Annotated in this window: 45 protein-coding genes (1 of these 45 only partly in view); 18 read left to right on the top strand and 27 right to left on the bottom strand. The window is 71.6% G+C overall.

The window, feature by feature from the left end; all coding sequences use genetic code 11:
* From ACFSE6_RS14265 to ACFSE6_RS14255, 3 genes are all read right to left on the bottom strand, one after another.
* Positions 1 to 249, bottom strand: a 249-nt coding sequence (locus ACFSE6_RS14265; protein WP_388008423.1) for a hypothetical protein, incomplete at its 3' end; no start/stop codon positions are given.
* 265 nt (positions 250 to 514) lie between these two features.
* Positions 515 to 1,609: an ACR3 family arsenite efflux transporter gene (gene arsB / locus ACFSE6_RS14260; RefSeq protein ID WP_388008420.1), complete on the bottom strand. Its 1,095-nt coding sequence runs from the start codon at positions 1,607 to 1,609 to the stop codon at positions 515 to 517.
* A 108-nt stretch (positions 1,610 to 1,717) separates the two neighbouring features.
* Positions 1,718 to 3,133, bottom strand: a complete 1,416-nt coding sequence (locus ACFSE6_RS14255; protein ID WP_388008417.1) for an FAD-dependent oxidoreductase — start codon at positions 3,131 to 3,133, stop codon at positions 1,718 to 1,720.
* A gap of 107 nt (positions 3,134 to 3,240) precedes the next feature.
* Between ACFSE6_RS14255 and ACFSE6_RS14250 the strand changes: the two genes are divergently transcribed.
* Positions 3,241 to 3,624, top strand: a complete 384-nt coding sequence (locus tag ACFSE6_RS14250) for an ArsR/SmtB family transcription factor (protein WP_388008414.1) — start codon at positions 3,241 to 3,243, stop codon at positions 3,622 to 3,624.
* An 18-nt stretch (positions 3,625 to 3,642) separates the two neighbouring features.
* On the opposite strand, the gene ACFSE6_RS14245 is transcribed toward ACFSE6_RS14250, so the two are convergent.
* Complete coding sequence (locus ACFSE6_RS14245; RefSeq protein ID WP_388008411.1) at positions 3,643 to 4,008, bottom strand: hypothetical protein; 366 nt, start codon at positions 4,006 to 4,008, stop codon at positions 3,643 to 3,645.
* A gap of 137 nt (positions 4,009 to 4,145) precedes the next feature.
* Between ACFSE6_RS14245 and lpdA the strand changes: the two genes are divergently transcribed.
* Together lpdA and ACFSE6_RS14235 are read left to right on the top strand one after the other, a co-directional pair.
* A complete protein-coding gene (gene lpdA / locus ACFSE6_RS14240; protein WP_388008408.1) occupies positions 4,146 to 5,546 on the top strand; it encodes a dihydrolipoyl dehydrogenase in 1,401 nt (466 codons plus the stop codon).
* A gap of 2 nt (positions 5,547 to 5,548) precedes the next feature.
* Complete coding sequence (locus ACFSE6_RS14235) at positions 5,549 to 8,446, top strand: FAD-binding and (Fe-S)-binding domain-containing protein (protein ID WP_465254159.1); 2,898 nt, start codon at positions 5,549 to 5,551, stop codon at positions 8,444 to 8,446.
* A gap of 18 nt (positions 8,447 to 8,464) precedes the next feature.
* Here ACFSE6_RS14235 and ACFSE6_RS14230 read toward each other — a convergent pair whose 3' ends face one another.
* Positions 8,465 to 8,923, bottom strand: a complete 459-nt coding sequence (locus ACFSE6_RS14230) for a TFIIB-type zinc ribbon-containing protein (RefSeq protein ID WP_388008405.1) — start codon at positions 8,921 to 8,923, stop codon at positions 8,465 to 8,467.
* 163 nt (positions 8,924 to 9,086) lie between these two features.
* Here ACFSE6_RS14230 and ACFSE6_RS14225 point away from each other — a divergent pair, with 163 nt between their 5' ends.
* The 3 genes from ACFSE6_RS14225 to ACFSE6_RS14215 are packed head-to-tail and all read left to right on the top strand — an operon-like array spanning position 9,087 to position 10,877.
* Complete coding sequence (locus tag ACFSE6_RS14225) at positions 9,087 to 9,491, top strand: hypothetical protein (RefSeq protein ID WP_388008402.1); 405 nt, start codon at positions 9,087 to 9,089, stop codon at positions 9,489 to 9,491.
* Between the two features lie 31 nt (positions 9,492 to 9,522).
* Positions 9,523 to 10,422 (top strand): sulfurtransferase, encoded by a 900-nt coding sequence (locus ACFSE6_RS14220; protein WP_388008399.1) that lies wholly within the window; start codon positions 9,523 to 9,525, stop codon positions 10,420 to 10,422.
* Positions 10,419 to 10,877, top strand: coding sequence for a SufE family protein (locus tag ACFSE6_RS14215; RefSeq protein ID WP_388008396.1), 459 nt, complete (start codon positions 10,419 to 10,421; stop codon positions 10,875 to 10,877). Before ACFSE6_RS14220 ends, ACFSE6_RS14215 begins: the two co-directional genes overlap by 4 nt.
* On the opposite strand, the gene ACFSE6_RS14210 is transcribed toward ACFSE6_RS14215, so the two are convergent.
* On the bottom strand, positions 10,843 to 11,760 hold the full coding sequence (locus tag ACFSE6_RS14210; RefSeq protein ID WP_388008393.1) for a ribonuclease Z: 918 nt from the start codon (positions 11,758 to 11,760) through the stop codon (positions 10,843 to 10,845). The genes ACFSE6_RS14215 and ACFSE6_RS14210 overlap by 35 nt on opposite strands.
* Before the next feature lie 115 nt (positions 11,761 to 11,875).
* On the opposite strand from ACFSE6_RS14210, the gene ACFSE6_RS14205 reads away from it, so the two are divergent.
* Positions 11,876 to 12,799 carry a metallophosphoesterase gene (locus ACFSE6_RS14205; protein ID WP_388008390.1) on the top strand — a complete coding sequence of 308 codons (924 nt, stop codon included), beginning with the start codon at positions 11,876 to 11,878 and terminating at the stop codon, positions 12,797 to 12,799.
* A 16-nt stretch (positions 12,800 to 12,815) separates the two neighbouring features.
* On the opposite strand, the gene ACFSE6_RS14200 is transcribed toward ACFSE6_RS14205, so the two are convergent.
* From ACFSE6_RS14200 to ACFSE6_RS14185, 4 genes are all read right to left on the bottom strand, one after another.
* Positions 12,816 to 13,556 carry a M23 family metallopeptidase gene (locus tag ACFSE6_RS14200; protein ID WP_388008387.1) on the bottom strand — a complete coding sequence of 247 codons (741 nt, stop codon included), beginning with the start codon at positions 13,554 to 13,556 and terminating at the stop codon, positions 12,816 to 12,818.
* A gap of 215 nt (positions 13,557 to 13,771) precedes the next feature.
* Positions 13,772 to 14,059, bottom strand: a complete 288-nt coding sequence (locus ACFSE6_RS14195) for a DUF6343 family protein (RefSeq protein WP_388008384.1) — start codon at positions 14,057 to 14,059, stop codon at positions 13,772 to 13,774.
* Between the two features lie 79 nt (positions 14,060 to 14,138).
* Positions 14,139 to 16,241, bottom strand: coding sequence for a bifunctional metallophosphatase/5'-nucleotidase (locus ACFSE6_RS14190; RefSeq protein ID WP_388008381.1), 2,103 nt, complete (start codon positions 16,239 to 16,241; stop codon positions 14,139 to 14,141).
* A gap of 276 nt (positions 16,242 to 16,517) precedes the next feature.
* Entirely contained in the window at positions 16,518 to 18,209 is a 1,692-nt protein-coding gene (locus ACFSE6_RS14185) for an FAD-binding dehydrogenase (protein WP_388008378.1), read from the bottom strand.
* A gap of 162 nt (positions 18,210 to 18,371) precedes the next feature.
* On the opposite strand from ACFSE6_RS14185, the gene ACFSE6_RS14180 reads away from it, so the two are divergent.
* Positions 18,372 to 20,720 (top strand): molybdopterin-dependent oxidoreductase, encoded by a 2,349-nt coding sequence (locus ACFSE6_RS14180; RefSeq protein WP_388008375.1) that lies wholly within the window; start codon positions 18,372 to 18,374, stop codon positions 20,718 to 20,720.
* Between the two features lie 117 nt (positions 20,721 to 20,837).
* Here ACFSE6_RS14180 and ACFSE6_RS14175 read toward each other — a convergent pair whose 3' ends face one another.
* From ACFSE6_RS14175 to ACFSE6_RS14160, 4 genes are all read right to left on the bottom strand, one after another.
* Positions 20,838 to 21,188, bottom strand: coding sequence for a peptidoglycan-binding domain-containing protein (locus ACFSE6_RS14175; protein WP_388008373.1), 351 nt, complete (start codon positions 21,186 to 21,188; stop codon positions 20,838 to 20,840).
* 157 nt (positions 21,189 to 21,345) lie between these two features.
* Positions 21,346 to 22,026: a hypothetical protein gene (locus ACFSE6_RS14170; protein ID WP_388008370.1), complete on the bottom strand. Its 681-nt coding sequence runs from the start codon at positions 22,024 to 22,026 to the stop codon at positions 21,346 to 21,348.
* A gap of 95 nt (positions 22,027 to 22,121) precedes the next feature.
* Positions 22,122 to 24,632 (bottom strand): family 78 glycoside hydrolase catalytic domain, encoded by a 2,511-nt coding sequence (locus ACFSE6_RS14165; RefSeq protein ID WP_388008367.1) that lies wholly within the window; start codon positions 24,630 to 24,632, stop codon positions 22,122 to 22,124.
* A 55-nt stretch (positions 24,633 to 24,687) separates the two neighbouring features.
* Complete coding sequence (locus ACFSE6_RS14160; RefSeq protein ID WP_388008364.1) at positions 24,688 to 25,833, bottom strand: ROK family protein; 1,146 nt, start codon at positions 25,831 to 25,833, stop codon at positions 24,688 to 24,690.
* Positions 25,834 to 25,980: 147 nt separating this feature from the next.
* Between ACFSE6_RS14160 and ACFSE6_RS14155 the strand changes: the two genes are divergently transcribed.
* Genes ACFSE6_RS14155 through ACFSE6_RS14140 form a run of 4 tightly spaced genes read left to right on the top strand, consistent with a single transcriptional unit; the run spans position 25,981 to position 31,382 of the window.
* On the top strand, positions 25,981 to 28,128 hold the full coding sequence (locus ACFSE6_RS14155) for an alpha-galactosidase (RefSeq protein WP_388008361.1): 2,148 nt from the start codon (positions 25,981 to 25,983) through the stop codon (positions 28,126 to 28,128).
* Between the two features lie 14 nt (positions 28,129 to 28,142).
* Positions 28,143 to 29,075, top strand: coding sequence for a carbohydrate ABC transporter permease (locus ACFSE6_RS14150; protein ID WP_388008358.1), 933 nt, complete (start codon positions 28,143 to 28,145; stop codon positions 29,073 to 29,075).
* A gap of 14 nt (positions 29,076 to 29,089) precedes the next feature.
* Positions 29,090 to 30,034, top strand: a complete 945-nt coding sequence (locus ACFSE6_RS14145; protein ID WP_388008438.1) for a carbohydrate ABC transporter permease — start codon at positions 29,090 to 29,092, stop codon at positions 30,032 to 30,034.
* Between the two features lie 7 nt (positions 30,035 to 30,041).
* The gene (locus ACFSE6_RS14140) at positions 30,042 to 31,382 is read left to right on the top strand and encodes an ABC transporter substrate-binding protein (RefSeq protein ID WP_388008355.1); all 1,341 of its coding nucleotides are present in this window, start codon (positions 30,042 to 30,044) and stop codon (positions 31,380 to 31,382) included.
* A 109-nt stretch (positions 31,383 to 31,491) separates the two neighbouring features.
* Here the strand turns inward: ACFSE6_RS14140 and ACFSE6_RS14135 are convergent, their stop codons facing one another.
* On the bottom strand, positions 31,492 to 32,325 hold the full coding sequence (locus ACFSE6_RS14135; protein WP_388008352.1) for an LLM class F420-dependent oxidoreductase: 834 nt from the start codon (positions 32,323 to 32,325) through the stop codon (positions 31,492 to 31,494).
* Positions 32,326 to 32,573: 248 nt separating this feature from the next.
* Here ACFSE6_RS14135 and ACFSE6_RS14130 point away from each other — a divergent pair, with 248 nt between their 5' ends.
* The 3 genes from ACFSE6_RS14130 to ACFSE6_RS14120 all read left to right on the top strand — a co-directional run bounded on the left by ACFSE6_RS14130 (position 32,574) and on the right by ACFSE6_RS14120 (position 34,640).
* Complete coding sequence (locus ACFSE6_RS14130) at positions 32,574 to 33,431, top strand: aldo/keto reductase (RefSeq protein ID WP_465254161.1); 858 nt, start codon at positions 32,574 to 32,576, stop codon at positions 33,429 to 33,431.
* A gap of 117 nt (positions 33,432 to 33,548) precedes the next feature.
* Complete coding sequence (locus ACFSE6_RS14125) at positions 33,549 to 34,178, top strand: CYTH domain-containing protein (protein WP_388008346.1); 630 nt, start codon at positions 33,549 to 33,551, stop codon at positions 34,176 to 34,178.
* A 111-nt stretch (positions 34,179 to 34,289) separates the two neighbouring features.
* Complete coding sequence (locus ACFSE6_RS14120) at positions 34,290 to 34,640, top strand: nuclear transport factor 2 family protein (RefSeq protein WP_388008343.1); 351 nt, start codon at positions 34,290 to 34,292, stop codon at positions 34,638 to 34,640.
* A gap of 21 nt (positions 34,641 to 34,661) precedes the next feature.
* On the opposite strand, the gene ACFSE6_RS14115 is transcribed toward ACFSE6_RS14120, so the two are convergent.
* From ACFSE6_RS14115 to ACFSE6_RS14080, 8 genes are all read right to left on the bottom strand, one after another.
* Positions 34,662 to 35,477, bottom strand: coding sequence for a DUF4097 family beta strand repeat-containing protein (locus ACFSE6_RS14115; RefSeq protein WP_388008340.1), 816 nt, complete (start codon positions 35,475 to 35,477; stop codon positions 34,662 to 34,664).
* An 8-nt stretch (positions 35,478 to 35,485) separates the two neighbouring features.
* On the bottom strand, positions 35,486 to 35,632 hold the full coding sequence (locus tag ACFSE6_RS14110) for a hypothetical protein (RefSeq protein WP_388008337.1): 147 nt from the start codon (positions 35,630 to 35,632) through the stop codon (positions 35,486 to 35,488).
* Positions 35,632 to 35,769, bottom strand: a complete 138-nt coding sequence (locus ACFSE6_RS14105; RefSeq protein WP_388008334.1) for a hypothetical protein — start codon at positions 35,767 to 35,769, stop codon at positions 35,632 to 35,634. The genes ACFSE6_RS14110 and ACFSE6_RS14105 overlap by 1 nt, the downstream gene beginning before the upstream one ends.
* A gap of 12 nt (positions 35,770 to 35,781) precedes the next feature.
* Positions 35,782 to 36,279: a hypothetical protein gene (locus ACFSE6_RS14100; RefSeq protein ID WP_388008331.1), complete on the bottom strand. Its 498-nt coding sequence runs from the start codon at positions 36,277 to 36,279 to the stop codon at positions 35,782 to 35,784.
* Positions 36,280 to 36,486: 207 nt separating this feature from the next.
* Positions 36,487 to 36,630 (bottom strand): hypothetical protein, encoded by a 144-nt coding sequence (locus ACFSE6_RS14095; RefSeq protein WP_388008328.1) that lies wholly within the window; start codon positions 36,628 to 36,630, stop codon positions 36,487 to 36,489.
* Positions 36,627 to 36,758: a hypothetical protein gene (locus tag ACFSE6_RS14090; protein WP_388008326.1), complete on the bottom strand. Its 132-nt coding sequence runs from the start codon at positions 36,756 to 36,758 to the stop codon at positions 36,627 to 36,629. The genes ACFSE6_RS14095 and ACFSE6_RS14090 overlap by 4 nt, the downstream gene beginning before the upstream one ends.
* 98 nt (positions 36,759 to 36,856) lie before the next feature.
* On the bottom strand, positions 36,857 to 37,027 hold the full coding sequence (locus ACFSE6_RS14085) for a hypothetical protein (protein WP_388008323.1): 171 nt from the start codon (positions 37,025 to 37,027) through the stop codon (positions 36,857 to 36,859).
* 359 nt (positions 37,028 to 37,386) lie between these two features.
* A complete protein-coding gene (locus ACFSE6_RS14080; RefSeq protein WP_388008320.1) occupies positions 37,387 to 39,069 on the bottom strand; it encodes a patatin-like phospholipase family protein in 1,683 nt (560 codons plus the stop codon).
* A gap of 162 nt (positions 39,070 to 39,231) precedes the next feature.
* Here ACFSE6_RS14080 and ACFSE6_RS14075 point away from each other — a divergent pair, with 162 nt between their 5' ends.
* Positions 39,232 to 40,656: an alpha-L-fucosidase gene (locus ACFSE6_RS14075; protein ID WP_388008317.1), complete on the top strand. Its 1,425-nt coding sequence runs from the start codon at positions 39,232 to 39,234 to the stop codon at positions 40,654 to 40,656.
* Here ACFSE6_RS14075 and ACFSE6_RS14070 read toward each other — a convergent pair.
* From ACFSE6_RS14070 to ACFSE6_RS14055, 4 genes are all read right to left on the bottom strand, one after another.
* Positions 40,641 to 41,804, bottom strand: coding sequence for a carboxylate-amine ligase (locus ACFSE6_RS14070; RefSeq protein ID WP_388008314.1), 1,164 nt, complete (start codon positions 41,802 to 41,804; stop codon positions 40,641 to 40,643). The two genes, ACFSE6_RS14075 and ACFSE6_RS14070, sit on opposite strands and share 16 nt — an antisense overlap.
* Before the next feature lie 13 nt (positions 41,805 to 41,817).
* Positions 41,818 to 43,449 (bottom strand): NAD-dependent epimerase/dehydratase family protein, encoded by a 1,632-nt coding sequence (locus ACFSE6_RS14065; protein WP_388008311.1) that lies wholly within the window; start codon positions 43,447 to 43,449, stop codon positions 41,818 to 41,820.
* On the bottom strand, positions 43,446 to 44,681 hold the full coding sequence (locus ACFSE6_RS14060; protein ID WP_388008308.1) for a zinc-dependent alcohol dehydrogenase: 1,236 nt from the start codon (positions 44,679 to 44,681) through the stop codon (positions 43,446 to 43,448). Before ACFSE6_RS14060 ends, ACFSE6_RS14065 begins: the two co-directional genes overlap by 4 nt.
* Before the next feature lie 68 nt (positions 44,682 to 44,749).
* A complete protein-coding gene (locus ACFSE6_RS14055) occupies positions 44,750 to 44,902 on the bottom strand; it encodes a hypothetical protein (protein ID WP_388008305.1) in 153 nt (50 codons plus the stop codon).
* A 389-nt stretch (positions 44,903 to 45,291) separates the two neighbouring features.
* On the opposite strand from ACFSE6_RS14055, the gene ACFSE6_RS14050 reads away from it, so the two are divergent.
* Together ACFSE6_RS14050 and ACFSE6_RS14045 are read left to right on the top strand one after the other, a co-directional pair.
* A complete protein-coding gene (locus ACFSE6_RS14050) occupies positions 45,292 to 46,212 on the top strand; it encodes a glycosyltransferase family 2 protein (RefSeq protein ID WP_388008302.1) in 921 nt (306 codons plus the stop codon).
* Between the two features lie 15 nt (positions 46,213 to 46,227).
* On the top strand, positions 46,228 to 47,075 hold the 5' portion of the coding sequence (locus ACFSE6_RS14045) for a UDP-glucuronic acid decarboxylase family protein (protein WP_388008299.1). It continues 139 nt past the right edge of the window; the window shows 848 of its 987 coding nt (coding positions 1-848); the start codon lies at positions 46,228 to 46,230; its stop codon lies off the right edge, out of view.

Here is a 47,075-nt window from a genome sequence, read left to right as displayed (position 1 = left end):
GGCCGCGGAGAACAACCCCAGCGTGACCGCTTCCAGGCGCCGGCGGGCCTGCTCGGCCGCATCGATCGCCTCGAGGATCTCCGCCGAGGCCAGGCCGTGGGCATCGACCTCGGCCAGGGCGGCCAGCTGCTCGGTGATCACCGCGAACCGCTGTGCCACCGACAACCCCGCCCCCGCCTCAGTGCCGGTGCCAGTGCCGATATCGGTCTCGGTCTCGGTCTCGTGGGGAGGCTCGATCGTCGTCGTCATCGACCCTCTCCCTTCCCTCAGGCGATGACCCCAACCAGCCGGCGATGCCGCCCCCGGCAGTCAGGCCGTGCGCCTCGGTGCGTGTGCCATTGATCTACCCCCACAGTATCGAACACGCGTACGACACGTCGAGGTTTTCCGCGACATTCCGCCAAATCTGTGGACACCGCGGCAACTCAACCCACCTGTGGAAACCCCGGCAACTCGACCCGAGGGGCAACTGGCGCCCGTCCGGAGGGGGTAACGCAGACCCGATCGGAGGGCGTCAGGTCTGACTGGAGGGAAGGGTCCGACCCGACGTGAAGAACCGGCGCGAGGTGAGCGCGACGTAGACGAGCCCGACGAGCACCGGCACCTCGATGAGCGGTCCGACAACCCCGGCCAGTGCTTGTCCCGAGGTCACACCGAAGGTGCCGATCGCGACGGCGATGGCGAGCTCGAAGTTGTTGCCCGCCGCGGTGAACGCGAGCGTCGTCGTCCGCGGGTACCCCAAGCCGAGCAGTCGGCCGGCCAGCATGCCGATGCCGAACGTGAGGAGGAAGTAGATGACCAGGGGCGCGGCGATGCGCGCAACGTCCCACGGACGTGCCGCGATCTGCTCGCCCTGCAACGCGAACAGCACCACGATCGTAAACAGCAGGCCGTAGAGCGCCCAGGGCCCGACCTTCGGCAGGAAGCGCTCCTCGTACCAGGCACGACCGCGCGTGCGCTCACCGATGGTGCGGCTGAGGAAACCCGCGACCAGGGGGATCCCGAGGAAGACCAGGACACTGACCATGATGGCCCCGATCGAGAACTCCGCACTCGTCGTCGCCAGGCCCAGCCAGCTCGGCAGGATCTGAAGGTAGAACCATCCCAACGCCGCGAATGCCAGGACCTGGAACACGGAGTTCAGGGCGACCAGCACAGCGGCCGCCTCGCGGTCACCGCAGGCGAGGTCGTTCCAGATCAGCACCATGGCGATGCAGCGGGCCAGGCCGACGATGATCAAGCCGGTGCGGTACTCCGGCAGATCGGCCAGCAGCAGCCACGCCAGGGCGAACATCAGTGCGGGACCCACCACCCAGTTCAGCACCAGTGAGGTGACGATGAGCCGGCGGTCGCCGATCACCGTGCCGGTCTCGTCGTAGCGGACCTTGGCCAGGACCGGATACATCATGACGAGCAGTCCGGCGGCGATGGGCAACGACACCGACCCAACCGAGACCGTGTCCAGCCACCCCGCGAGCTGCGGCAGGAAACGGCCTAAAGCGAGTCCAGCGGCCATGGCTGCGACGATCCAGAGGGGCAGGAGGCGGTCCAGGGTGGACAGGCGGGCGGCGACGGCCGTCTCGGGCGGGGTGGTGGCCGTGGTGGGCACGCGTAGGAACCTCTCGTGGGTCGGCGTCACGTGATCGTCTCGCGGGGCGGCTCGGCACGCGGTTCACCGTGCAGTGCCGCGGCGGTGCGCGGAAGGACCGGAGCAGGCTCAGCCGCCGGCGCGCCCATGCTGTAGACCGGTCGGCACGCCGATGAGCGCGGGCTCGGCCGGTCCGCAGCAGCCGCCACCGGCTCCGGCCGGCTCGGCCGACTCGGCCGGCTCGGCCGACTCGGCCACGACCGGCAGACCGTCCTCATCCGTCGCGGGCGCCGCCGTCGAGCACACGCCGGTCTCCGGAAGATCCAGGGGCACCGCCCCGGCGCCACGGGTGTCACCGGCCAGGTGCGCCGCGATCGAACGGACCTGTTCATACCCGGTGGCGAGCAGGAACGTCGGCGCCCGGCCGTAGGACTTCATCCCGGCGATGAAGAAGCCCTCCTCCGGGTGCGCCAGGACGTCGGTGCCGTGTGCGGGCACGGTGCCGCAGGAGTGGAACTCCGGGTCGATCAGCGGTGCCAGCTTGCTCGGCGCCTCGACTCCGGGGTCGAGATCGAGCCGAAGCTCGCGCAGCATGCCCAACTCCGGGCGGAAGCCGGTGGCGCCCGCAACCGCGTCGACCACCAGTCGCTGCCGCCCGTCCGGCGAGTCGAGGACGACGGCGACCTGCCCCTCGTCGGCAGGTGCCAGTGCCTGCACGGTCGCCGACGTTCGCAGTTCGACCAGCCCGGCCTCGACCGCCCGCCTGAGCCGTGAGCCGAGCTGGCCGCGGGCCGGCAGTCCGTCCGCGTCCTGCCCGCCGTAGGTCCGTTCGGGTGAGGCGCCACGGATCGCCCAGGTGATGCGGGTCTCCGGCGCGTCCCGGCGTAACTCGACGAGATTGAGCAGCGTGTTCGTGGCGCTGTGCCCGGCACCGACCACCAGGACGTGCCGATCCGCGACGCGTTCCCGATCCTGGCCGAGCACGTCGGGCAGCGCGGCGAGCAGAGCGGAGGCGACCTCGGGCGAGTCCTCCCCGACCGCCGGCAGGCCGGAGGCGCCGAGAGGGTTCGGCGTGGACCAGGTGCCCGAGGCGTCGATGACGGCCCGGGCCCGGTGATCCACCACCGCCCCGTCGGTCACGGTCCGCACGAGGAACGGCCGGCCGTCCCGTTCGCGCTGGTGCGTCTTGTCCCGCCCCTCACGCGCGACGGCGACGACGCGGCTGCCCGTCCGGATCCGGTCCCGCAGCGTGGGCGTGGCGGCGAGCGGCTCGAGGTACTCGGTGGCGAGGTCCCCGCCGGTGGGCAGCCGGGTTGGCCGCGGCTCGGTCCACCCGGTCGGTTCCAGGAGCCTCCGCGCGGCGTCGTCGATGTTGTACCGCCACGGCGAGAACAGGCGGATGTGCGCCCAGTCCCGCACGGCCGCGCCCACCTCGGACCCTGCCTCCAGCACGAGTGGTTCCAGACCGCGTTCCAGGAGATGGGCGGCGGCGGCGAGTCCCGCCGGTCCGGCACCGATGACAACGACGGGCAGTTCCTCGGACACATCGACCTCCTGGCGAGCTATAGATCGACAAACGTCGATTGGCTGGGTCGTCGTCACTCTGCCCGGAGGTATCGAAGATTGTCAATCGGTGCGGCATACTCGTTCCCATGAGTGCGACACTGCCCACTCGGGAGACCACCGGCCCCGGCTCCGGTGTGAGCACTGGCGCCGGCTGCTGCGTCCCGCTCGTGCGGACCCCGCTCGCCGAGGCCGACGCCGAGCGTCTGGCCGCGGGCTTCAAAGCCGTGGCCGACCCCACTCGGCTTCGGCTGCTGTCTCTCATCGCTGGGCACGACGGCGCCGAAGCGTGTGTCTGCGACCTCACCGAACCCGTCGGCCTGTCCCAGCCCACGGTCTCGCACCACCTCAAGATCCTCGTCGACGCCGGCCTGCTCACGCGGGAGAAGCGCGGGCGGTGGGCCTACTACGCCGTGGTCCCCGACGCGCTCGAGGAACTCGGGTCCGTGCTCGTTCGCCCGGTGGGCGAGTGAACCCGCCTCGCGAGTGACTCAGAACCCTCCCGGTGTCGCCGTCGCGGTGCGCGGCCGCAGTCCCGGCGGGGCCGGGAACGGCAAGCGGTAGACCGTCACCGCGGCGTTCACGTCGCCGAAGTCCTCGGTCTGGACGGTCACCGCGTCCGGGCTGACGCTGGCGATCCGGACCGGCACGACGCGCCCGCCGTCGAGCTCGAGCTCCCACGGCTCGGCGAGCCAGCGCAGCCCGCGCTCCTCGAGCGCCTCCTCTGCGCCGAGCCAGTCGCGCGGCGTCGGGTCCTCCCGCCCGAGCAGGTCGACGACCACGAAGTCCTCGCCTGCCGGGCGGATCCACCCCACGCGCTCGCCGTCCTCCCGGCGGTGCTCGATCCAGTCCTCCATGGGCAGGAACGCTACGGGGCCGGCCGGCGCCGTCGTCAGCTGATTTTCGCGACCGGCCGGCCGTGCGGCCGGCTCCGGACGTGCCGATGACGACACGGGGCGGCGCGAGACCGTCGTGGACGACTAGGTTTGTCCGGGTGAGCACGCACTTCGATGTCCTGGTCCTCGGCGCCGGCCCCGGAGGGTACGTCGCCGCCATTCGCGCCGCCCAGCTCGGCAAGTCCGTGGCTGTGGTCGAGGAGAAGTACTGGGGCGGTGTCTGCCTCAACGTCGGGTGCATCCCGTCCAAGGCACTGCTCCGCAACGCCGAGCTGGCCCACGTCCTCAACACCGAGAAGGACAAGTTCGGCATCACCGGGGACGCGACCATGGAGTACGCCCCCACCCACAAGCGCAGCCGTCAGGTCTCCGAGGGCATCGTCAAGGGTGTCCACTTCCTGATGAAGAAGAACAAGATCACCGAGATCAACGGCTGGGGCACCCTCACCGGCGCGACGTCGATCGACGTGGCCGGCGAGGACGGGTCCACCAGCTCCTACACCTTCGACAACCTCATCCTCGCCACCGGTGCCACGGTCCGCACCGTGCCCGGCGTCGAGCTGAGCGATAACGTCGTCACCTACGAGGAGCAGATCCTCACCGACGAGCTGCCGAGTTCCATCGTCATCGGCGGCTCCGGCGCCATCGGCGTCGAGTTTGCCTACGTGATGGCCAACTTCGGCGTGGACGTCACCATCGTCGAGTTCCTCGACCGGATGGTGCCCACCGAGGACGCCGCCATCTCCAAGGAGCTCGCCAAGCACTTCAAGAAGCTCGGTGTGAAGGTCATGACCGGTACCGCCGTCAAGGGCGTCGAGGACACCGGTTCCGGGGTGCGGGTCACCGTCGCACCGGCCGCCGGGGGAGACGAACAGGTGCTCGAGGCCGACAAGATGCTCGCCGCGTTCGGCTTCGCGCCGCGGGTGCAGGGCTACGGCCTGGAGGCCGCCGGCGTCGAGCTGACCGAGCGCGGCGCCATCGCCGTGGACGAGCGCGGCCGTACCAACGTCGACGGCGTCTACGCGATCGGTGACTGCACCGGCAAGCTCATGCTCGCCCACGTGGCCGAGGCGATGGGCGTCGTCGCCGCCGAGACCATCGCGGACGCGGAGACCATGCCGGTCGACTTCGACATGATCCCGCGCGCCACCTACTGCCAGCCGCAGATCGCCTCGTTCGGCTACAGCGAGGAGCAGGCCAAAGAGAAAGGGTACGACGTCAAGACGGCGCAGTTCCCGTTCTCCGCGAACGGCAAGGCCATGGGTCTGGGTGACGCCGTCGGGTTCGTCAAGGTCGTGGCGGACGCCAAGTACAACGAGATCCTCGGCGCCCACATGATCGGCCCGGACGTCACCGAACTGCTGCCGGCCCTTACGCTCGCGCAGAAGTGGGACCTCACGGCCGATGAGGTGGCCCGCAACGTCTTCGCCCACCCGACCTTGTCCGAGGCGGTCAAGGAGGCCGTCGAGGGCATCGCCGGGCACATGATCAACCTCTGACCGTGCTGGACGAGGCGCTGCTCGACGGGCGCACCACCGTCAGCGACCGGGCCATCGACCGTCTGAAGATGGCCCACGACGCCTCGCACTACCTGCTCGTCCCGGAGCTGGTGCTCACCCCGACCAGTGCCGAGGAGGTCGCCGGCGCGTTCCGCGCGGCCCGCGCCGCGCGGCGGCCGGTGACCTTCCGGTCCGGTGGGACGAGCCTGTCCGGGCAGGCGATCAGCGACAGCGTCCTCGTCGACACCCGCCGTCACTTCCGCCGGATCGAGGCCGACGACCGCGGAGCCCAGGTCACGGCGGAGCCGGGCGCCACGGTCCGTCAGGTCAACACCAGACTGGCGCGCCACGGCCGCAAGCTCGGCCCCGACCCGGCTAGCGAGATCGCCTGCACTGTCGGCGGCGTCGTCAACAACAACTCCTCCGGGATGGCCTGCGGCACGCACCACAACACCTACCGCACGCTGGTCTCGATGCGGCTGGTGCTGCCCAGCGGCACCGTGCTGGACACCGGGGCGCCCGACGCCGACGCCGTCCTGCGGGAGAAGGAGCCGGCGCTGCATGACGGACTGCTCGCCCTGCGGGAGCGGCTGCTCGCCTCCGAGGAGTCCGTCGCCGAGATCCGCCGCCAGTTCGCCATGAAGAACACCATGGGTTACGGCATCAACGCCCTGATCGACTTCGACCGGCCGGCCGACATCCTTGCCCACCTGGTCGTCGGCAGCGAAGGGACGCTCGCCTTCGTCGCCGAGGCCACATTCGAGACGGTCGAGGTCCTGCCGCAGGCGGCCACCGGTCTGCTCGTCTTCGCCGACCTGGCCGCCGCCACCGCGGCGCTGCCGGCACTCGTCGAGGCCGGGCTCGCCACCGTCGAGCTCCTCGACGCCGCCTCTCTCCGTGTCGCCCAGACGGGCACGACCGTCCCCGCCGAGATCGCCGCGGTCGACGTCGACCGGCACGCCGCCCTTCTGGTCGAGGTCCAGGCGGCGAGCTCGGACGAGCTCGCCGCGTCCACCTCGCGCTGTGGCGACCTGTTCGCGAGCCTCCCGCTGACCGCGCCCGCGGAGCTGACGACCGACCCGGACCGGCGCGCCGCTCTGTGGCACGTACGCAAGGGGCTCTACGCCGCCGTCGCCGGCGCCCGCCCCTCCGGCACCACCGCCCTCCTCGAGGACGTGGTCGTGCCGGTCGACCGACTCGGGGAGACCTGCGCTCGGCTCGCCGAGCTGTTCGCGGCACACGAGTACGCCGACTCGGTGATCTTCGGCCACGCCAAGGACGGCAACATCCACTTCCTGCTCAGCGAGCGATTCGACGACCCGGCCTGCGTCGAGCGGTACGTGCGCTTCACTGCCGACCTGGTCGACCTCATCCTCGGCCAGGGCGGCTCGCTCAAGGCCGAGCACGGCACCGGCCGCATCATGGCACCGTTCGTGCAGCGACAGTACGGTGACGAGCTCTACGCCGTCATGGCAGAGATCAAGCGGCTCGTCGACCCGGACGGTCTGCTCAACCCGGGCGTCGTGCTCAGCGACGACCCGGATAGCTACCTGCGTCACCTCAAGAGCGTGCCCACCGTCGAACCCGAGGTCGACCGGTGCGTCGAGTGCGGTTACTGCGAACCGGTCTGCCCGAGCAAGGACCTCACCACCACCCCGCGGCAACGGATCGTGCTGCGGCGCGAGCTCGCCGCCGCGGAGGCGTCCGGGGACCCGCGCCAGGTGCAGTTGGCCGCCGAACTACGCCGCGACTACGACTACGACGGCGTCCAGACCTGCGCCGTCGACGGCATGTGTGCCACCGCGTGCCCGGTGGACATCAACACCGGTGATCTCGTGCGCCGACTGCGCGCCGAGCAGGCCGGGCCCGGGCTGCAGGCGGCGTGGTCGCTGGCCGCGGACCACTGGGCCGCGACCGCCCGCGCGGGCGGCGCCGCCCTGACGACGGCGGACAAGCTCCCTACCGCGGCGGTCACCGCCGCGACGCACACCGCGCGGCGCGCTCTGGGGACCGACGTCGTCCCCCGGTACGACAGTGCGTTGCCGCCGGGTGGCCGCGCCCGGCCGAGGACCACGCCGCGCCGGCCGGGCAGCGCCCGGGAAACGAGCGTCCGGCCCCCACCGGACGACGCGGTCCTGTTCGCCGCGTGCCTCGGCACCCTGTTTGCGCCCGAGCGGACCGGGACGGACCCCGGTGCGGACCGCGGGATCGGCGCGACAGCCGCACTCATGCGCCTGGCTCGTCGCGCCGGCGTCGAGCTGACGATCCCGGACGGGCTCGACGACCTCTGCTGCGGCACGCCCTGGAAGTCCAAGGGCTACATCGCCGGCTACCGCACCATGAGCGAGCGGGTGCTGCCGATCCTGCACGCGGCCTCCGACGGCGGCCGGCTCCCCGTCGTCGCCGACGCCGCCTCGTGCACCGAGGGCCTGCGGACCATGCAGGACGTCATCAGCACCGTCAGCACGGCCGGCGCCGCCGGCAACGCGAGCACCGTCGCCGAGGCGCCCGGCCTGACCATCGTGGACGCCGTCGTTTTCGCCCGCGACCTGCTGCCACGCCTGACCGTCACCGCTCGCCTCGGCTCGATCGCCCTGCATCCGACCTGCTCGACCACTGCCCTCGGCGCGGGTGACGCCCTGCGGGACGTGGCCGCCGCCGTCGCCGAGGAGGTGTACGTCCCGGAGAACTGGGGCTGCTGCGCCTACGCCGGTGACCGCGGCATGCTCCATCCGGAGCTGACGGCCTCCGCGACGGCCGCCGAGGCCGCCGAGATCGGCAGCCGTCCGTTCGACGCCTACGCATCGGCGAACCGCACCTGCGAACTGGGGATGACGACGGCGACCGGCCGGCCCTACCGGCACATCCTCGAACTCCTCGAAGAGGCCACCCGCGCATGACCCGGCGCTGAGCCGGGCTCAGAAGTCGAAGAGGTCACCCAGGAACGAGCCGCGCCGCCGCCGGTGGTGGTGCGGGTAGCCGTACCGGCCGTACTCGTCCGGTGATCCTGCCGAGGCGGACGAGCCGAACCGACGACGCCGGGGATAGGCGAGGCCTTCGCGCCGGTAGCCCGGCTCGTACACCGGCGGCGGGCCGTAGGCGGGATCCGGCTGCGGCGGGTAGTGCGGCGTGGCCGGTGCCGGGCCGGGCGCCGGACCCGCCGGGCCACCCGGGCCACCCGGGCCACCTGAGGCCGGGCCGGTCGCCGCGCGCGCTCCGGCGTCGGATGCGGCGCCCAGCTCGTCGAGCGAGCGTTCGATGATCTTGTCCAGCTCGCCGCGGTCGAGCCACACGCCGCGACAGCTCGGGCAGTAGTCGACCTCGATGCCCTTGCGTTCGGACATCACGAGCGTGGTCTGGTCGTTCGGGCACTGCATGGCCAATCCCTTCCTCGTCCTGAGTGACGTACCGGCCCGCGGACGAGTTCCAGCCGCCCGTCAGCTCAGCCCATGCTGCCAGTGTGACCTCGCCCACCGCGGGCCACGCGGTGCGCGCCGGGTGACGCACAATGGAACCGGACCAACCCTCAAGGAGGTTCCCGTGTCCCGATCCACCCGACGCCGCGGTCCGATCGCGGCAGGCGCCGCCGGCCTCGCGCTGCTGCTCGGTGCCTGCTCCGGTCCGCTGAGTGACGAGGTCGGTCGATCGGCCGACGAGGCACGCGACGCCGTCGAGGACGCCCGCGAGCAGCTCGAGGGCGTCGCCGACAACGATGCCGTGGGTGCGGCGGTCGACCGGGCGAACGAGGCGATCGACGCCGCGCGGGAGGCTGCCCGCTCCGACGCCACCCAGGCCGAGGTCGAGCGCGCCCGCGACGCACTGGACGACGCCCGCGGCCGGCTCTCGGACGCAGCCGAGGCCGCCGACGGACCCGCCCGTGAGGCACTGGACGCCCTGAACCGCGAGATCTCCGAGCTGACGGATGAGCTCGGGTCCGCAGGCTGACCACCCACCGCCGGAAGGAACCGGAGACGCCATGGCACTGCCCCAGGACGAGAACCCGAAGTTCGCCGCCTACGCCCACCCGGAACGCCTGGTCAGCACCGCCTGGCTCGCCGAGCACCTCGGTGCCGAGGACCTCGCGGTCGTGGAGTCCGACGAGGACGTGCTGCTCTACGACACCGGGCACATCCCCGGCGCCGTGAAGGTCGACTGGCACACCGAGCTCAACGACCCCGTCACCCGCGACTACGTCGACGGCGCGGGCTTCGCCGCGCTGATGTCGGCCAAGGGCATCTCGCGGGCGACCACCGTGGTCATCTACGGCGACAAGAACAACTGGTGGGCCGCCTACGCGCTCTGGGTCTTCACCCTCTTCGGTCACCCGGACGTGCGGCTGCTCGACGGCGGCCGCGCCGCCTGGCAGGCAGAGGGACGCGAGATGACCACCGAGGTGCCCGCCCCGCAGCCCACCGACTACCCCGTGGTCGAGCGCCAGGACGCCGGGATCCGCGCCTTCAAGGAGGACGTGCTCTCCTTCCTCGGCGGCCAGCTCGTCGACGTCCGCTCTCCGCAGGAGTACACCGGCGAGCGCACCCACATGCCGGACTACCCGCAGGAGGGCAGCCTGCGCGGTGGCCACATCCCCGGTGCCGCCTCGGTGCCCTGGGCCCGCGCCGCGAACGAGGACGGCACCTTCAAGGACCGGGCCGAGCTGGAGGCGATCTACCTCGAGGAGCAGGGCCTGGAGCCCTCCGACCCGGTCATCGCCTACTGCCGCATCGGCGAGCGGTCCAGCCACACGTGGTTCGTTCTCCAGCACCTCCTCGGCTTCGGCGACGTGAAGAACTACGACGGATCGTGGACCGAGTGGGGCAACGCCGTGCGCGTACCGATCGCGGTCGGTGAGGAGCGCGGTGAGGTCCCGGCGCGATGACCGCCGCGACCACGGAGGGCCTGCCTGAGGGGTTCGCCGCGATCGTCGAGGACTTCAACGCGGTGCCCGAACCGGAGCGTCTGCAGATGCTGCTCGACTTCAGCCGTGGCCTGCCGGCCCTGCCGGAGCGCTATGCCGAGCACCCGGAGCTGCTCGAGCCGGTGCCGGAGTGCCAGTCCCCGATCTTCGTCGTCGCCGAGGTCACCGGGACCGGGCAGGACGCGCGCGTGGACCTGTTCTTCTCGGCCCCCGAGGAGGCGCCGACCACCCGCGGCTTCGCCGGCATCCTGCACGACGGGCTTGACGGCCTGACCGCCGGTGAGGTGCTCGCCGTGCCCGCCGACGTCTCCGACCGGCTGGGCCTGTCCCGCGCGGTCAGCCCACTGCGGTTGCGCGGCATGGCCGGCATGCTCGGCCGGATCAAGCGCCAGGTCCAGGAGAAGTCCGCCGCCTGAGCTCCCGCCGCCGTGGGAAGGCGTAACGGTCCAGATCCGCGGCGGCGACCACCCGGGTCGCGCCGGCCCGGGCCTGCGCCTGCTCCCGGAGCGGTGCGACGTCGGCGTACCTCGAGGAGAAGTGCGTGAGCACCAGGAGGCCGGCGCCGGCCTCGCTGGCCAGCGCGCCCGCCTGCCCGGCGGTCAGGTGCCCGTACTCGGCGGCCAGGCCGGCCTCCTCGTCCGCGAACGTCGACTCCATGACGACGACGTCCGTCCCCTCAGCTAGCCGGCGCGCGCCGTCGCACACGGCCGTGTCCATGACGAGGGCGAAGGACTGGCCCCTGCGCGGCACACTGACATCGGCCAGTCGCACCCCGCCGACCTGACCCTCACGCTGCAGCCGTCCGACGTCCAGGCCGGTGATACCCGCGGCGGTGAGCAGGTCCGGCAGCAGGGTGCGCCCGTCCGGCTCACGCACCCGATACCCGTACGTCTCCACTCGGTGCCGCAGCGGCGCCACCTCCAGGCCGTCGGCGACGTCGCCCGCACCGCCGTGCGGGTGCCACCGCAGATCCGGACCGGCCCCGGCCAGGCCGGTCAGGGCGCGTACCGTCTCCTCGCCCGACGCCGGATAGTGCAGGTGGACCGGGTGCGTCACCTGGTCCACCGCCATGCGGGCGAGGACGCCGGGCAGTCCGAAGCAGTGATCCCCGTGCACGTGCGTGAGGCAGATCCGCGTGACCTGCGAGGAGGCCACGCCGGCGTGGATCATCTGACGCTGCGTGCCCTCGCCGGGATCGAACAGCAGACCGTCGCCGTCCCAGCGCAGGAAGTAGCCGTTGTGATTCCGGGCGCGGGTGGGCACCTGCGAGGACGTGCCGAGGACGACGAGCTCACGCATGGCCACAGTCTGCCCCCGACGCCCCGCACGCTCGCGTACGGCCCCGTCCGTTACCGCGGCCGGAGTGTTTGCGCAGTTCACGGCGTTGTCACATCCGTCTGGTACACACACGCACGTGACCGAGACAACTCTGCCGGGCGACGGCGCTGCCGGCGTCCTGCGCATCCTGCACCTGTCGGACACGCATTTCCTCGCGGAGGGCCGGCACAACGGCGTCGTGGACACGCTCGCGGCCACCGAACGGGTTCTCGACGCGTGCCAGGAACTCGCCCCGCCACATCTCGTCGTCGTCTCCGGCGACGTCTCCGACGACGGGACGCCGCAGTCCTACGAACTCGCTCGCAGCGTCATCGGGTCCTGGGCCGACGAGGCGGGCGCCGCCGTCGTCATGTCCATGGGCAACCACGACTACCGGCCGTCGTTCCGGGCGGTGCTCGGTACCGGCCACCTCGCCGCGCACCAGCCGGAGCACGAGGCCGATCCGCAGGCGCCGATCGACGCCGTGAGCTGGGTCGGCGGGCTGCGCGTGGTCACGCTGGACACCTCCGTGCCGGGAGCCGGCCGCGGTGAGCTCGACGACGAGCAGCTCACCTGGCTGGCTGGCGTGCTGGCGGATCCGGCGCCGCGCGGCACGGTCGTGGTGCTGCACCACTCGCCGCTGCCACCGGCCACCCGGCTGCATGAGGCGCTGCGGCTGAGGCGGCCGGAGAGCCTGCTCCAGGTGGTCAGCGGCACCGACGTGCGGGTCATGCTCTCGGGGCACTATCACCACGCGGTCAGTGGTGTCCTCGGTGGTGTGCTCGCCGTCGTCACGCCGGGTGTGGCCAACCGGACGGAGACCCTCGTGCGCTATGGCACCGAACGAGCCGTTCGCGGCAGTGCCGCGACCCTGCTCGAACTGGGGCCGGCCGGGGACGTGGTGGCCACGCCGCAGGTGGTCACTCACGCGCAGGATGGCGAGCCGGTCGTCCATCTGGACGAGGCGACGGTCGAGGGGTACCACCGGCGGGAGGGCACCCGGGCCCCGACCACCGCGTGATCAAGCGCGGGGCGGATCAGCCCTCGCTGGGGTCGACCGCCCCGGCCTGCTCCAGCCATGCCAGCGGTTCGGTGGTCTCCTCGCCCCCGAGATGGATCTCGAAGTGCAGGTGGGGGCCGGTGGAGTAGCCGTTGTTGCCGACGGCGGCGATGACGTCGCCGGCCTCGACCTGCTGCCCCTCGGTGACGTGGACGTCCTGGCTGTACATGTGCACGTACCAGCTCTCCACGACGGCGCCGTCGATCTCGTGCTCGACGATGACCAGCTCGCTGGAGCGGCCGTCGATCCCCGGGCCGGCGTGGGTGACGACGCCGTCGGCGACCGCGTGGATCGGGGTGCCCAGCGGCGCCGAGAAGTCGGTGCCGGTGTGCATCGCGCTTGCCCCGCTGATCGGATCGGTCCGCGGCCCGTACTGCGAGGTGTTGCGGTAGGAGCCAGCCGCGAGCGGCATGACGACCTCGGGCTCGTCCTGCGCTGCCGCGGCGACGCCGTTCGCCCCCTCGGTGGTCTCGGACTGGCGCCCGCCGGCGCGCATGGTGGCGATCGTCTGGGCGCGGAGCTGCGAGACCGGGTCGGCCACGAGCGAGCGAGGTGTGCTGACCTCTGCGTCGGCGGCCTCGAGGGTCCGGAGCACGCTTGGGGTGGGCTGAACGTGTGTGGTGCCGGCCGGGGCGGCGTTGTCCTCGGCCGCGGCAAAGCCGGCGGTCGCGACGGTCAGCGCGGTCAGAAGCGCGCCCCGGGTGAGCAGGGATCGCATGCGCGGCCGGCGGTGCGGCCGGGGCGAGGCACAGTGCTTTCCGGTCATCTGGGCCTTCCGAGGTCGGGGACGGCCCGGACGGGAGGGACGTGCGGACGGACACACCGGGCCTGCGGAGCGGTCACGCTAGACACGCGGAAGGACGCCACGCCATGACGTGCGTCACGACGTGCGCGGTCTCACATGGTGGGCCGTCGGGGAGCGGCCGGGGCGGGTCAGCCCGGTTCGCCGCGCCGTTTGCGGCGGATGACGACGACGAGATCGGCGGCGGCCGTCACCGCGAGCAGCGCGGGAAGGGCGATCATCCACCACGGGGCGTCGACCCGCCAGGCCCAGAGCGCGAGCAGGATCCCGGCGACGAGACCGACGTCGGCGAGGATGAGCCGCAGGGTCAGGGCACTACGTGCCGGCGGTGCCCCGCCGACGCCGCTGGTCGGGTCGTGGTGGTCCGGCAGGCCGCGCCGGTAGCGCTCCTGGTCCGGATCCTCACCCTGACTCGTCACGGCATCGACGCTAGCGACGCCCTCCGCCGCTCGCATGGCGAGTCGGCGAAGGGCGTCGTCGGGATGGCGGGCTCGGGTGTCAGCTCGCCTGTCGGCGTCGGACGGTGACGAGAGTGACGGCGCCGGCCGAGATCAGCAGCACCGCCGCCGCGGTGAGCACCAGCGCCGGCCCCGCGCCGGTCTCGGGCAGTCGCGAGATCGGTTCGTCGGCCCCGTTCTGCGTGCCCTCGTCCCCAGTGCTGTCCTCCTGGGTGCCGTCGTCCGTGCCGGACCCGCCGTCGCCGCCGGCGCCGCCGTCCGCGCCGTCATCGGGCGTCTCGTCTCCGGCCGGCGGGGTCGGCTCGTCCGTGTGCTCGTCGGTCGGGTCGTCCGTCGGGTCCTCTCCGGGCTCCTCGGGAAGCGGCGAGGTCGTCAGCTCCCAGTTCTCGACGAAGAACTCCGCCGGGTCGATCACGCCGCGGTCGCTGGCCCAGTCGATGAGCAGCTGCCGGATCTCGAGCAGTTCGTCGTAGACCACCGGCGCCTCCGCGACGTGCGGGAAGGCGCCGCCGCCGGACTGGCGGTAGTTGTTGACCGCGAGCACGAACTCGTCGTCGTCGGCCACCGGGGTCCCGTCCGGGTGCTGCAGGCGCACGATCCGCTCGCCCGCGGGCCTGGAGACGTCGATGACGTAGTCGAGCCCGGACAGCGCGTCGTAGTTGTAGTCCGGGACGCCCTCGGGCCGGTCGTCGTAGACCGCGTTGGTGCCGGTCTCGGGGTCGAACTCGGCGCCCTGCTCGGCCTGGGTGAAGTACCGGGCGGAGTACTCGAGGTAGTCGCGGATCTCCGCGCCGGTCATCTGCACGCCGCGCAGCGTGTTCTCGTAGATGTACAGGCCGGCGATGTCGCGGATGGTGACCTCTCCCTCGGGGAAGACCGCCGTGCGGGAGAACGGCGAGGCCTGCGAGATGACGGGCAGGTCGGCGTACTCCGTGCCGGCCAGTGCGTCCTCCACCGTGGTCTGCTGCACGTGGTTGATGAAGTCGATGATCGGGGTGTCCTCGTACCGGGAGGTCTCGGCGGCCAGCTCCTCCACCGACTCGGCCACGGGCGTGTTGACGTACTCGACCGTCGTCTCGTGCTCGGTGGCGAGTGCCTCGACAAGGGCCGGGTCGTCGGCGACCTCGCTGCCGTAGTGCGGGACGGCGGTCGGTGCCTGATCGGTCCAGTCGACCTCGAAGCCGCCCTCGCCGTCGGGCACCAGGGTCAGCGACGTCTCGGTGACGCTGTTGGCCCAGTAGTTCGGCTGGGTGATGAGCACCTGCTCACCGTCGACGTTCTCCACCAGTGTCTGCGGCAGGTCCTGATGGCTGTGCCCCGCGACCAGCACGTCGATCCCGGGCACCATGCGGGCGATGTTGCCGGCTACGTCCTCGTCGAGACGGGCCGGGTCGTAGTTCGCGTCCTCGATCGTGCCCTGACCGGTGTGCGCGAGCACGACCACGACGTCGGCCTGTTCCTCGACCTCGGGAACCCACTGCTCGGCGGCGGTGACCATGTCCTGGAACTCCAGGACGCCCTCGACGTGCTGCTTGTCCCAGATGCGCACGCCGGGCGTGACCAGGCCGAGCACGCCCACGGTCACCGTCTCGCCGTCGATCTCGCGCTCGATGAGGGTGTACGGGTCGTGGTACGGCTCGCCGGTCTCGACGTCGACGACGTTGGCGCCGAGGAGGGGAAGGTCGAGGTCCTCCTCGTAGGTGGCGAGCATGTCCAGGCCGTAGTTGTACTCGTGGTTCCCGACCACCTGAGCGTCGTAGCCGATGGTGTTGAACGCCCGGGCCATGGGGTGGGTGACGGTGCCGTCGAGCACGTCGGCCGCGCCCGGGCCCATGCCGAAGTAGTACGACAACGGGGTGCCCTGGATGGCGTCACCGTTGTCCACGACGACGACGGACTCCTCGCCCTCGCGCTCGCGGACGTCACCGACGATGCTCGAGACGCGCGTCAAGCCCTGCGCGTCCTCCCCCTCGTACTCGGCGCCGCCGAAGTAGTCCCAGTTGTAGATGTGGCCGTGCGTGTCGGTCGTCGCCAGCAGCGTGAGGTCGAGCTGGTCCGGCGGCGCCGTCGCGGCTGCTGCGGCCGGCGCCAGCGTGGCGGCCAGTCCCGTAGCGAGGACGGCGGTGGTCAGGCGTTTGAGCATGGCTCTCCCGTGTCGATGGCGAGTGGGCTGCGGGGAGCCTAGAAGGCCCATGTGTCGCGCAGGTGACGAACCGGCGAAGCACACCCTCCTCAGCCAGTCGTCAATGGTGTGCCGACTGGTCAACGATGTGCCGACTTGTCAACGATGTGCCGACTTGTCAACGATGTGCCGACTTGTCAACGATGTGCCGACTTGTCACCTCTCGACGTCGAGATATGACCAGTCGGCACAAGGATGACGACTCGGCACAAAGATGACGACTCGGCACGGGGCGGGTCAGCTGGCTGCGCCGCGGCCGGCGCGACGCCCGGAGAAGAGGCAGCCGCCGAGGAACGTGCCCTCGAGCGAGGCGTAGCCGTGCATCCCACCGCCCCCGAAGCCGGCGACCTCGCCGGCCGCGAACAGCCCGGGCAGCGGTTCGCCGTCCGGCCGGAGGACCTGACCGTCCAGATCGGTCTCCAGACCACCGAGCGTCTTGCGGGTCAACGTCCGCAGGCGGATCGCGATGAGCGGGCCCGCGGCCGGGTCCAGCAACCGGTGCGGCGGCGCGACACGGATGAGCTTGTCGCCGAGGTAGTTCCGTGCCCCTCGCAGGGCGGTGATCTGCGGGTCCTTGGAGAACGCGTTCGCCATCTCGCGGTCGCGTGCGAGCACCTCACCCTCGACCTGGGCGAACTCCACGGGTGCGTGCGGGGTGAGCGCATTCATCCCCTCGACCAACTCGGCCAGGGTGTCCGCGACGACGAAGTCCTCGCCGTCGTCGAGGAAACGCCGGACCGGACCCGGTGCGCCGGGGCGGAGCCGTTGTGAGAGCAGCCGCAGGTCCTTGCCGGTCAGGTCCGGGTTCTGTTCGCTGCCGGACAGAGCGAGCTCCTTCTCCGCGATCCGCTGGGTGAGGACGAACCAGGAGTGGCTGTGGGCGCCGACCGTCCCGGTGCTGTCGCCTTCATGTCCCGTCTGCGCCCGTCGCAGGTGGCGGAGCGTGCCGAGGGTGTCGAAGCCGGGGTAGTTCGGCGCCGGCAGGCGCCGCCCGGCCGCGTCGAGCCACAACGACGACGGCCCCGGCAGGATCCGGATCCCGTGGCCCGGCCACACGGGGGAATGGTTCGCGATGCCCTCGGTGTAGTGCCACATCCGGTCGCGGTTGATCAGGCTCGCGCCCGCTGCTTCTACCGCCGTCAGCACCGAACCGTCGACGTAGGCGGGTACTCCGGTGAGCATGTCCTCCGGCGGCCGGCCGAGTCGGTCAGGCCAGTACTCACGGACCAGGCCGTGGTTGCCGCCGATGCCGCCCGAGGTGAGGACGACGGCACCGGCGCGCAGCTCGAAGTCCCCGGTCACCTCGCGCGAGGACGCGACGCCGCGCGGGGTGTCGGAGGGCGTGAGGACAGAGCCGCCGACCCCGTCGACGACGCCGTCGGTCACCAGGAGCCGATCGACGCGGTGGCGCATCGCCAGCCGTACGAGCCCCTGGTCCACGGCGGCGCGCACCCGCCGCACGAACGGCTCGAGCAGTGCCGGTCCGGTGCCCCAGACGATGTGGAACCGCGGCACGGAGTTGCCGGGCCCGCTCGCGCCCTGGCCACCGCGCTCGGCCCACCCGACCACCGGGAAGAACCGGACTCCGAGCCGATCCAGCCAGGCGCGCTTTTCCTCGGCGGCGAACTCGACGTAGGCACGCGCCCACCGCCGCGGCCAGGTGTCCTCGCGCTCGCGGTCGAACCCGGCGGTGCCGAGCCAGTCCTGCCATGCGAGGTCCAGCGAGTCGCGCACTCGTAGCCGGTGTTGCTCGGGAGAGTCGACGAGGAACAGACCACCGAAGGACCACCACGCCTGTCCGCCGAGGTTCGCGAGGTTCTCCTGGTCGAGCAGGACCACTCGCCGTCCGGCGTCGGCGAGCTCGGCGGTGGCCACCAGACCCGCGAGTCCGGTCCCGACCACGATGACGTCGGCGTCATGTCTGGGCATGCCGTGATCCTGCCAGGCCGCGGCCGAAGCAGGGCTGATGACAGCCCCGGGGGCATGGCTCCGTCGTCAGGTAGCTCCCCGGGACGTTGACAGAGGCGCGCGGTACCGTGCGAGTGGCGGACCGGCCTGCGGTGCGCCGAAATCCCAGCGATGAGAGAGGTCATGCGCCCGGTCACCGTCCCGCACACGTCACACTGGGGCAGTTTCGAGGCCCAGGTGGTCCACGACGCCGTCGTCGGCCTCATCCCGGACGAGCACGATCCCGAACCGACCCCGGTGCTGCGCGGCGTGGCCGACGCGCTCGAGGCGGACGTGCGGGTGCGCCGACCGGCCGTACGGGAGAGCTGGCTCGCCGGGGCTGTGGACGGAGGGGAGCGCCGGCCGGAACGCCGTGGCGGTGAGCCGTTCGTCGAGGTGAGCTGGGAGCGCGCCCTGGACCTCGTGGCCGGCGAACTGCAGCGGGTGCGGGAGCAGCACGGCAACGCCGCGATCTTCGGCGGGTCCTACGGGTGGTCCAGCGCGGGGCGCTTCCACCACGCCAAGACGCAGCTGCACCGGTTCCTCACCTGCTTCGGCGGTTTCACCGACCAGATCAGCAACTACAGCTTCGGAGCCGCCGCTGCGATCCTTCCGCACGTGCTCGGTACCGCCAGCGCCGCCTCGGGTGAGCTCACGAGCTGGGATGTCCTTGCCGAGCACACCGAGCTGTTCGTCCTCTTCGGCGGCATCCCGCTCAAGAACGCCCAGGTCGAGTCCGGCGGCCTCAGCCGGCACAGCACCCGCGGATGGCTGAAGACCCTCAAGACCCGCGGCACACGGTTCGTCGCCGTCACGCCACAGCGCGACGACGCCCCGGAGTTCCTGGGCGCCGAGTGGATCGCGCCCCGGCCGAACACCGACACGGCGATCATGCTCGGTCTCGCGCACACCCTGTTCGCCGAGGGCCTCTATGACGAGGACTTCCTCCAGCGGTACTGCACCGGCTGGGACCGCTTCCGCCGCTACCTGACCGGTGAGGACGACGGCGTCGCCAAGACGGCTGCCTGGGCAGGTGCCATCGCCGACGTCGACCCCGCCGTCATCCGGTCCCTCGCCCGCGAGATGGCTGTCCACCGCACGATGATCTCGGTGTCCTGGTCCCTGCAGCGTGCCGACCACGGCGAGCAGCCGTACTGGGCGGCCATCGCACTCGCCGCGCTGCTCGGCCAGATCGGCCTGCCCGGCGGTGGTTTCGGGTTCGCGTACGGCGCCACCGGCACCAAGGGCAACGCGCGCTATCCGTTCCCGGCGCCCGTGCTCCCCGTGGGGACCAACCCCGTCACCGGGGCGATCCCGGCCGCGCGGATCGTCGACATGCTGGTCAGCCCGGGCGCGGACTACGAGTTCAACGGCGAGACCCGCACCTACCCGGACACCAGGCTCGTCTACTGGGCCGGCGGCAACCCGTTCCATCACCACCAGGACCTCAACCGGCTGATCCGCGCCTGGCAACGTCCGGAGACCGTCGTCGTGCACGAGGCGTTCTGGACGGCCACGGCCCGGCATGCCGACATCGTGCTCCCCGCCACGACGACGCTGGAACGCCACGACATCGGCGCCGCCTCACACGACGGCCGGATCGTCGCGATGAAGCAGGCGGTGCCACCCCGCGGCGAGGCGCGCAACGACGTCGACATCTTCACCGGGCTCGCCGAGCGACTCGGCATCGCGGCCGAGTACACGCAAGGCCGCGACGAGATGGACTGGATCCGGCACCTGTACGAGACCACCCGCGCGAGCGCGGCCGAGCACGGCTACCACCTGCCGGAGTTCGAGCGGTTCTGGGCCGACGGCTCGGTCGAGGTCCCCACGGGCAGCCACGTGCTGCTCGGCGCCTTCCGCGACGACCCGGAGGCGAACCGGCTCGTGACACCGTCCGGGAGGATCGAGCTCTTCTCCGAGACCATCGACGCCTTCGGCTACGACGACTGCCCGGGCCACCCGGCGTGGCTGGAGCCGAGCGAATGGCTCGGCGGAGCCAGTGCCGAACGATTCGGCCTCCACCTGCTCTCCAACCAGCCCAGCGCCCGGTTGCACAGCCAGCTCGACATGGCCGCCGCCAGCCGGGACACCAAGATCGCCGGCCGCGAGCCCTGCCGCCTCAACCCCGCCGACGCCGCCGCACGCGGCATCCGCGACGGCGACGTCGTCCGGATCTACAACGACCGCGGCAGCTGCCTGGCCGGTGCGGTACTCAGTGACGCGCTCCGCCGTGGCGTCATCCATCTCCCCACGGGCGCCTGGTACCAACCTGCGGCACCGAGCGGACGCGGCGAGCCGCACGCGCTCGAGATCCACGGCAACCCGAACGTGCTCACCCGCGACGCCGGCACCTCCCGCCTCGGTCAGGGCGCGGCGGCCCAGACCGCACTCGTGGAGGTCGAACGGTACGCACAGCCGGCCCCGGAGGTATCCGTCACCTCCGAGCCGCCGAACCTGACCGAGGACGGCGCCGGCGTCGAGACGCGGTAGCGAAGCCGTCACCACCTGGTCGGCGACGGAAGGAGCAGCACGCGGCATCGCCTCGCACCACTGCCGGACGCGCTGCTTGCGTGCTGGATCAGGGCAGACTCGGTGGTTCGGACGCGCTCAGTAGTTCGGTGCGCCTGCTTCGAGCGAACGCCACGTGTCCAGGTCGACCACGCCGTCCCAGCGACCGAGGTATGGGTGGCGCGCCTGCCAGTGCTTGACGGCGGACTCCGTCCGAGGGCCAAAGACACCGTCGATGGCGAGGTCATACCCGATGTCGTTCAGGACGCACTGGAGATACTGCACAGGCTCACCCCGGTTGCCGTAGGCCAACGTGTAGTGCGAGCTCGAGATCGCACCGCAGATGTAGGCGGCAGGTGCGGGTGAGGCGGTGGCGACGGCGCCGCTGACGGCAAGCGCCGAGGCTGCGGCGAGCGTCGCGCCCCAGCGTAGGAGTGTCTTCCGGGGCATCTGTGCGTCCTCCGTGCGTCGTGCGGTGTCGAATTCGGTGGCGATCCCTGCCATCCCGAAGGGACGCTATCCCGGCCCGGTGCCGATTCTTTGGCCGTTGAGGAACTTCTGCGTGAGGCGGTAGGCGCCGCGCACGAGCACGGAGCTCGCCGAGCAGCTACTCCTCCCGCGGTGGCGGACGGTAGAGGCTCAGGTCCACCGGCTGCTGCCGCGCCGGCAGTGCGGGACGCGCCGGGTCGGAGTCGCCCTCGCCGAGACCGACCGGCGACTCCTCGGCTCCGCTGTCGGGTGGCGGACCGGTGGTCTCCTCGCCGGCCGGAGGTGCCGGGGCCTCGTGCGCCGCGGCGCGGTGACGGTAGACGTCGAACAGACAGATGGTGACCATGACACCGAGTAGTGCCACAGGTGCCCTGCTCCCGGCGGTAGCGAGGTACCACCACACGAGCGCCGGGTTGGGAAGAGCTTCGGGACCCGGCTGCAGGAACGCCGGTAACTCATCCCAGAAGGTCGGCACCGCCGTCGGCACGCCGATCGCGACGGTGGCGGTGAGCGCGGCCGTGAAGGCATAGCGGGGGAGACGGAAGTCCGCCTGGCGGCGCCGGCCGGGCAGCGGGAGGAAGACGGCCACGACGACCGCGGTGAGCAGGACGATGAGGAGCGTCGGGACCCAGGGAAGCGAGGTCTGCGCCCCGCTGGACCCGGCGGCTACCGCGTCCTCGACGACCTGGTTCCTGATGCGCTGGATCTCCATCTCGACCAGTCCGATCCCGAGGACGTACACCGGCGCCCCGAGTACGGCGGCCACGACGGCGATGACGCGCAGGACGAGCTGGCCCATGATCCTCCGGGGACGACGCCGTTGCGGCCTCACGGTACGCCGCAGCCGCTCGGGCCCGCAGGTATTCGCTCCCCAGGCACTCACGCCGCCGGCGCTCAGGCCCGCACGCGATGCCGGCCAGGACCGAGCTCGCGGCGCAGCCCGGGCAGGCCGACCTCGGCGACCACACCGACCGGCACCTCGACGTCGGCCGCCACACCGCGGTTGTCGTCGTGCCACCACCGCACGGCCAGCCGGCCCTGCGGCGTCGTCACGTGCCCGGACGCGGACGCGAGCCGATCGGTCACGGCCGGCGCGACCCGGGCGCGCCGCCACCCCGGCTGCAGCGGCGCCAGGCCGGCGACGCCGGAGTAGAGCCAGTCCTCGACGGTGCCCATGAAGTAGTGGTCCCGCGAACGGGACTCCGGACGCCAGTGCTCCCACATCGTCGTCGCACCCTGCTCGGCCCAGAACCCCCACGAGGGGAAGGTGGTCTGCGTCGCCACGTCCCAGGCCGCGTCGGCGTGACCGAACCGCGTCAGCACCGGCAGAACGTGCTTGGTCCCCAGGGCACCGGTACTGAGGTGGTCGCCGCGCTCGCGGACGTCGGCCGCCAGTCGATCGGCCACCCGCTGGCGCTCCGAGGTGGGCAGCAGGTCGAACGCCAGCGCCAGGACCGCCGGCGTCTGCCGGTAGCCGACCTCCGGGCCGTCCACCGCCGACCGCACCACGGCGGAGTCGGCGTCGTAAAAGTGGCGCACGAACGCCTCGCGGAACCGAGCGGCGGCGGTCTCCCACTCGCCCGGGTCCTCCTCGAGCACCCGGGCGATCCGAGCCGCGACCTGACACATCCGGGCCACGACCGCCGTGGCCGCGATGCGGGTGTCCTCCGGTCCGTTCCCGCCCCGGATCGACGTCTCCGGGCTGAGGTAGTCGGTCAGCGTCGAGTCCGCGAGGCACTCCGGCGAGCGGGCGACCTCGAACCGCAGGTAGTCGCGGGCGTCCGGCCAGATCGAGGCCAGCACGCGCCGGTCCCCGCGCTGGCGGTAGATCTCCCACGGCACCAGGAGCAACGCCGCGTGCCAGACCGGCGCGGGCGACCAGTCCAGGCTCCAGCCGCCGCAGGGTGCGATGACCGCCGGGGCGCCGGTTCCGTGACGCGAGACCGCGATGTCTTCGCACCACGAGGCCAGGAGCTCGTGGACGTCGAGATTGAGCAGCATCATCTCGGCACCGAGCAACCCGTCACCGGTCCACCCGTTCTTCTCGTACATCGGGGTGTCGGTGGGCAGGTGGTGCAGGTTGTTCTCCAGGGTCCGCACCGCCATGGCGTGCAGGCGGTTGAGCAGGGGCTCCGCGCAGGAGAACCCACCGGTGCGGGCGGCGGCGGTGTGCGCGACGCGGGCGCGCACGTCCGGCAGCTCCCGGGCGCGGACCTCCACGTGCTGGAACCCGTGATAGCCGAAACGGCGTTCCCACCTCAGGTCCGACCCGTCGGCGGTGACCCGGTCCGTCTGGAAGCGGCCGTCGAGGAAGCCCTGCTCGTCGTCGTTGTTCACCGAGCCGTCCGGGCGGCGCTTCTCCCCAAAGTGCAGCTCGATCTGCTCGCCGGTCGCGGCCCGGGTGCGCAGCGCCGCCCATCCGGCCACGACCCGCGGGTAGCTGAGCACCCACCGGCGCGGACCGAGCGGCGTCACCGCCTCCGGCTCGAGCTCGTCGACGACGGCGACGGGTTGCTGACGTTGCGCCACCAGGCGGCCCCGGGGCCCCGGGACGAGGGTGACCGGTGACCAGTCGCCGTCGTCATGGCCCGGTGATGACCAGTCGGATCGTTCCTCCCGGGCGTCGTAGTCCTCGCCGGCGTACAGGTCGTCCGATCGGGTCGGTCCCTCGGCGGCGGTCCAGGATGACGACGTGACCACGGGCTGGTCCGTGCCGTCGCCGTACCGCAGCAGCAGCATGAGCCGCAGACAGGGCTCGGCGTGCCAGGGCGAGCGCTCCCACTCCCAGGTGTTGCGTCCCCGGATGCCGTAGAACTCGCGGCCGAGCTCGGCACCGATCGCGTGCCGCCCGGGACCGAACACGCCCGTGACGTCGCTGACCGTGTACGGCACGGCGTTGTCGTAGTCACGGAACGCCGGGCTCAGGTGCCGCGGCCCGGCCGGTGCGCCGTCGATCTCCACCCGGGCGTAGCCGCCCGCGGCCACCACGAGCCACGCTTCGGCGGGCTGGGCCGGCACGTCGAACTCGGTGCGCAGCAGGGGCGCCGCGGAGCCGCCGGGGCCGCCGATCCACGCCGCGGCGCGGAGGTCGGCGCCGAGCAGGCCGGTGACGAAAGTCCCTTCGCCGGTGACCGCGCCGGCGGTCGTCGTGACCTCGACGCGCCAGCTGTACCGGGTCAGCGGCGCGAGCGGTGGGTCGACGTCGTCGATCTCGCTGCACCGGTCGTCGGCGACCTCACCGCTGTCCCACACCGAGCCGTCGGGACCGGTGACGAGAATCCGCCGGGCGAGCTGGCCGACGCCGGGCTCGTCGGCGACCACGTGCCAGCCGAATCGTGGCGGAGCGTCGACGCCCACCGGGTCCGTCAGGTGCTCGACGGTGAGGTGCTCCAGGCGCAACGTCACGTCTGACAGTCTGACGCACGGCCGCTGCCGGTGCGGTCCGTCGACTCTGCGTGGCTCACCGGCCCGTGACGAACGCCTGGACCGCCACGACCGCGGCGGCGCGGGCCCATTCGTCGAACCCGGCGCCGCGGACCTCCAGCCGGACCGCCTCCGCCTCGTCGTGACGTACGTCCGCGATACCCGCGTCGACCGCCTCGCGTGCGAGCTGCGCGACGGCGACGGTCTCACCTCCGAGCACCACCGTCGGCGAGTGCGAGAACGACGCCGCCGTCCCGATCAACCTCCCCAGCGCGCGGGCCGCATCCGTGACGGCCCGGACGCACGCGACCTCGCCGGACGCCGCCTGCTCGAGGACCTGGTCGATCCCGGTCCAGCGGCCCGTGGCGGAGGCGACGGCACCGGCGATCGCATCCGAGCTGAGCACCGCCCCGGCGCAACCGGAGTGCCCGGCTCCGCACCGTGGCCCACCGGGCGCGACCATCGTGTGCCCGACCAGACCGAGCCCTGCATCACTGCTGGTCACCAGGCGTCCGTGCGCCACGAGGCCGTAGCCCACACCGGCGCCGATCGTGAGGACCGTGAAGGTCTCGGCGTGCCGGCCGGCGCCGAACCACCGTTCCGCCTCGGTCAACGCCGTGACGTCGTTCTCGACCACCACCGGCAGGCCGGTGGCGGCTCTGACCTGGGCGCCGAGCGGGACGTCCGTCCACTGGAGGAAGGTGGCCTGCTCGACGACCGCGGCGTCGCGCACGAGGCCACCGACGCTGATGCCGATCCCGGCGAGCTCCGGCACCTCGGCGCGTGCCCGTTCGGCGAGATCACCGATGACGCGAACTACTCCGTCGACCGTGTGGTCGGGCAGTTCGACCACGGAGCGGGAGACCGTGCGGGCTCGCATCGTGGTCACGACGCCGTACGCGCGGTCGCCGGTGACCTTGACCCCGAGGAAGTGGTGGGCCTCCTCGACCACGTCGAGCGGCTGCTTCGGCCGGCCCATGCCGCCGCGATGGGCAGCCGTGGCGTCCTCGACGAGGAGCCCGGAGGCAACCAGCGGCTTGGTCAGGCGCGACAGGCTGGCGTGCGAGAGGCCCATCCGCCGGGCCAGCTCGGCACGGGAGAGCGGGCCGTGCAGGAGGACCTCGAGAGCGACCGCCTGGCCGGACCCTTCGAGCGGCATCCAGGGGGAGATCCTGTCCTCCACTACGAGCCTTTCTTTTGCATGTTACGTATCAGTCGGGTCGGTCACGACGTCGTCGACGCTGTGCCGCCATCGGACCTGAGTGTTGACGGGAACATAGTGTTGTCGCAACACTAAGGCCGTGCGTTTCCCGACGAAGGAGTCTCTCAGGTGACGGAGTCGTCCGCCCATCATCTCCGCGCAGGCGGGATCTCGCTGGTCCTCGACTGCGAGGGTGACCGGCTGCCCCGTGTGCTGCACTGGGGACCCGACCTCGGTGAGCTCGGAGCCGAAGACCTCGCACACCTGCGCCTGGCCGCCGCGCAGGGTCCGCGAGCGGCCGGGCCGGACAGGCCGGTGCCGTTGGCGCTCCTCGCCGAGCAGTCCGCGGGATGGATGGGCACCCCGGGCCTGACCGGGCACCGGGCCGGGGCGGACTTCAGCACGGCGTTCACCGTCACCGGGATCCGGCGGAACGCGTCCACGGAGGCGGCTGTCGCTGAGACCCTCACCATCACCGCGGCCGACCGCGACGCCGCCCTCGAGCTCGGTCTCGAGGTTCAGATGCTCGTCTCCGGTCTCGTGCGGATGCGTGCCGCGGTGACCAACACCGGCCCCGGGATCTTCGACCTGCACAGCCTCGATCTCAACCTGCCCGTCCCGCTCGAGGCCGACGAGATCCTCGACCTGACCGGCTGGTGGGGGCACGAGCGCATCCAGCAGCGCCACGCCTTCACCCACGGCACCCACCTGCGAGAGTCGCGCCGTGCCCGGGAACTCGACGCCGCCGTCGTCATGGCCGCCGGGCGGCACGGCTTCTCCTGGCGCAGCGGCGAGCTGCGCGCGATGCACGTGGGTTGGTCCGGCAACACCCGCACCTACGCCGAACGCATGAACCACGCGGTCGGGATGCTGGCCGGCGGTGAGCTGCTGCTCGCGGGTGAGATCCGGCTCGGCGCGTCCGAGACGTACCAGGGGCCGTGGATCTACTACAGCCACGGGGACGGGCTCGATGAGTCCGCCGCCCGTGTCCACGACTACCTGCGGGCCCGGCCACAGCATCCGCGCACCGCCCGGCCGGTCCAGCTCAACGTCTGGGAGGCCGTCTACTTCGACCACGACCTGGCGACCCTGAAGCGGCTCGCGGACATCGCCGCCTCGCTCGGCGTCGAGCGTTATGTCCTCGACGACGGGTGGTTCGGCTCCCGCCGCGACGACAGCTCGGGGCTGGGGGACTGGGTGGTCTCTCCGGACGTCTGGCCGGACGGGCTGGGCCCGATCATCGACCACGTCCACGACCTCGGCATGGAGTTCGGTCTCTGGTTCGAGCCGGAGATGGTCAACCCCGACTCCGATCTGGCCCGGGCGCACCCGGAGTGGATCCTCGCCGCCCGCCCGGACCGGTGGCCGCCGGAGGCCCGACATCAGCAGGTGCTCAACCTGACGATCCCCGAGGCCTACGCCCACGTCCGTGACCAGATGCTCGCGATCCTGCGCACGTACCGCATCGAGTACCTCAAGTGGGACTTCAACCGCGACCTCATCGAGGCCGGCACGCAGTCCACCGGGCAGGCCAGCATCCACGAGCAGACGCTCGCGGCCTACCGGCTGATGGACGAGCTCATCGCCGCCCAGCCGGGCCTGGAGATCGAGTCGTGCAGCAGCGGCGGCGGACGGATCGATCTCGGCATCCTCGACCGCTGCGTGCGTATCTGGGCGTCGGACGTCACCGACCCGCTGGAGCGGCAGCGCATCGAAGCCGGCACCTCGCTGCTGCTGCCGCCGGAGATGATCGGCTCGCACGTCGCCTCCCCGATCTCGCACCAGACCGGTCGCACGACGACGATCGACTTCCGGGCGGGCACCGCGTTCTTCTCCCACATGGGGATCGAGTGGGACCTGACCGGCGCGTCCGAGGACGAGCTGGCACGGCTCGGGGAGTGGATCGCCGCCCACCAGGAACATCGCGACCTGCTGCACACCGGCACCGTGGTCCACGGCGACCATCCCGACGACGCCTTCTGGCTGCACGGCGTGGTGGCCAAGGACCACCGAGAGGCGATCTATGCCTTCGCCTCCGTGCACAGCTCGCGCCACACCACACCGGGACAGGTCCGCCTTCCCGGGCTCGAGCCCGACCGGCGCTACCGCGTCACCCAGCTCCTGACCGACACCGCCGGCCGCGCCCGTCGTGGCTCCTCCACCGCCTGGTGGGACGACGGTCTCACCCTCACCGGCCGGGCCCTGGGGGCGGTCGGCCTGCAGATGCCCAACGTGAGCCCCGAGCAGCAAGTCGTCCTGCACGTGACCACCACCTGACAGGAGAGACGTCGATGGCAACGACGCCGGAGACCGCCGTACCCGCCGCCGCACCCCCGGGCCCGACCCGACGGCGCAAGAAACGCGACGACACCCGGCTCGCCCTGGTCTTCATCGCCGCGGCGAGCGTCGGGCTGATCGCCTTCTACCTCGTGCCGCTGGTGCGCGGGGTCTGGCTCAGCTTCCAGGAGTGGGACCTCCTCTCCGAAGCGAGCTTCGTAGGGCTGGCGAACTACGAGCGCATGGTCGCCGACCCCGTGTTCTGGAACGCGGTGCGGGTGACCCTGCTGTACGTCGTCATCAACATCGGGGTGCAGACCGTGATCGGGCTCGGCATCGCCGTCCTCATGCAGCGCCTGGCGACGTCGACGTTCTGGCGCTCGATCGTCCTCGCCCCCTACCTGGTCTCCAACGTCGTCGCCGCGATCCTCTTCCTGTGGATCCTGGACTTCCAGCTCGGGATCGGTACCCAGGTGCTGGAGTGGATCGGCGTCGGGCGGATCCCCTTCCTCACCTCCGAGGAGTGGGCGATCCCGACGATCGCGCTCATCAACGTCTGGCGCCACATGGGCTACACCGCGCTGCTGCTGTTCGCGGGCCTGCAGACCATCCCGCCGGTGCTCTACGAGGCGGCACGGATCGACGGCGCCTCGGAGTGGCGGATGTTCCGGTCGATCACGATGCCGGTGCTGCGGCCGATGCTCGGCATGGTGCTCATCGTCTCGATCATCGGCTCCTTCCAGGTCTTCGACACCGTCTCGGTCACCACGAACGGCGGCCCGGTCGACGCGAGCCGTGTGCTGCAGCTCTACATCTACGAGAACGCCTTCGCCCAGTTCGACTTCGGCTATGCCTCGGCGTTGAGCGTCGCGATGCTCGTCATCCTTCTCGTGGTCACCGCGGTCCAGTACCGCGTCACCCGTGCCGGCCAGACCGACCTGAACTGAGGTCCCCCATGTCGATGCCTGCCACCCTCACCCCGTCCGCTCCAGCTCCGACCGCGACGCCACCCGGCCCGGCCCGCCGACGACGGCGCCTCACGCCCGGCCGCGTCGTCGCCTGGCTGGCGCTGCTGGTGATCGTCGCCGTCACGCTGTTCCCGTTCCTGTGGATGTTCCGTACCGCGTTCTCCTCCAACGGCGCGCTGTACACCGACCCCACCTCACCGTTGCCGGTCGGCTTCAGCTGGGGCGGGTTCGAGCGGGTCTTCGGCCTGCAGTCCACCGAGGAGGCCATCGCCCAGGGCGGCTCGGGCGCGCAGCTGGACTTCTGGCTCTACCTGCGCAACTCGGTCATCGTGGCCACCGCGGTGACGGTGTGCCAGGTGACCTGCTCGGCTATGGCGGCCTACGCCTTCTCGCGGCTGCGCTGGAAGGGCCGCGACCTGGTGTTCTCGATCTTCCTGCTCTCGCTCATGGTGCCGGTGATCTTCACCCTGTTGCCGAACTTCCTGCTCATCAAGGACCTCGGCCTGGTGGACAGCCTGCTCGGGATCATGCTGCCGAACCTGTTCATGACGCCGTTCGCGATCTTTTTCCTGCGGCAGTTCTTCCTCACCGTCCCCACAGAGATCGAGGAGGCGGCCCTACTCGACGGCGCGAGCAAGGCTCGGGTCTTCTTCACCGTGATCCTGCCGATGAACACCGGCCCGATCGCCACCATCTCGATCCTGACCTACATCAACTCCTGGAACGACTACCTGTGGCCGCTGATGGTCTCCTACTCGGACTCCTCCCGTGTGCTCAACGTCGCCCTGGGGACGTTCACCGCCCAGTCGCCGCAGACCGGGCCGGACTGGGCCGGCCTCATGGCGGCCACCATCGTGGCCGCGACGCCGATGCTGCTGCTGTTCGTCGTCTTCGCGCGCCGCATCGTCAACTCGATCGGCTTCACCGGGATCAAGTGAGGGTGTCATGACGAGTTCGAGGAAGCGCCTCGCCGCCGGGTTGGCCGGCGTCACGGTCGCCGTGACCGGCTGCAGCGCCGTGCAAGGGGTCGAGTCCGACGTCGTCGACTACTGGCTGTGGGACGCCAACCAGCTTCCCGCGTACCAGGCGTGTGCCGACGCGTTCGAGGAACAGACCGGCACCGAGATCCGGATCAGCCAGTACGGGTGGGACGACTACTGGCAGAAGCTCACCGCGGCCCTGGTGGCCGGCGCCGGTCCGGACGTGTTCACCGACCACGTCGCGCGGTACCCGGAGTACGTGACCCGGGGTGCGCTGCTGGATCTGGAGACGCTGGAGGCGACCGACGACGTCGACCCGGACGACTACTACGAGGGACTCGCGGACATGTGGATCGGGCCGGACGGCGGACGCTACGGCGTGCCCAAGGACTTCGACACGGTCGCGCTGTTCTACAACAAGGACCTGCTTGCCGAGGCCGGCCTGACCGAGGCCGACATGCAGAATCTCACGTGGAACCCCCAGGACGGAGGCACGTTCGAGGACGTGCTGGCCCGCCTGACGGTGGACGCGAACGGCGTGCGCGGGGACGAGGAGGGCTTCGACCCGCAGAACGTGGTTCAGTACGGCCTCGGTTCGAACGGTGCCGGCAGCTATCAGGGGCAGACGGAGTGGTCGCAGTACGCGTTCTCCACCGGCTGGCACCACACGGACGAGGAGCTGTGGGCGACCGAGTACCAGTTCGACGAGCCGGAGATCCAGGGCACCCTGGCGTGGTACTTCGGGCTCGCTGAGAAGGGGTACATGCCGCCGTACGAGGTGATCGGTTCCGCGCCGGACACCGCGCAGCAGTTCGGATCCGGTCAGGCAGCGGTGCTGGCGGACGGGTCATGGATGATCGGCACGCACACCTCGCTCGAGGGCATCGACGTGGGCATCGCCCGCACGCCCTCCGGACCGGTCGGCCACCCGGTCTCGATGTTCAACGGCCTCGCGGACTCCATCAACGCCCAGACGGACACGCCGGAGCTGGCGGGACGGTGGGTGGCCTTCCTCGGCTCGGACGAGTGCCAGGAGATCGTCGGTTCGTTCGGGGTGGTCCTTCCCGCCCGTCCCGCGGGCACCGCGGCGGCGGAGGAGGCCTTCGCCCAACGCGGCATCGACATCTCGCCGTTCACCGAGGCCGTGGAACACGGACACACCGCGCTCTACCCACTGGCCAGCCACGGCTCACAGGTCGAGGCGATCATGACGCCCGTGATGGAGTCGATCTTCATCGGCCGCCAGGACGTCTCGGCCCTGACTCGCGCGAACGAGCGCATCAATCGGCTGTTCGCCGAGGACTGACCGGCGGCGTCCGCCCCACCCCCGGCGAGTTGTCATATCTGTGCCGACTGGTCATTGGTGTACGGGTGGTCATTGGTGTGCGGGCGCCGCCGGCCGGCGTCAGCCCTGGTCAGGCGAGGTCGAGCGCCTCGGAGATCTGCCGCAGCGCCGGGACCGGGTCGCTCCCGCGCGGCAGGACCTGCGCGTTGACGTGGTCGGCACCGGCGTCCAGGTGCGCGGTCAGACCCGCCGCGACGGCATCGGCGTCGCCGTGGGCGACGAGCGCATCGATGAGCCGGTCACTTCCGCCGTCGGCCATGTCCTCCTCGGTGAAGCCGAGGCGTGCGAGGTTCGCCCGGTAGTTGCGCAGGCGCAGGTACGGTTTGGCGACGCCGGGACGGCCGGTCTCGCGCGCGGCAGCCGGGTCCGCGTCCAGCACGACCTTGTGCTCAGGAGCGAGCAGCGCCTCGGCACCCATGCGCTCGCGGGCGATTCGGGTGTGCTCGAGCGTGACCAGATACGGGTGCGCCCCGGCGGTCCGTTCCGCCGCCAGCGTCAGCGCCTTCGGCCCGAGCGCCGCGAGCGCGCGGGAGGCGACCGGCACCTCGGCGGCGTCGAGCTGGTCCAGGTAGTCGACCATGGTCGCGTACGGGCTGCGGTACTCCGCCGTCGCCTCGGGATGTCCGATCCCGACGCCGAGGAGGAACCGGCCCGGATGCCGCTCCTCGATCCGGTGGAAGGCCGTCGCGGCGTCCTCCGCCGGCGTCGCCCACATGTTCACGATGCCCGTCGCGACGCTGAGGCGCTCGGTGACGTCCAGGATGGCGTCGGCGATGCTCAGGTCGGTGGGGGAGCCGCCGAGCCAGATCGTGCCGTAGCCGAGACGCTCGGCCTCGCGGGCCAGCTCCGCCGTCGCGTCGCCGGCCGGGATCCAGATGCCGTATCGACCCAGTTCAACCGTCATAACCGGACCAACCCGGCCGCCGCGCGTGACATTCCTGCTGTAGGCAATTCTCGCCGCACGCAATTCCTGCCGCCCGTGGATTGCGATGCCGGCGCTGCCCCCGCCAGGGGCGCCAGTGGCCGGGCACAGGGACGGGTCCGCGATCGCCCCTCAGGCACGGGGCGCCGGATGCTGCGCTTGTGCCCGCTCCACGGATCGCACGAGGATGGACAGGCAGACGATCCGAGCGAGGGAGCCGCATGAGCCAGGTGAGCACGAACCCGGACATCAAGCTTAACGACGGCGTGACGATTCCCCAGCTGGGTTTCGGCGTCTTCCAGGTCCCGCCCGAGAACACCCAGGAGGTCGTGGCCGAGGCGCTCGACTGCGGATACCGCAGCATCGACACGGCCGCGGGGTACCGGAACGAGGAAGGGGTCGGCGCGGCGATCGCCGCATCCGGCCTGGCTCGTGACGAGGTGTTCGTCACCACGAAGCTGGCGAACCCGGACCAGGGCTACGACTCCACGCTCGCCGCGTTCGACGCCTCCATGGACAAGCTCGGCCTGGACGTGCTCGACCTCTACCTCGTGCACTGGCCGTGCCCTGACCGTGGCGAGTTCATCAACACCTGGCGCGCCTTCCAGGAGTTGCAGGAGGCCGGCCGTATCCGCTCGATCGGGGTCTCCAACTTCCTGCCGCACCATTTCGAGCAGCTCTTCGACGCCACCGAGGTGGTGCCGTCCGTGAATCAGATCGAGCTGCACCCCTACCTCCAGCAGCAGGAGCTGCGGGACTTCCACGCCCGGCACGGCATCGTCACCGAGGCGTGGAGCCCCATCGCCCAGGGAGACGTTCTCGGTGACCCGGCCATCGTGGAGATCGCCGAGCGACACGGCGCCACCCCGGCGCAGGTGATCCTGCGCTGGCATCTTCAGCTCGGCAACATCGTCATCCCCAAATCCGTGACGCCCTCGCGCATGCGCGAGAACCTCGGTGCATTGGAGATCAGCCTGTCCGAGGAGGACATGGCCGCCTTCGCGAAGCTCGACAAGGGCGAGAACGGCCGCCGCGGATTCCATCCGGATCGGTTCAACGGTTACCCCGAGGACTTCCAGAACCGCTGACCCGGTCCCCCGGCCCCGCCGAGAGCGGACACTTGAGTCAAGAGCGGACGTTCAAACGGCAGCTTTCGGCTCGATCGTCCGCTCTCGGCGCGGGGGCGCCGGCGGTACCGTGAGGCCATGAGTGACACCGGTTACGGCGACTTCGAATTCGAGCGGAAGTTCTTCGTGCGCTCGTTGCCGGACGTCGTGCTCAGCGAGCCGGACCCCGTCCTCATCGTGCAGAGCTACTACCTGGCGGCCGAGGGGTACGCGCTGCGGGTCCGGCTCCAGGCCGTCGCCCCACGCGAACCGGTGCCCGCCGACGTCGACGTCGGAGACCTCCTCGATGGTCTGGACATCACCTTCTGCGCGCTCACCGCAAAAGGCCCGGAGGTCAGCGGGACGCGGTACGAGGCCGAGCGTGAGCTGGACATCTCCGTCGGGCGGTCGATGGTCCGGCTCGGCGGGCATCCGATGGTCAAGTACCGGCACTCGCTCTGGCTGGGAACGGACGGATGGGTACTGGACGACTTCCTCGGTGGCAACGCCCCGCTGATCGTCGCCGAGTGCGAGCGAGGCGGCCCCGTCACCGACCTGACCATCCCCGACTTCTGCGTCAGTGAGGTCACCACCGACCCGCGCTTCACCAACGACGCGCTCGCCGTTCGGCCGTACTCGACCTGGGCGGAGGACTTCGAGCGCGAGCTCGCCACCCGCGGGCCGACGTTCCTGCAGCAGTTCGGGCACAACGAGATCGACGCCCCCTGATCGATCGGCGACGGTGGGTCGTTCCGAAATCGTCAAGAAGGACGCCGTACCGGCGAGGCAGTGTGGAGTGGTGGCCCCACCTGGCGGCTCGGTAGATGTCGAGGAGGAAGCGTGCCCACCCTGGACGAGCTCCTGGTGAATGAGCGAGCACTCGCGAACGGCACCGGCGAGACCTACCGCACCCGCTGCGCCCCCGAGGCGGTGTTCGTCCTGCCCGGTATGGTGCTCGATCTGGAGCAGTGCGCCGCGGCCGTGGACGGGTCGCCCACCAGCGGGTGGGACGCCGTCGACCTGGACGAGCCCCGGCTGCTGACGGCAGGAGCGGACGCCGTCGCCATCGTCTACACCTTCACCGGCCGACGTGGCGAGAACGTCTACCGGGCCTGCATGTCCAGCCTCTACCGCATCGACGACGACGGCGAACCGCGCCTGATCCTGCACCAGCAGACGCCGCTGAGCTGACCGGCCGCGGTCACCGCCCGGTCAGCCGGTGCGCCTGATCGAGATGTCGCCACTGATGGTGCGGGCGCGCAGCTCCACCGTCGGCGTACCGGCCTCAGGCTCACCAGCCGGTTCGAGCGTGGACGTCACCGTGCCGGAGACGCTCGAGCACCCGAGCAACGCGGCCGTCCCCTCCGCCACCCGCACCGCGACGTCGCCCGAGGCGGTCATCGCCTGCAGCCGCCCGCTGACTGCGCGGTTGACGAGGATGTCGCCGGAGACGGTCCGCGCGCTCGCCTGACCGTGCAGCTCGCGGACCAGCACGTCGCCGGACGCCGTGGTGACGTCGAGCTCCGTCGCCGTCGTCACCACCACGTCACCCGACGCCGATCGCGCACGCAGCGCGCCCGAGACCGTCGCGGCCACGACGTCTCCCGAGCCGGTGGTGATCGTTCCGGTGCCGAGTGACGTCATCGTGACATCACCCGAGCCGGCTGTGATCGACGCGTCGTCGGCTGCAGCGACGTCGACCCGACCGGACCCGGTCCGCACGGCGACCTGGGCCAGCTCACCCAGAGTCCGCACGTCACCCGAGCCCGACCCGACGTCGAGCGACGAGCGGGGCGGGACGGTCACGGCGATCCGGTGGCTCGACCTGTGCGCGACGAGCTGCCGGGCGTGTTGCGGCACCTCGATGCGCAGCACGTCACCGACGAGATCGACGCGCACGTCGCCGCCGTCGCCGTCGATGTCGACGCGTACCTCGTCCTCCGCGCCGGTGGTGACCGTGAGGTCGCCGGCGCGCCCCGTGGCCTGGATCCGTACGGGGCCGGAGACCGCGAACTCGCGTGGGGCCATGACCGGCCTCAGAGCGTCTCGTCAGGACGACGACGGCGCACCGGGGCGTACGGGGTGGTGCGCCACCGTGCGGCCGTGCGACGGCGGTGCACCGACTCCGCTTCTCGGACGAGGTCCCGGGCGCGCCACTCGTGGAGCTCGAGCCACTGGTCCATCACTTCTCACCTTTCCCGGAGCGTCGCAGGGCCCGAGCGCGCCGATCCGCTGCGGTGCGGCGGTCGTCGAGCAGGTACTGACCGAACGGTGCACGCAGCGAGCGCGCCACGAAGGGGTCGAGTTCGGGATGGCTCATCGAAAGCTCCTGTCAGCGTGCCCAACCGTCGAGGCGGCGGGCGGAGGTGGTCGGTTCGGCGGACGAGGGTGCACCGGGAGTGGTGAGTGCGCGTTGCACGGCGCGCACGAGCCAGGTGTTGACGGAGACGGCCTCGCTCGCGGCGGCCTGGTCCACCTGACTCTTGAGGGCGTCGGGCAGACGTAGCGAGATGCGCGCGGTGCCGCCGTCGTCCTCGGGCGTGGGCGGCGCGGGGGCCGGCGGCGGGCTGGGCGGTTCGGCTTCCTGCGGGGCACGCTCGACCACGATCTCCGGCGCACCGCCGCGCAGCCGGACCTCGACGAGGTCGCCCTCGAGCTGCACGGTGACCTCGGCCGCGATGTCCGAGGCCATCTGCATCAGCGTCAGCCGCAGACCGGGCTCAAGGCTCTCGGCCACGTGGTCGGCCGCCTGCTGCACCTCGGGGGCGGAGCTCCGCGTGACGGCGGTCAACGCCTGGTGCAGCGACGACAGGTACGGCCCCATGTCCATGACGCCAGCATGGCGTCACAGTGACAGCATGTCAATGCCATGTCGTGGCCGGTGTGCGGCGAACGCGCCAGGACGTGCGTGCGCCCAGACATGCGAGGGCGGGGAACCGGCCACCGGTTCCCCGCCCTCGTGTCGCGTCCTGCACCTGCTCGAGCTTTCTCACGGTCGACGGACCGGTGAGACGAACGGGCCGTGAGGCCCGTCGGCTCACAGGCTGTCGGCGGCACGGCGGAAGGGCACGTACGGCGTGGTGCGCGCGCGGCGCGCAGCCCGTCGCTGGTGCACGGCCTCCGCCTCGCGGACCATCTCCTGGTACGTGAGCAGGTGGACCTCGGGCACGTAGCCGTTCACAATTCCCTCCTTTCGGTCTGTGTGTCGTGGTGCCGACGACGGCGCGCGGGTGCGTCGTCGCCGAGCAGCTCCTGCCAGGTCTGGCGCAGCATGTACGCCGCCATGGCGTCGAAGAACGTCTGGCTCATGACATGTCCTCCCGGTCGGCCGCGGTCGGCGGCCGGCGCGTGCGGATCGGGCGTGCGGATCGGCTGGGCGTCGGACAGGTCGGGGCCGTTGGGGACGGTCAGACCTTCCGGCGGACGAACTGCGTGCGGTACCCCATCGGGCGGCGCCCGCGGCCGAAGCGCGGATCGCGTACCGGCCCGGACCGGCCGGGCGTGCCGTGGGTGAGCTGCAGATAGTCGTCCATCGGGACGCCGAGGTAGCGCGGGGTGAAGTCCTGGGGTGCAGCCATCTCGGGCTCCTTCCGTTCGGCGCACGGCACACGTGTGCCTGGTGCGTGCAGACATGGTGGTGCCCGGGACGGGTGGGGCCGGGGCGTGCGGCACGCGACGGGGCGCGCCGGAACGAGCGAGGGGGCGGGCTACCGGTGCCGGTGTGGCCCCCTCGGTCGCGAACTCAGCAGGTCGCGAACGGAAGGATCACGCCGACCACGGTGGCACTCGCCCGGTCCATCGTCGGGCGGATCGTGTCAGCGGTCGTGGTCATGGGGACATCACAGCAGGGCCTGTCGAGCGCGCACAATCTTTTTTCACCGGACTTCTCACCGGGTTCTGGCCAGGCTCTGGCGGGCTCCTCGCCGACGGTCGCGGCTCAGACCCAGGTCGGCCGGTACGGGATCTCGAAGGCGTGCCGCTCGAAGGTGCGCCACCACTCGTCCGCCCCGGGCGGCAGGCGATCGGCCGGGATGCGCACCACCAGGGACCGCAGCCGGCGCTTCATCGTCGCCAGTTCGGAGAAGTCCGGCGGTGCGGCGCCGTCGGCGGCCGGCCACGCTCCGGGCGAGCTGCCCGTTCCGGACGCTCCGGCAGCACCGGGTGAAGGCCCGCGGTCTCCGGGTCCGTCGCGAGGGTCCGGTGCCACACCGGGCGCCGGTGACGCCGTGGCCGGCGCGGGCGGCTCGGCCGTCGCCGGGTCGACGCCGCCGACTGTGGCCGGCGGCGCGAGCAGGTCCTGCTCCAGCTGCCAGATCTCACGACGCAGTGTGACGACATCCCGGGTCAGCCGTGCCTGGGACGCGGTCGCACCGTGCACCGCCTCGGCGGCGCGGAGATAGCCGTAGTCCATCGCGATCGCGGTCAGACCGGGATCCACGGTGAGGATGTCGTGCAGGTCCATCTCCGGTGCGATGAGGACCGCACCGTCGCGCCGAGCGCGCTCGACCTCGTCGCGCAGGCCTTCGTCCGCCATGATGCCCGCGGTCGAGCGCAGCACCACCGAGATGAGGTCCTTGTCCGCATAGCTCGACTCATGCGGCACGCCTGGCGGTGACGCGACGACGGCGTAGCACGTCGTGACGTCGAGGTGGTCCATCGCGACCTCGGCGGGCAGCGTCTCGCGCACTCCGCCGTCGACATATGTCTCGTCCCGGAGCTGGACCGGACGGAACACGGCCGGGATGGCGCACGAGGCCCGGACCGCCTCGACGAGATCCACCGGCTCACCCTCGACCGGACGGTTCAGCCGATCCACCAAGCCGCCGGACTCGGTGACGTATCGCAGCTCGCCCGATTCGAGCCCCACCACGGCGATGCGCAGCGTGACACCGGAGCGCCCCACCCGCTCCGCGGCGAAGACCTCCGGATCGACCAGTCGCTCGACCAGCGGCCCGGGCCGGTACATGGCCTTCTCGCGCTCGGCGCCGCGCAGGATGAGCTCGAGGTCCGGCCGTGCACGCCCGACCTCGCGCAGCGCGGTGAGGAACTCGACCACCCCGATCGTGCCGCCCGTCTCGCCATGGTCCTCACGCGGTGGCGGCCACGGCCGGCCGGCGGTCATGGTCCGCAACCGTTCCGCCACGGCTGCCGGGTCGAGCGGACCGCCCCGCGCGAAGGGGCCCGACGTCGCTCGCGAGCCGGCCGTGCCGTCCACTCCGGCCCGCGGCGCCGTCGCGGCACGGGCGAAGGTCCGCCCGAGCGGGCTCTGCCGGTGCTGGCGCTTCTGCAGGGCCGCCATCCACTCCGGCCCACGGCGTCGCAACCGGTCGAACCAGGGGTGCGGGGTGAACATGTCCGAGCTGTCCCGCATCTGCGCCCAGCGGGTCTCGAGCTCGCGCAGGTAGCGGCGTTGCTCGTCGTGGTCGGCCGACTGGGCCAGCGTGGCCGCGAGGATGGAGCCCGCCGACGTGCCGGTGATGACCTGAGGGGTGATGCCGACGCGGTCGTAGAGGTAGCGCAACGCACCGAGCTGGAAGTCCGCCCGCGACCCACCTCCGCTGAGCGCCAGGGCAGTGACCTCTCGGCGTCGCTCCTTCCACAGACCCGTCAATGAGGTCATGACAGCTCCGCGCGCATGAGGCCCAAGATAACCGAGACGGTCTTGCCCAGCGCCGCCCGCCGTGTGACGGTTCCGAGGTGGCCCAACCCCGACAGGTCCCGACCGGCTCCCGACCGGGACCGCGCCGGCACGACCAGCACCGACCGCCCGGATGACGACCGCATGATCGATCTCGACTACCTCGCCAACGTCCGCCCCAGCCATCGCCAGTACGCGTGGCAGCAGCTGGAGCTGTACGGGTTCGTCCATTTCGGCATGAACACGATGACCGGGCGCGAGTGGGGCACCGGCGAAGAGGATCCGGGCCTGTTCGACCCGCCTGACCTCGATGCGGACGAGTGGGCCGCCTCGCTCGCGGCCGCCGGGATGCGCGGGCTCATCCTCACCGCCAAGCACCACGACGGTTTCTGTCTGTGGCCGTCCCGTTACAGCGAGCACACTGTGGCGGCGAGCCCGTGGCGCCAGGGCCGCGGCGACGTCGTGCGGGAGGTGGCCGACGCATGCGCGCGGCACGGGTTGAAGTTCGGCGTCTACCTCTCGCCGTGGGATCGGGCCGAGCCGACATACGGGTCCGGGACCGCCTACGACGACGTCTACGTCGGCCAGCTCGTCGAGCTCCTGACCGGTTACGGCGACATCTTCGCCGTCTGGCTCGACGGCGCCAACGGCGAAGGCCCCAACGGCAAACGCCAGACGTACGACTGGCCGCGGTACTACCGCACCATCCGGGCGCTACAGCCGGGCGCCGTCATCTGCGTGTGCGGTCCCGACGTGCGCTGGTGTGGCAACGAGGCCGGGCAGACCCGGCCCGACGAGTGGTCCGTGGTGCCCCGGGCGCTGCAGGACGTTGAGCGGATCGCCGAGCGCTCGCAGCAGGTCGACGACGGCGCCTTCTCCCGCACCATCCGCTCCGACGACCGGGACCTCGGCAGCCGCACGGCCCTGACCGCCCGGCCCGGCGATCTCGTCTGGTACCCGGCCGAGGTGAACACCTCCATCCGGCCCGGCTGGTTCCACCACCCGGAGGAGGACAGTCAGGTCCGCGACGTCGACGAGCTCTTCGACATCTATCAGCGCACCGTCGGCGGCAACTCGACGCTCCTGCTGAACGTCCCACCTACCCGCGAGGGCCGCATCGCCGAACCGGACCGCCGGACCCTGGCGGGCCTGGGCCGCCGGATCGCCGCGCTCCGCGACGCCGCCGTGCCCGCGACGGACATCACCTTCTCCTCCCGGCCCGCGGACCCGGCGGCCTTGACCAGCCTCGCCAACGACGTCGGCCACTGGCTTCCCGCCGCCGCCGATCTGCATCCGTGGCTCGAGCTGACGCTGCCCGGCCGGACCGTGCTCGACGGCATCGTGCTGAAGGAACAGATCACCGTGGGCCAGCGGATCGAGGAGGTCCACATCGACATCCACGACGGCGAGCAATGGCAACCGGTGACGAAGACCGGCGCCGTCGGCTACCAGCGCATCCTGCGGTTCGCCCCGATCGCCGCCGAGGCCGTACGGGTCGCCGTCGTGCGAACGCGGCTCGCTCCGGCGCTGGCCGCGGTGGTTCCGTTGGCGGCTCAGCCGTCCTCGTGACGGCCCTCGGTCACCCGGACCGCGTCCGCGACGACGTCCTCCAGGGTGCCGGTGCGCTCGTGGACCCGCCGCTGCCGGTCCGCCCCGGTGCCGTCGCGGCGGATCCGGTCCAGTCCGGCCGTGACGAGCTCCTCATCGCCCGCGGAGCGTAGCGGCTCACGCACGTGCTCGAGCAGCGTCCCGACGGCGTCCCACGCCGGCCGTGGCCGCATCGTGACCGGGTCGAGGAGCTCGCCGCCCATCCCGTCCCGGGCGGCCCGCCAGCCCGCCAGGCGCAGCAGCGTGACCGGCGTGGGCACCGGCGCGGTCTCCGCCCGGTACTCCGCGGCCGCCCGTTCCACGAGCCCGCGGCACAGCGCCGCGACGACCGCCGTGTCCTCGACGTCGAGGCAGACGTCGGCGACCCGGATCTCCACGGTCGGATAGTTCTGCGACGGGCGCGCGTCGAAGTAGACCATGCCCGGATCGAGCAGCACCCCGGTGGCGACCATGTCCTCGACGAGCCGGTCGTACGCCTCGGCGGAGCCGAAGACGTCCGTCGGTCCGGCCGATGGCCAGCGGTTCATCACCGGCGAGCGGTAGGCCGCGTAGGAGGTGTCCCGGCCCTGCCAGAACGGCGAGTTGGCGCTCAGCGCCGTCAGTACGGGCAGCCAGCCGCGGATCCGGTCGATGACGCCGACCGCCTCATCCCGGTCGGCGACCGAGACGTGCACGTGGCAGCCACAGGTGAGTTGCTCCTCGGCTGTGATGCCGTACAGCTCGGTGATCCGGTCGTAGCGCTCGGAGCGGACGGTCCGCGGCGTGACCTCCGTAGGGCAGAGCCCCACCGCAGCCACACGCGCACCCATCCGGCGTGCCGCCAGACCCGCACGACGGCGCCACCCGAGGAGTTCCTCGGTGAGCTCGCCAAGGTCCTCGTGCGGCCGGGAGCCGACCTCGATCTGCTCCTCGTTGAGCTCGCCCTCGAACGCGTCGGCGGCCTGCTCGCCCGCCTGCTGCGGACTCGTCTCGCCGGCGCGCGCCCAGCGCTCCGTCACCTCGGCGAGCACCTGGCCCTGCATGGACATCGCACGGCCGCTGGCCGAGTCGACGAGCAGCAATTCTTCCTCGACGCCGACGGTGCGTCGGCCGAGGCCCTGAGAGGTCACGGGCACCGTTGTATCAGGCCAGCTTCAGCGGGCGCTCGCCGGAGGCGCGCAGCGCGTCCCCGCGGACCCGGGCATGCAACTCTTCCAGCCGGGTCTGGAAGGCGATGGAGCGCTCGGCCAGCTCCGCGAACCGGTCACGCCCCATCCCCAGGTCGCCGGCGATCTCGACCATGGTCTGCCACAGGCCGGCCTGCCCCGCGACGGCGGAGCGCATGAGCTCCAGCTCCAGCAGCACCGTCAGCGGCGACTGGTGCGTGACGCGCCCGTTGGTCTTCAACCGGCCGAGTCGCTCGGCCACCCACGCCAGTCCCTGCCGGTGCGGCCGAGTGGGTAGCCCGAGTTCGTCCATGAGCGTCATGAGCTCGTCACGGCCGTGGCCGATCTCGCCGGCGAGCAGCCGCAGGTCCGGTCCGATCGGGGTGTCGGCGTACGCGCGCGCCATCCGTTCGATCCGCGCCACGCCCGCGGTGGATCCGCTGAGGTGGTCGTCGAGGTAGGTGCGCAACAGCTCGCGATCCAGCGGCCCGCCAGGCTCGCCGGTGGCCGCCGGGGCGCGCCCGCGCAGCGCCGGCCGTAGCCCGGGAACGCCCTCGAAGCTGCGGTCGTGCGGGCGAAGCGGCACACTGGCCCCTCCGGCCCGGCGGACCATGCCGTCCAGCAGGTCGCGGACAGTGGCGTCTGCGTCGTGGCGCGGCTCCCACTCGAGCTCGCGGCGCGCCCGCGTGACGTCCATGACCGGCAGCGTGGTGGCCATGTCGAGGAAGCCGGGGTCCGAGGCGAACAGCCGGCTGCGCCAGGCGTAGTGCAGCAACGACCGGGCTACCCCGGCCGGGACCGGGACGGTGCGGCCGTGGTCGAGGATCCGGGCGAGGTCCTCGCCGAGCAGGGTCTCACCGGTACTGAGGTTGAAGCCGCCGCCGGCCCGGCGGCGCAGGACCTCCAGGTAGGCGCGGCCGGCGTCGTCGGCATGAACCACCTGGGCCCGTAGCCCGGTGGGCGTGGGCAGGATCGGCAACGCCCCGGGTGCGAGCAGGCGGCGGGGGACCCAGGGCCCGATGAAGTAGCGGGCGATCGAGGCGCCGGCGTCGGCGGTGAGCACCAGCCCGGTGCGCATCCGGGTGACCACCAGCTCGGGGTACTCGGCCTCGAGATCGTCGAGGACGCGCTCCTGGGCGGCCTTGTCCACGGAGTAGTGGGACGAGCGCACGCCGTCGCGCGCCCAGGCCTCGTCCCGCGGGGTGAGGTCGGGCGCGGGGGAGTAGACGGCCCAGGACGAGGCGCACACGAGGTGACCGACGCCGGCACGGACCACCGCCCGCGCCACGCGGGCGGTTCCCTCCACGTTGGTGCGGCGCAGCAGGTCCCGCTCGTGGTTGGGCTGGATCAGCCACGCGAGATGGACAACGGCGTCCACGCCGTCGAACGCGGCGACCAGACGTTCGATGATCGCCTCCTCCGCGGCGTCGTCGCGGGCCTCGGCACCGACGTCGACGAGGTGCCACTCGGCCGAGGAGTAGGGCGCGACGTCCCGGTCCGGCATCCGGCGCGCGATCCCGACGACGCCGGTGACCTCGGATGCGTCGACGAGGTGATTCAGGACAGCGGTGCCGACGTTGCCGGACGCGCCGACCACGGCGACCTTCATCGCGCGGCCTCCTGGGTTCCGGCCGCCGTGGCGTCGGCGGGCAGGGTGGGGTCGAGGATGATCTTGATCGCGCCGTCGTCCTTCTTCTGGAACAGCTCGTAGGCTCGCGGACCGTCCTCCAGCGACATCCGGTGGGTACGCAGGTCGAGCACGCCGAGCGGGTCGGCCGGGTCGCTGACCAGCGGCAGGACGTCGTCGATCCAGCGGCGGACGTTGGCCTGGCCCATCCGGACGGTGATCTGCTTGTCGAACAGGTCCATCATCGGCATCGGGTCGACCATGCCGCCGTAGACACCGGAGAGGGAGACGGTGCCGCCGCGGCGCACGATCTCGATAGCGGCGTGCAGCGCGTCCAGCCGGTCGACGCCCCCCTTGGTGAACAGCGGTTTGGCGAGGGCGTCCGGCAGCCAGTTGGCCCCGATCTGGGCGAGCTTGCCGAGGTGCGAGCCGTGCGCCTCCATCCCGACGGCGTCGATGACGGAGTCCGGGCCGCGACCCCCGGTGATGGAGCGGATGGCGTCGACGAGCTCGTCGGTCTCACGCAGGTCGAGGGTCGAGATGCCGTGCCGGCGTGCCATGGCGAGCCGTTCGGGTACCAGGTCGACGCCGATGACCTGGGCGGCGCCGCGGTGGCGGGCGATCCGTGCGGACATCTGGCCGATGGGGCCGAGGCCGAGGACGACGACGGACCCGCCGTCGGGGATGTGCGCGTACTCGACCGCCTGCCAGGCGGTGGGGACGACGTCGGAGAGGTAGAGGTAGCGCTCGTCCGGTTCGCCGTCGTCCGGGACCGGGACGGGCCCGTAGTGCGCCATCGGCACGCGGAGGTACTCCGCCTGGCCGCCGGGAACCTGGCCGTAGAGGGAGGTGTACCCGAAGAGGGCGGCGCCCTTGTCGTGCTCGCGGACCTGAGTGGTCTCGCACTGCGTCTGGAGCCCGCGGCGGCACATCCAGCAGTCGCCGCACGCGATGTTGAACGGGATGACCACCCGGTCGCCCGGGCGGATGTGGGTGACCTCGCTGCCGACCTCCTCGACGATCCCCATCGGCTCGTGGCCGAGGACGTCGCCGGGGGAGAGGAACGGTCCGAGCACGCCGTACAGGTGCAGGTCGGAGCCGCACACCGCGGTGGAGGTGATGCGCACGACGGCGTCGGTCGGCTCGCGGAGGGTCGGGTCCGGGACGTCCTCGATTCGAACGTCCTCCCGGCCGTGCCAGGTCAGTGCGCGCACGTGGTCTCCTCGGTGGTTCGTGGGTCGGAATCGGCCGGGCGGCGGTGGTGGGGCGCGCCGCCCGGAAGTCAGGAGGACCCGGTCTCGGTGGGGTCGTCCTCTCCCTCGGGCTGGTCCGGCTGCCGCTCCCGGCCGGTCTCCACCTGGTCCGGGTCGGCGTCTGGGTCCTGCGCGGGGTCGTAGGGCCGTTCGGATGGTGTGGTGGGGGACGTCTCGCTCATGCGGTCCACGGTGACACCGGCGATGCCCGGCCGCATCCGGAAGCCCGACGTTCGTCGTCGACCGCCGCCACCTGCCCGAGCCCCGCCGACCGCGCGACTTGTCAGTCTTGTGCTGACTTGTCATGTCTTGACATCGAGAGACCAGCACATGATTGACGACTCGGCACAGGAATGACGAGTCGGCACAGCCTTGACGACTGGGCACAGCAATGACTACTGGGCACAGCAATGACGACTGGCGGCCCGGGGTGGTGGGTGGCGGGGCTGTGGGGTGGATGCGCAGTACGAGATGCGGGTGCCCGCGGTGCGTGCCACCGTGACGAGCAGCGCCCCCCGGGCGGCGCGACCGACCCGCCGCAAGCCGCACGAGCGAGACAGCGAGGTGACGGATGCCGACGACGATCGAGGACCCGCGGATCACGGTGGTCATCGCCAGTCGTAATCGGCGTGCCGATCTCGAGGCGACCCTCACCCGCCACCACGCCCCGGTCGTCTACGTCGACAACGCCTCCACCGACGACAGCGTCGACGTGGTGCGCGAGCTGCGGCCGGACGCCCGGGTCGTTCGGCTGCGCCGCAACGCCGGTGCCTACGCCCGTACGATCGGTGTGCGGCGGGCGAGGACCGAGTTCGTCGCGTTCGCCGACGACGACTCGTGGTGGGCGCCCGGTGCGCTCGAGGCGGCGGCCGCGACCTTGGACCGGCACCCGACGCTGGCGCTGCTGGCTGCGCGGATGATCGTCGGTACCGAGCAGCACCTGGACCCGATGTGCGCCGAGATGGCCGCCTCTCCGTTGCGCCGGACGGGCGACATGCCCGGAGTCCCCGTGCTCGGGTTCGCCGCCTGCGGCGCTGCGGTCCGTCGGGAGGCGTTCCTGGAGGCCGGCGGGTTCGATCCCGTGGTGCGATTCCCCGGAGAGGAGGAGCGGCTCGCTCTGGACCTTGCGGCTGCCGGACGATACCTGTGCTACGTCGACGACGTCGTCGTCCACCACCACCCCTCGCCCGTGCGGCACAGCCCCGAGGCCCGCGTGCGCGCGATCACGCGCGCCCGCGTGCTGACGGCCGCCATGCGCCTGCCGTGGTCGGTGTTCGGCAGCCGGGTGCGCGAGGCCTGGCACTCCGGCCGCCCGCAGCGCGGCGGCCTCGCTGACGCGGCCCGCGCCCTGCCGGCGGCCCTGCGTGCCCGGCAGGTGACGACCTCGGACGTCCTGGCGGACCTGGAGCTCCTGGAACGTCCGGCGCCGCGACCGTCCACGCCGGCGCCGGTGGACCCGGTGGCGAGGGCACCCGAAACGGCCCGTCGCTGACCGAGGAGGGACGGCATGAAGGCAGTGCAGAACGAGACGGACGGCCGGCGGGCCGTGGTCACCGGAGGCGCCGGGTTCCTCGGCAGCCACCTGTGCGAGGCGCTGCTCACCCAGGGCTGGGACGTGGTCTGCCTCGACAACTTCCTCACCGGCAATCCGGGCAACGTCGCTCATCTGACCGGCCGGCCCGGCTTCGAGCTGGTGCACTGCGACGTCACCGAGAACGGGCACGTCCGTGGCCGGGTGGACCTCGTGCTGCACTTCGCCTCGCCCGCCTCACCGGTGGACTACCTGGAGATGCCGATCGAGACGCTCCGCGTCGGCTCGGTCGGGACCGAACGGGCACTCGCGCTCGCGCGTGACAAAGACGCCCGGTTCGTGCTCGCCTCCACCTCTGAGGTCTACGGCGACCCCCAGGTGCACCCGCAGCCGGAGGACTATTGGGGTCACGTGAACCCCATCGGGCCGCGCGGGGTCTACGACGAGGCGAAGCGGTACGCCGAGGCCCTCGTCACCGCCTATCGCGCCACCCACGGCGTCGAGACGGGCATCGTGCGGATCTTCAACACCTACGGACCGCGGATGCGCCCGAATGACGGTCGGGCCATCCCCACGTTCATCCGCCAGGCACTCGCCGGCGAACCGCTCACGGTGGCCGGCGACGGCAGCCAGACGCGGTCGGTCTGCTACGTCGACGACCTCGTGACCGGGATTCTGGCGCTGGCGGCGAGCGAGCATCCCGGACCGGTGAACCTCGGCAACCCGCACGAGCGCTCGGTGCTGCGGATCGCCGAGGACGTCTGCGCGGCCACCGGGTCCCGGTCCCCGATCGAGTTCGTCGGGCGGCCCGTGGACGATCCGAA

This window comes from Georgenia deserti (genome assembly GCF_042680605.1).
GTDB lineage: Bacteria > Actinomycetota > Actinomycetes > Actinomycetales > Actinomycetaceae > Allobogoriella > Allobogoriella deserti.
This window is presented reverse-complemented; position numbering and strand designations above follow the sequence as displayed.

Bases quoted from the DNA above. Each gene is read 5' to 3' on its own strand.
- ACFSE6_RS14175 (WP_388008373.1), bottom strand. From the start codon at position 21,188: ATGCCCCGGAAGACACTCCTACGCTGGGGCGCGACGCTCGCCGCAGCC.
- ACFSE6_RS14050 (WP_388008302.1), top strand. From the start codon at position 45,292: ATGCCGACGACGATCGAGGACCCGCGGATCACGGTGGTCATCGCCAGT.
- ACFSE6_RS14185 (WP_388008378.1), bottom strand. From the start codon at position 18,209: ATGCCCAGACATGACGCCGACGTCATCGTGGTCGGGACCGGACTCGCG.
- ACFSE6_RS14115 (WP_388008340.1), bottom strand. From the start codon at position 35,477: ATGGCCCCACGCGAGTTCGCGGTCTCCGGCCCCGTACGGATCCAGGCC.
- ACFSE6_RS14145 (WP_388008438.1), top strand. From the start codon at position 29,090: ATGCCTGCCACCCTCACCCCGTCCGCTCCAGCTCCGACCGCGACGCCA.
- ACFSE6_RS14110 (WP_388008337.1), bottom strand. From the start codon at position 35,632: ATGGACCAGTGGCTCGAGCTCCACGAGTGGCGCGCCCGGGACCTCGTC.
- ACFSE6_RS14230 (WP_388008405.1), bottom strand. From the start codon at position 8,923: ATGCAGTGCCCGAACGACCAGACCACGCTCGTGATGTCCGAACGCAAG.
- ACFSE6_RS14150 (WP_388008358.1), top strand. From the start codon at position 28,143: ATGGCAACGACGCCGGAGACCGCCGTACCCGCCGCCGCACCCCCGGGC.
- ACFSE6_RS14105 (WP_388008334.1), bottom strand. From the start codon at position 35,769: ATGAGCCATCCCGAACTCGACCCCTTCGTGGCGCGCTCGCTGCGTGCA.
- ACFSE6_RS14135 (WP_388008352.1), bottom strand. From the start codon at position 32,325: ATGACGGTTGAACTGGGTCGATACGGCATCTGGATCCCGGCCGGCGAC.
- ACFSE6_RS14245 (WP_388008411.1), bottom strand. From the start codon at position 4,008: ATGGAGGACTGGATCGAGCACCGCCGGGAGGACGGCGAGCGCGTGGGG.
- ACFSE6_RS14180 (WP_388008375.1), top strand. From the start codon at position 18,372: ATGCGCCCGGTCACCGTCCCGCACACGTCACACTGGGGCAGTTTCGAG.
- ACFSE6_RS14220 (WP_388008399.1), top strand. From the start codon at position 9,523: ATGGCACTGCCCCAGGACGAGAACCCGAAGTTCGCCGCCTACGCCCAC.
- ACFSE6_RS14080 (WP_388008320.1), bottom strand. From the start codon at position 39,069: ATGACCTCATTGACGGGTCTGTGGAAGGAGCGACGCCGAGAGGTCACT.
- ACFSE6_RS14125 (WP_388008346.1), top strand. From the start codon at position 33,549: ATGAGTGACACCGGTTACGGCGACTTCGAATTCGAGCGGAAGTTCTTC.
- ACFSE6_RS14170 (WP_388008370.1), bottom strand. From the start codon at position 22,026: ATGGGCCAGCTCGTCCTGCGCGTCATCGCCGTCGTGGCCGCCGTACTC.
- ACFSE6_RS14085 (WP_388008323.1), bottom strand. From the start codon at position 37,027: ATGGCTGCACCCCAGGACTTCACCCCGCGCTACCTCGGCGTCCCGATG.
- ACFSE6_RS14210 (WP_388008393.1), bottom strand. From the start codon at position 11,760: ATGCGTGAGCTCGTCGTCCTCGGCACGTCCTCGCAGGTGCCCACCCGC.
- ACFSE6_RS14100 (WP_388008331.1), bottom strand. From the start codon at position 36,279: ATGGACATGGGGCCGTACCTGTCGTCGCTGCACCAGGCGTTGACCGCC.
- ACFSE6_RS14090 (WP_388008326.1), bottom strand. From the start codon at position 36,758: ATGAGCCAGACGTTCTTCGACGCCATGGCGGCGTACATGCTGCGCCAG.
- ACFSE6_RS14055 (WP_388008305.1), bottom strand. From the start codon at position 44,902: ATGAGCGAGACGTCCCCCACCACACCATCCGAACGGCCCTACGACCCC.
- ACFSE6_RS14215 (WP_388008396.1), top strand. From the start codon at position 10,419: ATGACCGCCGCGACCACGGAGGGCCTGCCTGAGGGGTTCGCCGCGATC.
- ACFSE6_RS14250 (WP_388008414.1), top strand. From the start codon at position 3,241: ATGAGTGCGACACTGCCCACTCGGGAGACCACCGGCCCCGGCTCCGGT.
- ACFSE6_RS14065 (WP_388008311.1), bottom strand. From the start codon at position 43,449: ATGAAGGTCGCCGTGGTCGGCGCGTCCGGCAACGTCGGCACCGCTGTC.
- ACFSE6_RS14075 (WP_388008317.1), top strand. From the start codon at position 39,232: ATGATCGATCTCGACTACCTCGCCAACGTCCGCCCCAGCCATCGCCAG.
- ACFSE6_RS14140 (WP_388008355.1), top strand. From the start codon at position 30,042: ATGACGAGTTCGAGGAAGCGCCTCGCCGCCGGGTTGGCCGGCGTCACG.
- ACFSE6_RS14190 (WP_388008381.1), bottom strand. From the start codon at position 16,241: ATGCTCAAACGCCTGACCACCGCCGTCCTCGCTACGGGACTGGCCGCC.
- ACFSE6_RS14200 (WP_388008387.1), bottom strand. From the start codon at position 13,556: ATGCGATCCCTGCTCACCCGGGGCGCGCTTCTGACCGCGCTGACCGTC.